50 protein-coding genes and 1 tRNA gene (2 of these 51 cut by a window edge) are annotated in these 57671 nt (G+C 70.6%); 11 read left to right on the top strand and 40 right to left on the bottom strand.

Annotated elements, in window-relative coordinates; genetic code table 11:
• From leuD to KY462_10470, 4 genes are all read right to left on the bottom strand, one after another.
• Positions 1-96, bottom strand: partial view of a 3-isopropylmalate dehydratase small subunit gene (gene leuD / locus KY462_10485; GenBank protein MBW3578145.1) — the 5' portion only. Its footprint begins 513 nt before the window's first position; the window shows 96 of its 609 coding nt (coding positions 1-96); the start codon lies at positions 94-96; the stop codon falls past the left edge of the window.
• Positions 93-1724, bottom strand: a complete 1632-nt coding sequence (gene leuC, locus KY462_10480; GenBank protein MBW3578144.1) for a 3-isopropylmalate dehydratase large subunit — start codon at positions 1722-1724, stop codon at positions 93-95. The genes leuD and leuC overlap by 4 nt, the downstream gene beginning before the upstream one ends.
• Positions 1725-1817: 93 nt before the next feature.
• Positions 1818-3419, bottom strand: a complete 1602-nt coding sequence (locus tag KY462_10475) for a 2-isopropylmalate synthase (protein ID MBW3578143.1) — start codon at positions 3417-3419, stop codon at positions 1818-1820.
• 101 nt (positions 3420-3520) lie between these two features.
• Complete coding sequence (locus KY462_10470; protein ID MBW3578142.1) at positions 3521-3670, bottom strand: hypothetical protein; 150 nt, start codon at positions 3668-3670, stop codon at positions 3521-3523.
• Between the two features lie 166 nt (positions 3671-3836).
• Between KY462_10470 and KY462_10465 the strand changes: the two genes are divergently transcribed.
• The 10 genes from KY462_10465 (at position 3837) to KY462_10420 (ending at position 10916) form a co-directional block, all read left to right on the top strand.
• A complete protein-coding gene (locus KY462_10465) occupies positions 3837-3998 on the top strand; it encodes a hypothetical protein (protein MBW3578141.1) in 162 nt (53 codons plus the stop codon).
• 11 nt (positions 3999-4009) lie between these two features.
• On the top strand, positions 4010-4150 hold the full coding sequence (locus tag KY462_10460) for a hypothetical protein (protein MBW3578140.1): 141 nt from the start codon (positions 4010-4012) through the stop codon (positions 4148-4150).
• 352 nt (positions 4151-4502) lie between these two features.
• Positions 4503-4988, top strand: coding sequence for a hypothetical protein (locus KY462_10455; GenBank protein MBW3578139.1), 486 nt, complete (start codon positions 4503-4505; stop codon positions 4986-4988).
• A 158-nt stretch (positions 4989-5146) separates the two neighbouring features.
• Positions 5147-5353 (top strand): hypothetical protein, encoded by a 207-nt coding sequence (locus tag KY462_10450; GenBank protein MBW3578138.1) that lies wholly within the window; start codon positions 5147-5149, stop codon positions 5351-5353.
• Positions 5354-5427: 74 nt separating this feature from the next.
• The gene (locus KY462_10445; protein MBW3578137.1) at positions 5428-6357 is read left to right on the top strand and encodes a sucrase ferredoxin; all 930 of its coding nucleotides are present in this window, start codon (positions 5428-5430) and stop codon (positions 6355-6357) included.
• 43 nt (positions 6358-6400) lie between these two features.
• A complete protein-coding gene (locus tag KY462_10440; GenBank protein ID MBW3578136.1) occupies positions 6401-7456 on the top strand; it encodes an iron-siderophore ABC transporter substrate-binding protein in 1056 nt (351 codons plus the stop codon).
• A complete protein-coding gene (locus tag KY462_10435) occupies positions 7453-8535 on the top strand; it encodes an iron ABC transporter permease (GenBank protein MBW3578135.1) in 1083 nt (360 codons plus the stop codon). Before KY462_10440 ends, KY462_10435 begins: the two co-directional genes overlap by 4 nt.
• Before the next feature lie 5 nt (positions 8536-8540).
• Positions 8541-9584: an iron chelate uptake ABC transporter family permease subunit gene (locus tag KY462_10430; protein MBW3578134.1), complete on the top strand. Its 1044-nt coding sequence runs from the start codon at positions 8541-8543 to the stop codon at positions 9582-9584.
• A 12-nt stretch (positions 9585-9596) separates the two neighbouring features.
• A complete protein-coding gene (locus KY462_10425) occupies positions 9597-10448 on the top strand; it encodes an ABC transporter ATP-binding protein (GenBank protein ID MBW3578133.1) in 852 nt (283 codons plus the stop codon).
• Between the two features lie 117 nt (positions 10449-10565).
• Positions 10566-10916 carry a nuclear transport factor 2 family protein gene (locus KY462_10420; GenBank protein MBW3578132.1) on the top strand — a complete coding sequence of 117 codons (351 nt, stop codon included), beginning with the start codon at positions 10566-10568 and terminating at the stop codon, positions 10914-10916.
• 43 nt (positions 10917-10959) lie between these two features.
• Here KY462_10420 and treY read toward each other — a convergent pair whose 3' ends face one another.
• The 10 genes from treY to pdhA form a co-directional block, all read right to left on the bottom strand.
• Positions 10960-13812: a malto-oligosyltrehalose synthase gene (treY, locus tag KY462_10415; protein ID MBW3578131.1), complete on the bottom strand. Its 2853-nt coding sequence runs from the start codon at positions 13810-13812 to the stop codon at positions 10960-10962.
• 10 nt (positions 13813-13822) lie between these two features.
• Positions 13823-16276: a DUF3536 domain-containing protein gene (locus KY462_10410; protein MBW3578130.1), complete on the bottom strand. Its 2454-nt coding sequence runs from the start codon at positions 16274-16276 to the stop codon at positions 13823-13825.
• 90 nt (positions 16277-16366) lie between these two features.
• Entirely contained in the window at positions 16367-18199 is a 1833-nt protein-coding gene (gene treZ / locus KY462_10405) for a malto-oligosyltrehalose trehalohydrolase (protein ID MBW3578129.1), read from the bottom strand.
• Positions 18196-20259: a 1,4-alpha-glucan branching protein GlgB gene (gene glgB, locus KY462_10400; GenBank protein MBW3578128.1), complete on the bottom strand. Its 2064-nt coding sequence runs from the start codon at positions 20257-20259 to the stop codon at positions 18196-18198. Before glgB ends, treZ begins: the two co-directional genes overlap by 4 nt.
• Positions 20249-22384 carry a 4-alpha-glucanotransferase gene (gene malQ / locus KY462_10395; protein MBW3578127.1) on the bottom strand — a complete coding sequence of 712 codons (2136 nt, stop codon included), beginning with the start codon at positions 22382-22384 and terminating at the stop codon, positions 20249-20251. The genes glgB and malQ overlap by 11 nt, the downstream gene beginning before the upstream one ends.
• Positions 22384-25764 carry a maltose alpha-D-glucosyltransferase gene (gene treS / locus KY462_10390; GenBank protein ID MBW3578126.1) on the bottom strand — a complete coding sequence of 1127 codons (3381 nt, stop codon included), beginning with the start codon at positions 25762-25764 and terminating at the stop codon, positions 22384-22386. The genes malQ and treS overlap by 1 nt, the downstream gene beginning before the upstream one ends.
• An 8-nt stretch (positions 25765-25772) precedes the next feature.
• Positions 25773-27908 carry an alpha-1,4-glucan--maltose-1-phosphate maltosyltransferase gene (locus tag KY462_10385; GenBank protein ID MBW3578125.1) on the bottom strand — a complete coding sequence of 712 codons (2136 nt, stop codon included), beginning with the start codon at positions 27906-27908 and terminating at the stop codon, positions 25773-25775.
• An 80-nt stretch (positions 27909-27988) separates the two neighbouring features.
• Positions 27989-29419: a 2-oxo acid dehydrogenase subunit E2 gene (locus tag KY462_10380; protein ID MBW3578124.1), complete on the bottom strand. Its 1431-nt coding sequence runs from the start codon at positions 29417-29419 to the stop codon at positions 27989-27991.
• Positions 29420-29514: 95 nt separating this feature from the next.
• Positions 29515-30480, bottom strand: coding sequence for an alpha-ketoacid dehydrogenase subunit beta (locus KY462_10375; protein ID MBW3578123.1), 966 nt, complete (start codon positions 30478-30480; stop codon positions 29515-29517).
• 17 nt (positions 30481-30497) lie between these two features.
• Entirely contained in the window at positions 30498-31850 is a 1353-nt protein-coding gene (gene pdhA / locus KY462_10370; protein MBW3578122.1) for a pyruvate dehydrogenase (acetyl-transferring) E1 component subunit alpha, read from the bottom strand.
• Positions 31851-31866: 16 nt separating this feature from the next.
• On the opposite strand from pdhA, the gene KY462_10365 reads away from it, so the two are divergent.
• On the top strand, positions 31867-33342 hold the full coding sequence (locus KY462_10365; protein ID MBW3578121.1) for an HTTM domain-containing protein: 1476 nt from the start codon (positions 31867-31869) through the stop codon (positions 33340-33342).
• A 22-nt stretch (positions 33343-33364) separates the two neighbouring features.
• On the opposite strand, the gene KY462_10360 is transcribed toward KY462_10365, so the two are convergent.
• The 26 genes from KY462_10360 to KY462_10235 all read right to left on the bottom strand — a co-directional run.
• Positions 33365-34867: an alpha/beta hydrolase gene (locus KY462_10360; GenBank protein MBW3578120.1), complete on the bottom strand. Its 1503-nt coding sequence runs from the start codon at positions 34865-34867 to the stop codon at positions 33365-33367.
• Positions 34868-34872: 5 nt separating this feature from the next.
• Positions 34873-35877, bottom strand: coding sequence for an AAA family ATPase (locus tag KY462_10355; GenBank protein MBW3578119.1), 1005 nt, complete (start codon positions 35875-35877; stop codon positions 34873-34875).
• Positions 35877-36785: a type II secretion system F family protein gene (locus KY462_10350; protein MBW3578118.1), complete on the bottom strand. Its 909-nt coding sequence runs from the start codon at positions 36783-36785 to the stop codon at positions 35877-35879. Before KY462_10350 ends, KY462_10355 begins: the two co-directional genes overlap by 1 nt.
• A gap of 24 nt (positions 36786-36809) precedes the next feature.
• Entirely contained in the window at positions 36810-38711 is a 1902-nt protein-coding gene (locus KY462_10345; protein ID MBW3578117.1) for a type II secretion system F family protein, read from the bottom strand.
• Positions 38708-40186, bottom strand: coding sequence for a CpaF family protein (locus tag KY462_10340; GenBank protein ID MBW3578116.1), 1479 nt, complete (start codon positions 40184-40186; stop codon positions 38708-38710). Before KY462_10340 ends, KY462_10345 begins: the two co-directional genes overlap by 4 nt.
• Positions 40162-41358 carry an AAA family ATPase gene (locus KY462_10335; protein ID MBW3578115.1) on the bottom strand — a complete coding sequence of 399 codons (1197 nt, stop codon included), beginning with the start codon at positions 41356-41358 and terminating at the stop codon, positions 40162-40164. Before KY462_10335 ends, KY462_10340 begins: the two co-directional genes overlap by 25 nt.
• A 30-nt stretch (positions 41359-41388) precedes the next feature.
• Complete coding sequence (locus KY462_10330) at positions 41389-42150, bottom strand: Flp pilus assembly protein CpaB (GenBank protein ID MBW3578114.1); 762 nt, start codon at positions 42148-42150, stop codon at positions 41389-41391.
• Between the two features lie 13 nt (positions 42151-42163).
• A complete protein-coding gene (locus KY462_10325) occupies positions 42164-43201 on the bottom strand; it encodes a hypothetical protein (GenBank protein MBW3578113.1) in 1038 nt (345 codons plus the stop codon).
• A complete protein-coding gene (locus tag KY462_10320) occupies positions 43189-43611 on the bottom strand; it encodes a pilus assembly protein (protein ID MBW3578112.1) in 423 nt (140 codons plus the stop codon). Before KY462_10320 ends, KY462_10325 begins: the two co-directional genes overlap by 13 nt.
• A 2-nt stretch (positions 43612-43613) precedes the next feature.
• Positions 43614-43784 carry a Flp family type IVb pilin gene (locus tag KY462_10315; protein MBW3578111.1) on the bottom strand — a complete coding sequence of 57 codons (171 nt, stop codon included), beginning with the start codon at positions 43782-43784 and terminating at the stop codon, positions 43614-43616.
• A 74-nt stretch (positions 43785-43858) separates the two neighbouring features.
• Entirely contained in the window at positions 43859-44068 is a 210-nt protein-coding gene (locus KY462_10310; protein MBW3578110.1) for a Flp family type IVb pilin, read from the bottom strand.
• Positions 44069-44286: 218 nt separating this feature from the next.
• Positions 44287-44925, bottom strand: coding sequence for a response regulator transcription factor (locus tag KY462_10305; GenBank protein MBW3578109.1), 639 nt, complete (start codon positions 44923-44925; stop codon positions 44287-44289).
• Positions 44922-46916, bottom strand: a complete 1995-nt coding sequence (locus KY462_10300; protein ID MBW3578108.1) for a sensor histidine kinase — start codon at positions 46914-46916, stop codon at positions 44922-44924. Before KY462_10300 ends, KY462_10305 begins: the two co-directional genes overlap by 4 nt.
• 158 nt (positions 46917-47074) lie before the next feature.
• A complete protein-coding gene (locus KY462_10295; GenBank protein ID MBW3578107.1) occupies positions 47075-47428 on the bottom strand; it encodes a hypothetical protein in 354 nt (117 codons plus the stop codon).
• A 116-nt stretch (positions 47429-47544) separates the two neighbouring features.
• The gene (locus KY462_10290; protein MBW3578106.1) at positions 47545-47985 is read right to left on the bottom strand and encodes an SRPBCC family protein; all 441 of its coding nucleotides are present in this window, start codon (positions 47983-47985) and stop codon (positions 47545-47547) included.
• A 48-nt stretch (positions 47986-48033) separates the two neighbouring features.
• The gene (locus KY462_10285; protein ID MBW3578105.1) at positions 48034-49062 is read right to left on the bottom strand and encodes a PD-(D/E)XK nuclease family protein; all 1029 of its coding nucleotides are present in this window, start codon (positions 49060-49062) and stop codon (positions 48034-48036) included.
• Between the two features lie 125 nt (positions 49063-49187).
• Positions 49188-50066 carry a histidinol-phosphatase gene (locus tag KY462_10280; GenBank protein MBW3578104.1) on the bottom strand — a complete coding sequence of 293 codons (879 nt, stop codon included), beginning with the start codon at positions 50064-50066 and terminating at the stop codon, positions 49188-49190.
• Complete coding sequence (locus KY462_10275) at positions 49970-50446, bottom strand: hypothetical protein (GenBank protein MBW3578103.1); 477 nt, start codon at positions 50444-50446, stop codon at positions 49970-49972. The genes KY462_10280 and KY462_10275 overlap by 97 nt, the downstream gene beginning before the upstream one ends.
• 73 nt (positions 50447-50519) lie before the next feature.
• Positions 50520-51308 (bottom strand): pirin family protein, encoded by a 789-nt coding sequence (locus tag KY462_10270; protein MBW3578102.1) that lies wholly within the window; start codon positions 51306-51308, stop codon positions 50520-50522.
• Between the two features lie 173 nt (positions 51309-51481).
• Positions 51482-51554 (bottom strand) — tRNA-Glu (locus tag KY462_10265).
• Between the two features lie 27 nt (positions 51555-51581).
• Positions 51582-52343 (bottom strand): polyprenol monophosphomannose synthase, encoded by a 762-nt coding sequence (locus KY462_10260; protein ID MBW3578101.1) that lies wholly within the window; start codon positions 52341-52343, stop codon positions 51582-51584.
• Positions 52340-53770 carry an apolipoprotein N-acyltransferase gene (lnt, locus tag KY462_10255; protein ID MBW3578100.1) on the bottom strand — a complete coding sequence of 477 codons (1431 nt, stop codon included), beginning with the start codon at positions 53768-53770 and terminating at the stop codon, positions 52340-52342. Before lnt ends, KY462_10260 begins: the two co-directional genes overlap by 4 nt.
• Positions 53771-53859: 89 nt before the next feature.
• Positions 53860-54285 (bottom strand): DUF4193 family protein, encoded by a 426-nt coding sequence (locus KY462_10250; GenBank protein MBW3578099.1) that lies wholly within the window; start codon positions 54283-54285, stop codon positions 53860-53862.
• A 597-nt stretch (positions 54286-54882) separates the two neighbouring features.
• Positions 54883-56469 carry an amidohydrolase family protein gene (locus KY462_10245; GenBank protein MBW3578098.1) on the bottom strand — a complete coding sequence of 529 codons (1587 nt, stop codon included), beginning with the start codon at positions 56467-56469 and terminating at the stop codon, positions 54883-54885.
• Complete coding sequence (locus KY462_10240; GenBank protein ID MBW3578097.1) at positions 56466-57518, bottom strand: hypothetical protein; 1053 nt, start codon at positions 57516-57518, stop codon at positions 56466-56468. The genes KY462_10245 and KY462_10240 overlap by 4 nt, the downstream gene beginning before the upstream one ends.
• A gap of 101 nt (positions 57519-57619) precedes the next feature.
• Positions 57620-57671, bottom strand: partial view of a hypothetical protein gene (locus KY462_10235; protein ID MBW3578096.1) — the 3' portion only. Its footprint extends 260 nt past the window's final position; only the last 52 of its 312 coding nucleotides appear in the window; its start codon lies off the right edge, out of view; it ends in the stop codon at positions 57620-57622.

Below are 57671 nucleotides of genomic sequence, written 5' to 3'. Positions count from 1 at the left end.
GCGCTTGAGGAACTGCTTGGGGATGATCTGGTCGGTGTCGACGTCGGCCCGGTCGAGCGGGCAGACCGTGCCCACCACGCGCGTCACCTGCTTCACGCGGATGCTCCCACGTCGCTGACCGCCTCACGGACGTCCACGAACCGTCCCTCCAGCGCGGCGGCAGCGGCCATCTGCGGCGACACCAGGTGGGTGCGTCCCCCCGCGCCCTGTCGGCCCTCGAAGTTGCGGTTGGATGTGGAGGCGCACCGCTCGCCGGCTCCGAGTATGTCGGGGTTCATCCCCAGGCACATCGAGCAGCCCGGCTCACGCCACTCGAAGCCTGCGTCGACGAAGATCCGGTCGAGACCTTCGGCCTCGGCCGCTGCCTTCACGAGCCCCGACCCCGGCACGACCATCGCGCGGACACCGTCGGCGACCCGCCGCCCCGCCACGACCTCGGCTGCGACCCGCAGGTCACCCAGACGCGCGTTCGTGCACGACCCGATGAACACCCGATCGATCGGCAGGTCGACGATCGCCTCGCCGCCGTCCAGGCCCATGTAGGTCAGCGCCCGCTGCCACTGGTCGGCGGTCGCGGGATCCGGCGCCTCGTCGGGGCGCGGGACCCGCCCCGTCACCGGGACCGACTGGGCTGGTGTGGTCCCCCAGGTCACGAACGGTTCGAGGCCGGCCGCGTCGATGGTCACCACGCGGTCGAACGTCGCGCCGTCGTCGGTGACCAGGGTCCGCCAGTGCGCCACGGCACGGTCCCAATCCTCCCCGGACGGCGCGTGCGGTCGGTCCTTCAGCCACGCGAACGTGGTCCCGTCGGGGGCGACCAGGCCTGCGCGCGCCCCACCCTCGATCGACATGTTGCACACGGTCATCCGTTCCTCCATCGAGAAGCCGCGGATCGTCTGTCCGCGGTACTCGATGACGTGACCGATCCCACCGTCCACGCCGATCCGGTTGATGACGCCCAGGATCACGTCCTTGGCGGTCACCCCACGCGGGAGCGACCCCACCACCTCCACCGCCATGGTCTTGGGCGGGTTCTGGGGGAGGGTCTGGGTGGCCAGCACGTGCTCCACCTCGCTGGTACCGATCCCGAACGCCAACGCCCCGAACGCCCCATGGGTCGCGGTGTGCGAGTCACCGCACACGATCACCATCCCCGGCTGGGTCAAGCCCAACTCCGGGCCGATGACATGGACGATGCCCTGGTTGCGAGATCCCATCGGGAACAGCCGGATGCCGAACTCCTCGCAGTTGTGCGCCAGGACATCCATCTGGGTCCGCGACATCTCGTCGGCGATCGGGAGGCGCCCGCGGACCACGTCGGGGTCGGTGGGGACGTTGTGGTCCATCGTCGCCACCGTGAGGTCGGGCCGGCGCACGGTCCGGCCAGCCTGGCGCAGCCCCTCGAAGGCCTGGGGGCTGGTCACCTCGTGCACGAGATGCAGGTCGACGTACAGCAGGTCGGGGCCGTCGCCGGCGTCCGACGTGCCGACCAGGTGCTCGTCCCAGATCTTGTCGACCAGCGTGCGTGGCGCACTCAACGTGGGATCCCTGTCGGTCGGGTCATCGGTTCCAGCGGTCGGACGCCGCCGTGCGGTTGCCCATCGCCTGGTAGGAGACCTCCTCGGGCTTCTCGAGCTCGAAGCGGATCTCCGCCTCGCCGGTGCGTTGCGCGATGGCGGACGCCACCGCCGCGACCAGCTCGGCCTCCTCGGCGGGGGTCTGATCGGGCGGGACGGTGAGCTTGATGGTGGTGGTCATCGTGTCGTCATCTCCACGTGTCTCGCTCGTCGGGTGGGCGTCTGGGCGGGTAGGCCGGGTCACGGCCGGAACTCCCGGCTCCGGTGGGTCAGGCGCAGCGACCGGTTCAGCGCGTCGAGGTACGCCCGGGCGCTGGCCTCCACGACGTCGGTGGAGACGCCGCGCCCGGTGAAGCGCTCCCCGTTCTCCACCTCGATCTGGACGGTGACGTCACCCAGGGCGTCCACCCCGGGCGTGACGGCCGCCACCTGGAAGGCAACCAGGGTGATCCCGTCGCGGTCGACGGCGCGGCGGATGGCGCCGCACGCCGCGTCGACCATGCCGTCGCCCGTCGCGGTCGCGGTCCGGGTGGTCCCGTCGGACACGCGGAGCTCGACCGTCGCGGACGGGGCAGCTCGGGTCCCTCCCGCGACGGTGAGAGCGACCAGCTCGTAGTCGTCGTCGGCTGCGACGTGCACCTCCGCGGCGACGATGGCTTCGATGTCCTTCTCGCCGATCTCCTTCTTGCGGTCGGCGAGATCCTTGAAGCGCAGGAACACGCGCGACAGCTCCTCCTCGGACAGGTCGAAACCGAGGTCGGCGACCGCCCGCCGGAACGCGTGCCGCCCCGAGTGCTTCCCGAGGACGATCTGTGTGCCGTCGGCGCCGACGTCCTCGGTGCGCATGATCTCGTAGGTGAGGCGGTCGGCGAGGACACCGTGCTGGTGGATCCCCGACTCGTGCGCGAAAGCGTTGTCCCCGACGACCGCCTTGTTGCGCTGCACCGAGTACCCGGTGAGCGTGCTGACCAGACGCGACGTCCGGGTGATCTCGGGGGTGTTGACACGGGTCCGGGTCCCCAGTAGATCGGCGCGGGTGCGGATCGCCATCACGATCTCTTCCAGCGAGCAGTTCCCGGCTCGCTCACCGATCCCGTTGACGGCCACCTCGACCTGTCGCGCGCCGTTGCGGACCGCCTCCAGAGAGTTCGCGACCGCCAAGCCGAGATCGTTGTGGCAGTGCACCGACACCACGACGCCACGTTGTGTGATCGTCGGGATCCGGCGGTGCAGCTCCGCGATCCAGCCGCCGAAGTCGTGTGGCAAGGCGTACCCGACCGTGTCGGGGATGTTGACGGTGGTTGCGCCTGCCTCCACCGCCGCTGCCACGAGATCGACCAGGAACTCGAAGTCGGTGCGGGTCGCGTCCTGCGGGCTGAACTCGACATCGTCTGTGAAGCTGCGGGCCAGCCCGACGGCGTGCACAGCCCGGTCGAGAACCTCCTGCTCGGTGGCCTTGAGCATCACCGTGCGGTGGATCTCCGACGAGGAGATGAACACGTGGATGCGGCTGCGGATGGCCGGTGTGAGCGCCTTCGCGGCCCGCTCGATGTCGCCGTCCACGCAGCGGGCCAGCGCGGCGATCACCGGCGCGTCGCTCCCGACCGCACCCACCTCCGCTGCGACGGCCTTCACCGCGGAGAGGTCGCCGTTGGACGCCGCCGGGAAGCCCGCCTCGATCACGTCGACCTGCAGGCGCGACAGCTGCTGGGCGATCTCGACCTTCTCGCGCGCGTCGAGCGAGATACCGGGGGCCTGCTCGCCGTCGCGGAGGGTCGTGTCGAAGATCGTGACGTCAGGCGGCAGCGAGCGGGCGGCCGCGACGTCGATGGGTCGTCCCATGTGCGGTGCTCCTCATCCTGGTCCGCGGCCTGGCCGCGGTGTCTGCGTCGAACCCGGTCACCTCTCCGCGGTCGCCCTGGGTGGGAAGGGGCGCCGCGGCATCAAAGGACGAGCAGGCCCAGGATGAGGGCCAGGATCCCGACGGCCGGGGGCACGCCGCGCCGACGGGTGCGCGACCCGGTCGGCGTGGCGGTGCGGTCTTCGGCGGCCATCGGTACCCCTGTGTACATCCTCGGGACGGTGAAGGCCAACCGGCCACCTGAACGGACGCTCAACTGCGCACTGCTCGCGCGCTCAGCGCGCAGTCGAGCATGCGGTTGTCGTCTGCCACGCGCGCCGACAGACGGGCGCCGGACCGTGCGCTGTCCCGGCCGTCCGGACGACGACCGCACCAGCCACCTCCTACGCTCGTCACCGATGGGAGCACGCAAAGATCAGCGGTTCGGGTGCGAGTGCGGCGCCGAGGTGGTCTACACCAAGGACTGCCCCCAGCCGTGGGAACAGGACCCCCGCTGCGTGTGCGGCCGGGACATGCGTCCCCTGGCGCAGGAGACCGGCCATACCTACCCGCCGAGCTGACAGGAGGTCGGGTGGGCGTCGAAGCCGGCCAGAAGTTCCTCTGCGAGTGCGGGGCCAAGGTCAAGTACACCAAGGCCTGCCCCGAGCCGACCGCCGCCCCGTTCACGTGCGTGTGCGGCGCGACCGGGACCGAGACGCACGACGAGGACTGAAACGCCAGCGACAGCGGGGCGCCCGCTGCGGCCCGAGGTCTTGGCCCCCAGGTCTGGCTGGCTCTGACCGGTTGATCCTGCCACGGTTCACATCGCCGTTGCACCGTCAGTTCCAACGAGCCCGGTGACGCAGCCCAACGCAATCCGCCCGGCACCGAGGATGTCCGAGCGGCGCCCCGAGGATCCGCGATCCGGGTCGCCCGGCGGGGGTGGTGACCTGCTTGGCCGCGGCGGCGGCTCAGCGGGTCTGGCCAGCCGCCGGCGGGGATGTTAGGTTCACCTAACCATAGTCGAGAAAACGCCACAGGCCCTGAGCGGTGACGGGGCAGACGAGCGGCCGAACGGAGAGGGCATGAGATGGCAGGCCGTCGTTGGGGTAGTTCTGCTGCTCGGGGGGTGCGGTCGCGGCGCCGAGACGACCGGCGGCGGGTCGGCCAGCGTCGCGTGCGAGCCGGTCGGCGGCGGCGGAGGAACGGAGGTCCCCGTCACCCTCGACGAGTGGTCGGTCACGCCCGCGACAGCCACCACCCCGGCGGGGACCGTCACGTTCCTGGCCGACAACGTCGGCGACGAACCGCACGAACTGGTGGTCGTGGAGGCAGACGACGTCGCGTCCCTGCCGGTCGACGCCAGCGGCGCGCTGGACGAAGCCGCGCTGGAGGAGGGCGCGCTCGTCGGCGAGATCGAGGCGTTCCCTGCCGGTGAGCGATGCCCCGGCACGTTCCAGCTGTCCGCGGGCAGCTACGTGCTGCTGTGCAACCTCGTGGAGGAGGAGAACGGCGAGGTGGAGTCGCACCTCGCGCTGGGCATGCACAGCCCCTTGGAGGTAACCGAATGAGCCGCATCACCCTGACGCCGGCTTCCGCGAGTTCTTCGCACACCTCGTCGAGATGGGTTGATCCCGAGATGGCTACCCTGCTCGACCCCTGCTCGACGCCGGACCGTCCTGCAGGACCGGCTATGCCGTGGGTGTGACCCCAAAGCGGCGCAGCAGACGTGATCGACGCGTGGCTGCGCCCCCACGACGGCCCAGCGCGAGGTGGCTTCGCTCCCCACGGACGCCGCCGTCGCCGTTCACCTGTCCGAGCAAGCGGTGAAGGCGCCGACGACCCCCACGACGAGGTCGACAGCCCGATGGGCGCGCTGGCCAAGCGCAAAGGCGACGGCCAGCTGACGGCCACCGGCACTGACGTCGTCAGCTAAGGTTGCCCTAACCTCACCGGAGCCGCTAGCGTCGCGCTTAGGTAAACCTAACCTGAGTATGACGAGGTCGCCTGGTGTCGTCTACCCACAGCCGAGCGGCGGACGACGGCTGCGCCCGGCGCTCGGCCTCCGCCGGTGAGGAGATGTTGGCCAGCGCCGGTCGGACGCGGGCCTGGGTCGTCCTCGAGTGGCCCGGGACGTGGAGCGCCGACCCGCTCGAGACGGCGGCGGTCCCCGCCGCGTCCGAGCTGGTGCGACGGACCCGGGAACTGGGGCTGCGGCTGACGCTCGCGCGCCGCCACGACCGCGGTCGCAGGCCCGGGCGCCAGCTCTACCTCGTGTGGACCGGCCCGGGACAGGTGTGGGCCGAGCAGGCGACGGTGGACGGCCCGGAAGCCCTCCGCGACGTCGACCTGGCCGCGCTGGCTGGCGGCTGCCGTCCCGGCTTCGGCCGACCCCTGTGCGAGCCGGTGTTCCTGGTCTGCACGCACGGCAAGAAGGATCCGTGCTGCGCCCGGCTGGGCCGCCCCGCCTTCCGGGCGCTCGCGACCGCGTTCGGTGGACAGGTGTGGGAGTCGACCCATCTGGGCGGCGACCGCTTCGCCGCCAACCTCGTGTGCCTACCCCACGGCCTCTACTTCGGCCGGGTCGGACCGGCAGATGCGCTCCGCATCGCCAACGCCTACCGCGAGGGGCGGATCGAGCTCGGCCACTTCCGTGGACGCCCCTGCTACTCCGCGCCGGTCCAGGCCGCCGACTACCACGTGCGCCGCCACGAGCGGCTCGTCGGGGTGGACGCGCTGCGACCGGTGGGCCACCGGCGCCGGGCCGGTGGCATCCACGACGTCGTTCTCGAGTCGGGGACCGACGTCTACGACGTGCGCATCGAGGTGCGCCGTGAGGGCGAGCCGCGGCCGCTGGTCTGTCGGGAGCCGCAGCCAGCCCGGCCACCCACGTACCGGTTCGTCGACCTGCGGCGGACACCCAGGTCGAGGTCGGAGTAAACAGCGCAACGACGGTCGTCGCCGACGTGAGAGGTGGGACGCGATGAGGGTCTCGAACGGCGCCACGCTGCTGGGGATCGTCGCCGGTTTGCTGTCGGGCTGCGGGAGCGACGCGGCCGCACCTGCAGCTGGCGACGTCTCCGCCACATCCACGCCAGCGGCCGACGCCGACAGCAACGAGCTGGCCACCGTGGAGCACGCGATGGGCACCACGCACGTGGCCTGCACGCCGGTGCGCGTGGTGACGTTGGGCCAGGGCCAGACCGATTCGACGCTGGCGCTCGGTGTCACCCCGGTGGGGGTGGTCGAGCCGTGGACCGACGAGTTCTACGCCTACCTGCCCGACGAGGTGCACGACGCGCAGGTCGTGGGCACCGAGCTGGAGCCCGACCTCGAGGCGATCGCCGCTCTCGAACCGGATGTGATCCTGGGCTCGAAGCTGCGTCACGAGACCATCTACGAGCAGCTGTCACGGATCGCGCCGACGGTGTTCGCCGAGACGATCGGGCGGACCTGGAAGGACAACGTGTCCCTGTGGGCGCAGGCGCTCTGCCGCGAGCAGGAGGGTGAGCAGGTGCTCGGGGCGTGGGAGGAGCGCACCGCGGACTTCGAACGGGACCTGGGCGAGCTGGCCGACACCGAGGTGTCGCTGATCCGGTTCATGCCCGACCAGGTGCGCATCTACCTGACGGGGTTCCCCGGTTCCGTGCTGCGCGATGCCGGGCTGGACCGGCCGGAAGCACAGCAGGTCGAGGACTGGGAGACCTCCGAGCAACTGATCGGGATCAGCCAGGAGCGGATCCCCGACATGGACGGCGACGTCATGTTCGTCATGCTGTCGGACTGGACCGAGGGTGAGGCGGTCCAGCTGCAGGAGCAGTGGACCTCGCATCCGCTGTGGCGGCGGCTGCGAGCGGTCGAGAACCACGCGGTGTTCCCGGTCAACGAGGAGCACTGGAACCTCGGCGGCGGGATCCTGGCGGCCAACGCCATGCTCGACGACCTCGCGCAGCACTTCCTCGAGCCGGGCGGGGTCCGTGCCGCGCTGACCGGCGATCGTCCCTCGGGGGCCGAGACAGCGACGGGCAACGGCGGATGAGCCTCGCCGGGCGGTCGGACGGGCTCGCCGACGGCGCCGGCGACGACTGTGGGAGCGGCGCCCGGTCGGGTCACGCACGCCGTGGCGCGATCGTCGGCTCTGCGGTCTTCCTCGCTGGCGTCGTCGCGCTCGCCATCGCGGGGCTGCTGAGCCTGCGGATCGGGTCGGTGTCGCTCACCACCGGTGAGGTGCTCGGGGCCTTCACCGACTTCGACGGTTCCAACGCGCACCTGATCGTGCGTTCGCTGAGACTGCCGCGAACGGTCATCGGCATCGGCGTCGGCGCGGCCCTCGCGGCCGCGGGCGTGGTCATGCAGGCGATCACGCGCAACGCGCTCGCGTCGCCGTCGGTGCTCGGCATCAACAGCGGGGCCGCGTTCGGGGTCGTGACCGCCGTCTTCGTGCTCGGGGTCTCCAGCCCGTCGGTGTACCTGTGGTTCGCGTTCGCCGGGGCGCTGGGCGCGGCGGCTCTCGTGTACCTGGTGGGGTCGGTCGGGGCGTCGGGTCCGACGCCGGTCAAGCTGGTTCTGGCCGGCGCCGTCGTCACCGCGCTCCTGTCGGCGTGGATCTCGACCGTGCTGATCTTCGACCAGCGCAGCCTCGACGAGGTGCGCTCTTGGCTGGCTGGTTCGCTGGCCGGCAGGGACCTGGCCACCTTCGGTCACGTCGCCCCGTTCCTGGCTGTCGGACTGGTCGTGGCGTTTGCGTTGGCGCGCTCGTTGAACACGATCAGCCTCGGTGAGGACGTCGCCGCGAACCTCGGTCAGAACGTCGCTGTCGTCCGCGGCGCGTCGACAGTGGTCGTCGTGCTGCTCGCGGGCGCCGCCGTCGCCGCGGCCGGCCCGGTGGGCTTCGTCGGTCTGGCTGTCCCCCACGCCGTGCGCACGGTCGTCGGCCCCGACCACCGCTGGTTGCTCCCGGTGTCCGTTGTGGGTGGGCCGGTACTGGTGCTGGGCGCCGACGTGCTCGGGCGTGTCGTCGCACGGCCGTCGGAGGTCCAGGTCGGGATCGTCACCGCGATCATCGGGGCGCCGGTGCTGATCCACCTCGTCCGCGGTCGACAGTTGAGTCCCCTGTGAGCGCCATGCCCACGGCCCGCGGTGTCGTTCGGCGGCCGCTGCGCGTGGGACCGTGGTCGGGGCGGGTCGCGCCCCGCACGGCGGCGCTCGTCGCCGCGGCCAGCGCCGCCGTGGTCGCTCTCGGGCTGTGGGCCGTGCTGCTTGGTGATTTCCCGCTGTCGGTGGTCGATGTGCTGGCGGCGGCGGTCGGCGGCGGCGAGGGCCGCGAGGCGTTCATCGTGCGCACCCTGCGGCTGCCGCGGGTGCTCGCCGCCATCGGGGTGGGGTTCGCGCTGGCGACGTCCGGCGCGATCTTCCAGGGCCTCGTCCGCAACCCCTTGGTGGCCCCCGACATCATCGGGGTGATGGCCGGCGCCACGCTGGCCGCCGTCGTCTCCATCGTGGTGCTCCGGTCGCCGGCGATCGTGCCTGTCGCCGCGCTCACCGGCGCGCTCGCCGCGACCGTCGCGGTCTACGGGCTCACCTGGCGCAAGGGCATCAGCGGCAACCGGCTGGTGGTCGTCGGCATCGGGGTGAACGCGCTGCTCATCGCGCTCACGACCCTCGTGATCGTCCGCTTCCCCGTCGAGTTCGTCACCACCGCGATCGTCTGGATGACCGGGACGCTGTACGCCTCCGCATGGCGGGACGTCGCCTGGCTCGCCGCGTCGCTCGTCGTCCTGCTGCCCGCCGCGCTCGCCCTGCTGCCCCAGCTGCGGATCGTCCAGCTCGGCGACGACGTCGCCGCGGCGCTCGGCGCCCACACCGAGGCGTCGCGCGCTGCCCTGCTCGGCACGGGGGCCACGCTCGCCGCGGCGGCGGTCGCGGTGTCCGGCCCGGTCGCGTTCGTCGCGCTCATGACCCCGCACATCGCCCGGATGCTCGCCGGCCCGCTCACCGGTGGTGTCCTGCTGCTGGCGGGGCTGATCGGCGCCGCGCTGGTGGTCGCCTCCGACATCGTCGGCCAGCACGCGTTCTCCCCGATCAGCCTGCCGGTGGGGATCGTCACCGCGGTGGTCGGCGCGCCGTACTTCATGTTCCTGCTGGTCCGCGCCAACCGCACCACCTGAGAGGTCCGACCCATGAGCCGTCTCCGCGTCGACCAGGTGACGCTCGGCTACGACACCGGCCCGGCGGTCGTCAGGAGCATCAGCCTGCAGATCCCCGACGGGCGCATCACCTGCGTCGTCGGCCCCAACGCGTGCGGCAAGTCGACGCTGCTGCGGGCACTGTCGCGCCTGCTCCAGCCACGCGCCGGCCGCGTCATCCTCGACGGGCAGGCCATCCACCGGCAGCCGACCAAGGAGGTCGCCCGCCGGCTCGGGCTGCTGCCACAGTCACCGACCGCCCCGGAGGGACTGACCGTCGAGGATCTGGTCGCCCGCGGCCGCTACCCCCACCAGCGGCTGTTCCGGCAGTGGCAGAGGGGCGACGAGGAAGCGGTCGAGCGGGCACTGGAGCTCACCCGCACCGTGCAGCTGCGCGACCGTCTCGTCGATCACCTGTCGGGAGGTCAACGCCAACGGGTCTGGATCGCGATGGCGCTCGCCCAGGACACACCGATCATGCTGCTCGACGAGCCCACCACCTTCCTCGACATCGCGCACCAGTTGGAGGTGCTCGACCTGCTCGCCGAGCTCAACCGCACCCATGGTCGCACGATCGTCATGGTGCTCCACGACCTGAACCAGGCTGCCCGCCACAGCCACCACCTCGTTGCCATGCACGACGGCGAGATCGCTGCGGAGGGCCCGCCGGCGGAGGTGGTCACGACCAACACCGTCCGTCGCGTGTTCGGTGTCGACAGCCGCATCCTCGACGACCCGGTCACCGGCACGCCGCTTGTCGTCCCGGTCGGCAGGAGCGAAAGTTCCAGCGCCATCGGCGAAGCGGCAACTGGCACCGCACTGCACGCCGCCCGGGCGCGTCACTGATCACTCGCCGACCGAGCGGCCGAGGCAGACGGAACCTTGCAAGCCCCCGACAGCGGGGGTTGGATGGCCGGAACGGGCTGCGAAGGCCCGTGGTCCGACCCGACGACAGGACTGGCCATGGCCCGCACGCCGCAGGAGACCTTCCAGCACCACGTGGAGGCCCTGGGCGCGCAGGACGTCGACGAGATCGTCGCGGACTACACCGACGACGCCATCTTCGTCGGCAACGGCACGGTGCGGCGCGGCCTGGAGGGGGTGCGGCAGGGGTTCGTCGAACTCATCGACACGGTGCCGGACGCGTCCTGGGAGTTGCCCACGAAGGTCTTCGAAGGCGACATCCTCTACCTTGAGTGGACAGCCGACTCGGCCGAGACCCGGGTCGAAGACGGCACCGACACGTTCGTCTTCACCGACGACGGCCAGATTCGCGTCCAGACGGTGAAGTACACCCCTCAGCCCAAGGGCTGAACGTCTCACCAGCCGGTGAGCCCTGTTCGACTCCAGGCCAACTCTAGGTCGGTGAGATCAGCGCCACCGGCAGGTGCGCGAACGCGTCGGCGAGCCGCAGACGGCCGTCGTCCAGCGTCAGGACACGGCCGGTGAGCAGCTCCCGCGCCCCGGCGGTGCCCGGCAGCTGCACGACCGTGTCGCCCCACGTGCCCCGCACGGGCCACCCGCCGGCGCCGATCGCGGCGGCGCACCGCGGCGCGATCGCGGCGATCCACTCCTGGGCGTCCCGGCGCAGGAACGCCACCACGCGGTCGCGGTGCACGCCGCTGGCCACCACCGGTTCGTAGGTGCCATCCCGCAGCAGTGCCGGACGGGCCTGGCGCTGTTGCAGGGCCCGCCACACCACCAGCAGCTTGACCCGCCCGTCACGCCAGCCCTCGCGGGCGTCGTCGGCGGCCGCGACCGGGTCGGCGGCCACCGCCGACCGGACGCCGTCCAGCAGCCGCCGGCGGTGGACGTAGTCGACGGGCCTGCGGTTGTCAGGATCCACCAGGCTCCAGTCCCACAGCTCGGTGCCCTGATACGTGTCGGGCACGCCCGGGGCGACGAGCTTGAGCAGCACCTGGCTCAGGCTGTTCACGGCGCCAGGCAGCGCCACACGGCCGACGAAACGGCGGACGTCGGCGACGAACTCCTCGTCGGCCAGGACCCGGTCGACGAAGCCGAGGAGAGTCCCCTCGTACCGCTCGTCGGGGTCGAGCCACGACGTGTTGACCTTCGCCTCGCGGGCGGCCTTCTGAGCGAACTGCCGGACCCGTGCCTGCACGTCGGTCTCATCGTCTCGATGCAGCGGCCACATCCCGATCAGGGCCTGGTACAGCAGCCACTCCTCGTTGCGGTCGGGGGCCGTGCGCCCGTCGACGTCGCGGCGGTGGTGGGCGTTGGACGCGGTCCAGCGTGTGACGGCCGCGGCCCACTCGTCGGGGATCTCGGTGAGGACGGCCAGGCGTGCCCGGACGTCCTCCGACCGTTTGGTGTCGTGCGTGGACGTCGCCGTCATGGCGTGCGGCCACGTCCTGGCCCGGTCGGTGACCCGCTGGTGGAAACCGGACACGCCGGCCGGGCGCTCGATCCCGTCGGGATCCACCCCGACCTCGTTCAAGCTGATCAGCCGGTTCTCGACGTAGAAGGTGGTGTCCTCGAACCCCTTGGCCATGGCCGGCCCGGTCAGCTGCTGCCAGCGCAGGACCACCTCGCGCCAGTCGCGGCGGACGTCCTCGTCGATCCCGACCGGCACGTCGAGGGCGGCGACGCGCTCGAGGAAGACCAGCTCACGACCGTCGAGGTCCGGCCGGCGACGACGGACCTCACCGGTCGCGTGTTCCAGCCGCGCTCGGTCACGGGCAGGTAGGTGCCCGTCGCTGAGGTAGGTGCGGTAGACGGGGAACGCCGCGGTGAGCGCGATCAATGTCTCGCGCAGCGCCTCGACCGCCACGCCGGCGACCTCCGGGATCCGCCCCGCCAGATCGACCAGGCGCCGGGTGAGCCCCTCGACCTCTCCGCGGAACAGTTCCTGCAGGACGTCGACCTTGCAGCGGTAACGGGTGTCGGCGACGGCGGTGCGCCGCCCGGTCACGTCCCGGTAGATCTCCTCGATGCGCGCCAGCCCCTCGCCGTCGACGAGCACGGCGTTGACCGCGTTGAGGAACTCGTAGCCGGTCGTCCCGGCGACCGGCCACTCCTGCGGCAGCGGCTCGTCGCCTTCCAGGATCTTCTCGACCACCACGTAGAACCGATCGGGGTGGCCCCCACCGCTCCCCTCGCCTGCGCCGGTCGCGTCCGGCCCGTCACCCGAGCGGCCGTGCGCACCGCCGGTCGCCGCCGACCGGCCCTGGCGCTCGAGTGTCGTGAGGTAACCGCCGGGATCCAAAAGCCCGTCGACGTGGTCGACCCGCAGCCCGGTGACCGCCCCGTCCGCGATCAGCTGGAAGATCCGCTCGTGGCGTTCGGCGAAGACCTGCGGGTCCTCGACACGGACACCGACCAGGTCGGTGATGTCGAAGAACCGCCGGTAGTTCAACCGCTCGACACCGGTACGCCAGAACGCCAGCTCGTAGGGCTGGCGCTCGAGGAGGTCGCGCAGACGCTCGTCTCGGACCTCACGGACGGCGTCGGTGAACACCCGATGCAGCGGTGGGCTGTGCGCGTCGAGCTGGCGGAGGCGCTGGGTGAGTTCGTCGGCGAGTTCGTGGCGGCGGTGGCGTTCGTGGTCGCTGCTGGCGTGGCGGGGCGGGACGTGCTCGGCGATGCCGACCAGGCGGGCCAGCTCCCGGACGGCCGGATGATGATCGCCGAGGGTGACACGCAGGCGGGCCAGAGTGGGCCGGAAGACCTCGGCGCACGTCGCGGGATCCAGCGGCAGACGATCACCGGGGACGTCCAGGTGCAGCCCATCGTCGTCGAGAGCCAGCGTGATGTCCCCGGCGTCGATCGCCTCGTCGAGAGGACGCCCCAGGATCGGCAACACCACCCGACCGTCGCTCGCCTCCCAGTCGATGTCGAACGACGAGCCCTGCGCCGACGCGGGCCCGTGCGTGAGCACATCGACCCACCACGGGTTCTCCGTGCTGGCAGCCAGGTGGTTGGGGACGATGTCGAGCAGCGAGCCGCAGCCGCGGTCCGTCAGTGCGGCGGCCAGCGTGGCCATGCCCTCGTCGCCGCCCAGCTCGGGGTTGATCCGCGTCGGGTCGGTGACGTGGTAACCGTGAGCGGCGCCCCGCGGGGCCGTGAGGATCGGAGACAGGTAGACGTCGCCGACGCCGAGCTCGGCGAGGTAGTCCACGATCGCTGCGGCGGCGCGCAGGTCGAACCGGGCGTCGAGCTGGAGCCGGTAGGTCGCCGTGGGGACGTGCATACCGCGCCGACTACACGGGGCCGGCAGCGACCGCGACGCCGAGCGCGTCACCGAGCTCCTCGATCCGCGCCCTCCAGGCGGCCGCAGCCGCGTCGCCGGCCTGCGCCCGGCCTGCCAGGTCGGGGTAGACCCACTGCAGCATGTCGTAGAACACCTTCTGGGGGCGCCACAGATCGACGTCGAACGGCAACGACCGGGTCATCTGCGCCAGCGTGGTGGCGCGGCACAGCGCCGCACCGTCCGCCTCACCGAACTGCCTGAACAACGACGGCTCGGCGAGTCTCCGCGCCAGCTGCTCGACCAGCGATGCCAGCATCGCGCTCACCGCGTGGGCGAGCCGGACGATGTCCAGCTCGATGTCCCAGGCTCGGGCGTCGTCCAGGAGCGCCTGGACGTGCTGCGGGTCGACGTCTTCGGCGGTCAGCGCCCGTTGCAGGTCGTCGTTCACGACCACGTCGGCGGCCCGCTGGAAGGTCCGCGGCAAGGATCCGCCCAGGTCGGTCAGGTAGCGCATGAGCGGTGCCCGCAGTCGGAAGATGGCCCGGTAGGAGGCACGGGCGTCCTCGACCGAGGAGTCGAGGATGGTGCGCAGGATCCGGCGCTGCTCGTCGCGGAACAGGGTCCGTAGGGAGTGGCGCTGGTCGCCGAAGTGCCGCCCGAGGCGGCGGATCACCGCGGGGAAGTCCGCGACGGCGAAGACGTCGCCGAGCTCGGCGGCCATCGCGTCGTAGGCGGCGTCTTGACCGGCGTCACGGACCCCGGCGTCGAGGTTGTGGTCACCGAGGTGGAGCACCCCGCACTCCAGGCGGGCGGCCTCGGCGGTGATCACCGACCGCACCGTCACCCGCCCGACCGCGAGGCGGGCAGCCCCTGCGGTCAGCGTCCGTCCGCGCTCCCGTTGGACGGTGTAGTTGGGGATGCGGGGCTGGCCGTCGAACAGGGAGCTCACCACGTGGTTGACCGCGACCTTGGCCGGGCCCACCATGGCGGGGCGGACGTGGCGGTCGTAGACGTCCCGCCCGTCGCCCTCGGCCGGGTCGTTGCTGCGGGCGTGGGCGAGCCGGTCCAGGAACCCACCTTCGAGGTCGATCCCGAGCACCTCACCGGCCAACTCGATCGCCCGGCCGGCGTACTGCAGCACCTGGATCGTCTCGATCCGAGCGAGGTCGTCGAAGAACCATCCGCAGCTGGTGTACATCAGCATGGCGTGGCGCTGCAGCTCGAGCAGCTTCCACGCCTGGCTGCGCTCCTGGTCGTTCAGCGGCCGGTGGGCGTGATCGTCGAGGAAGACGCCAGCCGCGCTGCGGTCGAGGACCACCCGGATGTAGGCGTCGCGGGCCGCCCACGGGTCGGCCAGCGTGAGCCCGGCACGACGCTCGAAGTGGCCGTTCACCTCGTCGCGGAGCCAGTCCAGGGCCTCGCGGAGCGGGGCGCGCCAGCCCTGGTCCCACGCGGGGCGGCCGTCGCCGCCGCAGCCACAGTCCGACCGCCAACGCTCCACGCCGTGCGTGCAGCTCCACGACGTGTCCCCGGCGATCTGCAGCTCGTGGCGGGGCGGGTACCGCTCGAGGAACTCCCCGTAGTTGGTCAGCTCCACATCCGGGGCGGCCTGCAGCTGGTGCAGGGCGAAGGCCAGCGCCATGTCGCCGTGGCGGTGGTGGTGGCCGTAGCTCTCCCCGTCGGTGGCGATGTGCACCAGCTGCGGGCCGCCGTGGTCGCGGAAGGCACCGACGAGCCGTCCGGCGAGGAGCCGGCCGTCGGACAGCAGTCCCTCGAACGCCACCGCCCGCGAGATCGGCCCGTCGTAGACGAACACGGCCAGCCGCCCTCCCGACGGCAGGGCCACCCGGTACGCGACGCTGGTGTCGACCTCGTCGGCGGTCACGTCAGCGAACGAGCGTTCACCGATGCGGCGGACCCGCCGGACCTGGTGGGGCGCGAGGATCGTGAACCGGATGCCGTGTTCGGCCAGGGCCTCGAGTGTGTCGAGGTCGACGGCCGTCTCGGGCAGCCACATCCCCTCGGGATCCCGGCCGAAACGGTGACGAAAGTCCGCGACACCCCACGACACCTGCGTGCGCCGATCCCGAGGGTTGGCCAGGGGCATGATCACGTGGTTGTAGGCCTGGGCCAGCGCGGAGCCGTGTCCGGAGAAGCGCTTCTGGCTGTCGTGGTCGGCGTCCACGATCGCTTGGTGGATGTCGGGGGCGGCGCGGGCCATCCACGCAAGCAACGTCGGGCCGACGTTGAAGCTGATCCGCCCGTAGTTGTTGATGACATGGGCGATGCGGCCGGTGTCGTCGAGGACCCGCGAGGCCGCGTTCGTCGCGTAGCACTCGGCGGTGATGCGCTCGTTCCAGTCGTGGTAGGGGTACGCCGAGTCCTGCGCCTCGATGGAACCCAGCCACGGGTTCTCGCGGGGCGGCTGGTAGAAGTGCCCGTGGACACAGACGTAGCGCGGCACCGTGCTCGTTCCTCGTGGCGGTCGGTGAGAGGCGGCAGTGGCTGCGGCCGGCTCGAAGGGTACGGCAACTCCAGGCGGGCCTGGCTGTGGTCAGCCCACGGACTCGAGCACGCGGTCGCGCTCGTAGCGGTACACGGCGGTGGCCCAGGGACCCAGCGTCAACGCGGCTGTTCCGTCGCTGGACAGGGTCGGGGGTGGGTCTCGCGATCCTTCCACCAACCGCCACCGGCCATCGGGGACACGCAGCCGCTCGAGCGTCGCCATCTGGTCTCCGGCGTTGACCGCGACCAGCGCCCGGTCACCGTCGGTGGTCCAGCGGTGCCACGCCAGCACCGGCTGAGCATGGCCGGTGGTGACCTCCAGGCGCTCGCGGTCCAGCGACGCCAGCGCCGGAACGTCGCGGCGCAACGCCAGCAGCCGCCGGTAGCGGTCCAGGAGGGCGGTGTGCCGTTCCTCGTCCTTGCGTCCGTGGTCGAGGCGGGACTGTTCGAACGTCGCGGTGTCTTGCGGGTCGGGGGGCTCACCCACCCACCCGAACGCTGCGAACTCCTCCTTCCGTCCCGCCCGTACCGCCTCGATCAGGTCCGCGTCGGTGTGGCTGACGAAGTACTGGAACGGGTTCGTCTCGCCGTACTCCTCCCCCATGAACAGCAACGGGACGAACGGCGACAGCACGACGCAGGTGGCGGCGACCGCCAGCGCGTCCCACGGCACGAGCGCCGGCAGCCGCTCGCCGTCACGGCGGTTACCGACCTGGTCGTGGTTCTGGGCGCAGACCACGAACCGTTCCGCGGGGACCGAGGTTGGAGCCGCCCCGTGTCGTCGCCCGCGGTGAACCGACCGTTGACCGGTGAACACGAAACCGTCGTTCAGCGCGGCGGCGAGGTGGCGGACGCCACCGAAGTCGGCGTAGTACCCGGCTCGCTCGCCCGTCAGCAGTGCGTGCAGGGCGTGGTGGAAGTCGTCGCTCCACTGGGCGTCCAGCCCGTACCCGCCGAGCTCGTGTGGGCGGATCAGCCGCGGGTCGTTGAGGTCGCTCTCGGCGATCACCGCGATGCGGCGGTTGCGACGCTCGGCCAGGTCATGGGCGGCGCGCCCGAGCTCGTCGAGGATGTGCAACGCTGACCGGTCGAAGATCGCGTGGACCGCGTCGAGCCTCAGGCCGTCGACGTGGCAGTCGTCCAGCCAGTACGACGCGTTCTCGATGAAGTACCGCCGGACCTCGTCGCTCCAGGCGTCGTCGAAGTTGAGCGCCGGACCCCACGGCGTGCCGTAGCGGTCGGTGAAGTAGTGGGCGAAGTCGGCGTGGTAGGCGCCCTCGGGACCGAAGTGGTTGTAGACCACGTCGAGGATGACGCTCAGGTCGCGTGCGTGGCAGGCATCGACGAAACGGCGGAACCCGTCGGGCCCGCCGTAGGTCGACTGCGCCGCGAACGGCAGCACCCCGTCGTAGCCCCAGTTGCGTGCGCCCGGGAACTCCGCGACCGGCATCACCTCGACGGCGGTGATCCCCAGCTCGGCGAGCTCGTCGAGGCGCTTGGCTGCGCTGTCGAACGTCCCGGAGTCGGTGTACGTCCCGACGTGCAGCTCGTAGATGACGTGGTCCCGGAGCGGCAGGCCGTGCCAGTGCTGGTCGCTCCAGGGGAAGTCCGGATCGACCACGGCGGAGGGCCCGTGCACGCCCTCTGGCTGGTGGCGCGATGCCGGGTCGGGGCGGACGAGGTCGGCGTCGAGGCGGTACCGGTACCGGGTACCCGGGCCCGCGTCGTCGGCGACCGCACGGAAGTACCCCCGCGGCAGGGGCTGCATCGCGATCTGCCGGTCGTCGAGGAGCAGCTCGACCTGCTCGGCCTTGGACGCCCACACCAGGAACTCCGTGCGGCCGTCACCCGAACACGTCGCGCCGAGCCGCGCCCCGGTCACGTACGTGACTCGGTCCAGCCCCCTTCGGACTCGGCCTTGAGCACGACGACGCCGAGCGGAGGGATGGTGAGGTTGACGGCGTACGGCCGGCCGTGCACGGCGAACGGGACGGTCTCCACGCCCCCGAGGTTGCCGATGCCGCTGCCGCCGTACTCGGCCGCGTCGCTGTTGAGGATCTCGCGCCAGAAGCCGCTGCGAGGCACACCGACCAGGTAGTTGTGTCGGGGCACCGGGGTGAAGTTGCACGCAACCAGGATGATCTCCCGCGCTTCGCGGCTCTTGCGCACGTAGGTGATGACGCTCTGCTGCCAGTCGGACGCGTCGACCCACTCCCAGCCGTCGGGATGGTTGTCGAGCTCGTGCAGCGCCGGCTCCTGTCGGTAGGTGGCGCCCAGCGTCTGCACCCAGCGCTGCACGCCGTCGTGTTCGGGGTACTCCAGCAGGTGCCAGTCGAGGCTGGTCTCGTGGTTCCACTCGCGCCACTGAGCGATCTCGTCGCCCATGAACAGCAGCTTCTTCCCCGGTGTGGTGTACATGTAGCCGTACAGCGCCCGGAGGTTGGCGAACCGCTGCCAGCGGTCGCCGGGCATCTTCTCGATCAGGGACCCCTTGCCGTGGACGACCTCGTCGTGGGACAGGGGCAGGCAGTAGTTCTCGGTGAACGCGTAGATCCCACGGAACGTGAGCTGGTTGTGGTGCCACGCCCGGTGCACCGGGTCCTGGCTGAAGTACTCGAGCGTGTCGTGCATCCACCCCATGTCCCACTTCATGCCGAACCCGAGACCACCGATGTAGGTCGGTCGTGACACCATCGGCCAGGCGGTGGATTCTTCGGCGATGGTCTGGACGTCGGGGAAGGCGGCGTACACCTCGCTGTTGAACCGGCGCAGGAAGTTGATCGCTTCGATGTTCTCGTTCCCGCCGAATTCGTTGGGGATCCACTCCCCCTCCCGCCGGGAGTAGTCCAGGTACAGCATCGACGCGACGGCGTCCACGCGCAGGCCGTCGATGTGGTAGCGGTCCAGCCAGAACATCGCGCTGGACATGAGGAAGCTGCGTACCTCCGCCCGGCCGTAGTTGAAGATGAAGCTGTTCCAGTCCGGGTGGATGCCCTGGCGCGGGTCGGCGTGCTCGTACAGGTGCGTCCCGTCGAAGTAACCCAACCCGTGCTCGTCGCTCGGGAAGTGCGACGGCACCCAGTCGAGGATCACGCCGACGCCGTGCTGGTGGAGCGTGTCGACGAACGCCATGAAGTCCTGGGGGGTCCCGAACCGGCTGGTGGGCGCGAAGTAGCCGGTCGTCTGGTAGCCCCACGATCCGCCGAACGGGTATTCGGTGATCGGCAGCAGCTCAACGTGGGTGAACCCCATCTGCACGCAGTACTCGGCGAGGGGCTCGGCGAGTTCCCGGTAGGACAGCGGCCGGTCACCATCCTCGGGGCGGCGTCGCCAGGAGCCGACGTGCAGCTCGTAGATGTTGGTCGGAGCGCCGAGGTCGTTGTGCTCGCTGCGGGTGCGCATCCACTCGTCGTCGCCCCAGGCGTAGTCCAGGCCCCACACCTTCGAGGCCGTCTGCGGTGGCGTCTCGGCGTGCACGGCGTAGGGGTCGGCCTTGTCGGCCCGGTACCCGGCGTGCCGGGACGCGACGTGGTACTTGTAGGCGTCGGCCTGCTGGACGCCGGGGATGAACCCTTCCCACACCCCTGAGCCATGACGCTCCCGAAGCGGGTTCGCCCCGCGGTCCCAGCCGTTGAAGTCGCCGACCACCGCGACGTAGTCGGCGTTGGGCGCCCACACCGCAAAGGTCGCCCCTGCCTGCCCCTCGTCGGTCGCCAGGTGGGCGCCCAGCTTGTCGTAGAGCCGCAGGTGGGACCCCTCGTTGAACAGGTACAGGTCGTCGGCGGTGAGCCGCGACCAGGCCGGGGCTGGTGGCGCCGCAGGAGGGGCCGCGTCGGCCGCCGCCTCGGGGGAGGCTGCGCCCTCGGCGATCGGGGCGGGACCGTTCCCGGTGCTGTCGTGCCTGGTCGCCTCGGTCACGTCCTGCTGCCTGTCACTGGCCATCGCTTGAGGTCCTTCCGGCCGAGCGTGCCTTGCTGATCCGTTCGACGGCGTCCACCACGCCGGGGAGGTCGCCGAGATCCTCCAGCCGGTGCCGCGCCCGGCGGCGCCAATTGATCCGCTCATCGACGGTGCCCGGCGTGTTCTGTGGCTCGTCCTCCTGCCACAGATCCTCGACGTTGGCCAGGACGAGCCGCGCGTCGCTGGCACCCAGCCACTCCAGAAGCGCCTCCAGCACGGCCCCGGGATCCTCGGTCCGATCCGGGCCGAGCCCGCCCTGGGCGTTGAGCAGTGCAGCGACCTTCGATCGCACCTTGGCACGGTCTTCGCGGTGGCGTCCCGCCTCCACCTCGTCCAGGAGTCCGAGCTCCACCCCGTCCTGTGCGTCGCGACCGTGCCACCACCGGGCGAACGGCGGCATGTCGTGGGTGTTGACGCTGGCGACGGTGTCGGCGGGGATCGGCGGGAGGACCGGGTCGGCGTCGGGGTCCGCCTCGTACTGCACCACGTACATCCGTGCGACGCCCCGCTCGCGCAGCGCGTCCTCGACCTCGTCGGGGACGGTGCCCAGGTTCTCGCCGATCACCCTCGACCGGTGGCGGTGACTCTCCAACAACAGGACCGCGTACAGCTCGTCGGCGGGGTACCGCACGTACACGCCGCCGGACGTCTCCATCCCGTCGGGGACCCAGAACAACCGGTGCAGGGCCATCACGTGGTCGAGGCGAAGTTCGTCGGCGAGCTCGAGGTGGTGGCGGAGCACGTCCACCACGTGGCGGTAGCCGGACGCGCGCACGGCATGTGGGTGCAGCGGCGGGAACCCCCAGTTCTGGCCGCCCGTGAAGATCTTGTCCGGGGGCGCTCCGGCCGACGCCCCGCGCGCGAACATCTCCCGGTGACGCCACACGTCGTAGCCGTCCGCGACCGTCCCGATCGGCAGGTCCAGGTACGGGTGCTGTCCCGACCGGCGCAGGTCGGTGGCCAGCGCGGCGACCTGCTCGCGGGCCAGCAGCTGGGCGTACAGGTGCATCCGTGCGACGTCGAGGTCGACCGTGTCGAGTTCGAGTTCCCCGTCGCGCGGCCCGGTGGGCCACTCCCACCACGGCGAGCCGTACCGGGCCACGGCGCCGCGGAACAGCGCGTAGTCCTCGACCTCGGGCCGTTGGGCGACGAGCCGTTCCAGGTCGCCGCGGCGGTCGCCGGGATCCTCGAAGAAGCACCGCGACAGCGCGGTGAGCACCTCGCGCTTGAGCCGCGCCAGGCGGCGGTAATCGACCAGTGACGCACGGCGCAGGTCATCGCGTTCGGCGGCGAAGCGGTCGGAGTCGACGAGCGCCCGTGCCGGTTGGCAGCGGTCGAACTCCGGTGCGCGGGTGAGGTCGAGGTACAGCTCGTTCCAGAACAGGCGTGACACCGGGCTGTAGGGGCTGGGGTCGTGGGGTTCCCCGGGACCACCGAGGAAGACCGGCAGGAGAGGGAGCGTGCCCACCACCGCCCCGCCGCGCTCACCGATCCACCGCGCGAACGACGCCAGGTCGGTGAGGTCGCCGGCGCCCCAGTCGCGGTCGGTCCGCAGCGCGTACAGCGGGAGGAACGCACCCCAACCGTGCCCGCGGTCCTCGGGATGGTAGGCGCGCGCTGGGGCGACGATCACCCTCCCGGCGGCCCTGGCCGCGCCGGTCTCGACCACCAGGTCGTGGTAACCGTTGGGCAGGTCGCGCAGGTCGAAGACGTGCGCCTGGTAGGTCACGCCGTCGCGCGTCTCGACCGCTTGGGGTGCCCTCCCCGCGGCGGTCTCCGACCACACGTACCGCTCCCCGGCTTCCAGCGTCAGCTCGAACACGACCGGGTGATCGATCGCCTCGGCGGGCAGGCGGACCTCGACTTCGACGACCGCCCCGCCGAACGCCGCCACGACCGGTTCCAGCGGCCGCGCCCATCGCTCGCGCAGCCCGGCCTTCAGGACCCCGGGGGCCTGTTCTGGCGACTCGATCGGGACGCGCAGCGCACGCAGGGCGGCGAGGATGCTGTCCGCGCCGGCGCGGCGCCGGCGCCCCCACGCGTCCTCGTAGGTGCGCTGGATCCCGTGCAGATCAGCCAGTGCGGCCAGCGGATCGGCGTCGACCATCAGCTCTCCAGCAGCTGCAACGCGCCCTGCAGAGGGATGCGCACCCAGCCGGGGCGGTTGTTCAGCTCGTACCCGAGCTCGTACACCGCCTTCTCCAGGAGGTAGGCCTCCAGCAGGGTCGACAGCTGCTCATGGTCGCCAGGGACGAACGGGGCGTCGCCGACGGTGGTGAGGTAGGAGCGCAGGAACGCTGCGCTGACCCACACGTACCAGTACCGCGTCCAGTCCTCCAAGGCCTCGACCTGCTCGCTGGGTCCGGCGACCCCCCGTGCGATCTGCTCGAACAGGCCGGCGTAGGCCGCGTAGTGGAACGAGCGCACCATGCCCGCGACGTCGCGGAGCGGCGATCGCTTCAACCGCCGCTCCCCCAGCGGCCGGGCCGGCTCCCCTTCGAAGTCGATGATCACGAAGTCCCGGCCGGTGTGCAGCACCTGTCCCAGGTGGTAGTCGCCGTGGGTGCGGATGCGGACGGCATCGAGCTTGCGCTGCGTGAGGGCCTGGAACCGGTCGAGGAGATCCTGCTCACGCTCGGCGAGCCGCTCGGCGTCACCGCGGCTGTCGGGTTCGATGACCTCCAACCCGCGCCGCAGGAACTGGAACGTCTTGCGGGTCAGGGTCCGCATCGACTGGTACAGCGAACGCTGGTAGAGGGTCGTGAACGGTTCGGGGGCGAACGCGGGGTCGTCGGGATCCGACCCCAGGGCCATGTGCAGCTCACCGGTGCGCTGACCGAGCAGCTCCGCCGACGGCACGTACGGCCCGATGCGCGCGTGCACCTCGTCGGGGATGTCCTGGAGGGCCAGCGCGGTGAGCGTCTTCCGGGGCAGCTGTGGCCGATCCGGGCCGTCGCGCGTCTCGGCGAGGGCGGTCTCGTAGTAGCGGTCGAGCGAGTCGAGGGTGTACGCCCACGCGTCGCCCTCGTTGGGGACGAAGCCCTGCAGCAGCGCCAGCGTCAGCGGCTCCCCGCGCTGGCGCCGGTACTCCAGCACGCCCGCCAACGGCGGGGTGTGTTCGAAGCCGACCCGTTCGGTGAGGAACCGCCCGATCTCCAGATCCGGGTTGATGCCCGGCTCGACACGGCGGAACAGCTTGAAGATGAGACGCTGCCCGTACAGCACCGACGTGTTCGACTGCTCGGCGCGGACCACCGACGGTTCCAGTTGGTCGGTGCCGCGCAGCTGACGGAACGCCCGCGCCGGGGTGGCCTGCACCTCACCGTGCGCCGCGGAGATCCTGCGGCGGCGACCGACCATCTCCAGCAGTGCCTCGGCGAACTCGCGCTTCCACATCGCGTCGAACAGCACGCCGCTGTCGCCCTTCCCGCTCCGGGGGCGGACCCGGGCGAGCACCGCGGTGGGGATGTCGGCCAGCACACCGCCCTCGTACTGCTCCTCGACGAACGCCACCGGCAAGGCGTAGGTCTCTGGCTCGCCCTCGGTGTACTGGACGCGGAGGATGACCAGCTCGCAGGCGCCGTCGGCCACCGGGATGGACACGCTCTCCTCGACCGCGATCATCTGAACGGTCCGGGCTTTCCCCCCGAACCAGCGCCGCTCCGCCAGGATCGCCGGCAGCACCCGTTCCACCGCGGCGGTGGTGCGGCCACGGAACAGGCTCTGCCACGAACCCGTGGTGGTCACGACCGGCACTGCGCGCTCCTCGGCGGCCACGCTCGGTGCCGGTTCCGCCTGCTGGCCGCGGTACCCGACGGCGATCTCCTCGCGGGTGTGGTCGATCGTGAACCAGTAGAAGCTGTGCGGCCCGAGCGTCAGGAAGTAGGGCAGCTCCCCGATCGAGGGGAACGGCGTGCGGCCGAACATCTCCACCGGGGTGGCCCCCCGGTAGTCGGACAGGTCGAGCTCGACCGCCTGCGTGAACCGGCTGAGGTTGGCCACCACCAGGACCCGCTCGTTGCCGTACGCACGGACGAACGCCAGCACCTTCGGGTTGTCGGGGAACAGGAACTCGATGGTTCCCCGACCGAACACCCGATGTCGCCTGCGCAACGCGATCAGGCGTTTCATCCACCACAGCAACGACGACGGGTTGGCCTGCTGCGCCTCGACGTTCACCGTCTCGAAGTGGTACTCGGGATCGATGATGATGGGCAGGTACAGCCGCTGCGGGTTGGCGCGCGAGAACCCGGCGTTGCGGTCCGACGACCACTGCATCGGGGTGCGGACGCCGTTGCGGTCGCCGAGGAAGATGTTGTCACCCATGCCGATCTCGTCGCCGTAGTACAGGACGGGCGTGCCGGGCATCGAGAACAGCAGGCCGTTCAGCAGCTCGATCAAGCGGCGGTTGTTGCCCAGCAGCGGTGCCAACCGCCGGCGGATGCCGAGGTTGACCCGCATGTGTTCCTCACGGGCGTACGCCCGGTACATGTAGTCGCGTTCCTCGTCGGTGACCATCTCGAGCGTCAGCTCGTCGTGGTTGCGCAGGAACACCGCCCACTGGCAGACCTCGGGGATCTCGGGCGTCTGCTGCAGGATGTCGATGATCGGGAAGCGATCCTCCATCCGCACCGCCATGAACAGTCGAGGCATCAGGGGGAAGTGGAAGTTCATGTGGCACTCGTCGCCGTCACCGAAGTAGGTTGCGGCGTCCTCCGGCCACTGGTTCGCCTCGGCGAGGAACATGCGGTTGTCGTGCGTGGCGTCGAGGTGCTTGCGCAGGTCCTTCAGGACCTGGTGGGTCTCGGGGAGGTTCTCGCAGTTGGTGCCTTCCCGCTCGACGAGGTACGGGATGGCATCCAGGCGCATCCCGTCCACACCCAGGTCCATCCAGAAGTCGAGGACCTCCTCGACCGCCGCCGTGACCTCGGGGTTGTCGTAGTTGAGGTCCGGCTGGTGAGAGTAGAACCGGTGCCAGTAGTACGCGTCGGCACCGCGGTGCCAGGTCCAGTTCGACGACTCGAAGTCCTGGAAGATGATCCGGGCGTCCTCGTAGCGGTGAGCGGTCTTGCTCCACACGTAGAAGTCACGGTGGCTGCTGCCCGGCGGCGCCGCCACCGCCCGTCGGAACCACGGATGCTCGTCGGAGGTGTGGTTGATGACCAGCTCGGTGATCACCTTCAGTCCACGGCGGTGGGCCTCGCGCAGGAACCTCTTGAACTGCCGCAGGTTGCCGTACGACGGGTGTACCGCGGTGTAGTCGGCGATGTCGTACCCGTCGTCACGCAGCGGCGACGGGTAGAACGGCAGTAGCCACAGGGCCGTGACACCGAGGTCACGGAGGTAGTCCAGCTTCTCGGTCAGCCCGGCGAAGTCGCCGATCCCGTCCGCGTCGCTGTCGTGGAAGGCGCGGACGTGCAGCTCGTAGACGACCGCGTCCTTGTACCAGAGCGGATCGTCGTCGAAGCCGCCGTGTCCGTCGAGCATCCGGGCGGTCATCGGTAGGTCGGGAAGTCGCGCTCGGTGCGGTGCTGCGGCAGCATGCGGAAAACGTGCCCTGGCACGTCCGGAGACAGCTGCACGAAGTTGGCCGAACCCTGCCAGGGGTACCGCGCCCCGGTCAGCAGGTCGTGGGCCTGGAAGGGCTCGCCGTCGTCCAGGCCGAGATCGTGCAGGTCCAGGTGGGTCCAGCCCGACTGCGTGTTGTGGGGATCGGTGTTGACCACGCACAGGATGACGTCGCTGAGATCGGGCGTGGACTTCGAGTACACCAGCATCGCCGGGTTGTCGATCGTGTGGAAGTGCAGCCGACGATCTGCGTGCAGGGCTGGATGGTCGCGACGGATCCGGTTCACGCGGGCGATCAGGTCGCGCAGCGACCCCTCCGCATCCAGTGGCCAGTGGCGGACCTCGTACTTCTCGGAGTGCAGGTACTCCTCGGAACCCGGCCGGACCGCGACGTGCTCCTGCAGCTCGAAGGCGGGGCCGTAGATGCCGTAGTTCGCCGCGAGGGTCGCGGCCAGGATCAACCGCTGCACGAACGCCGGGCGTCCGTTGTACTGCAGGTACTCGGTCAGGATGTCGGGCGTGTTCGGCCAGGCGTTGGGCCGGAAGTACTCGACCAGGTCCGTCCGGGTCAGTTCGGTGAAGTACTGCTGCAGGCTCCACGCGTCGTTCCGCCACGCGAAGTAGGTGTAGGACTGGGTGAACCCGAGCTTGGCGAGCTGAGCCATCACCTTGGGTCGGGTGAACGCCTCGGACAGGAAGATCACGTCGGGGTGATCGCGCCGGATCTCGGCGATGCACCACTCCCAGAACGGGAACGGCTTGGTGTGCGGGTTGTCAACCCGGAAGACCCGCACGCCCTGGTCGACCCAGAACGTGAAGATGCTCTTCAGCTCCTCCCACAGGGCCTGCCAGTCCTCGGTCTCGAAATCGAACGGGTAGATGTCCTGGTACTTCTTCGGCGGGTTCTCGGCGTACTGGATCGTCCCGTCGGGGCGGTGGAGGAACCACTCGGGGTGCTCACGGACGTACGGGTGATCAGGTGAGCACTGGAAGGCGACATCCAGAGCGATCTCCAACCCGCGATCGCGGCAGGCCTGGGCCAGCTTCGCGACGTCCTCGACCGTGCCGAGCTCCGGGTGCACCGACTTGTGCCCGCCATCGTGGGAGCCGATCGCCCAGGGGCTACCGACGTCGCCCACGTCGGCGACCGGATAGTTGTCGCGGCCCTTCCGCGCTGTCTCGCCGATCGGGTGGATCGGCGGGAGGTACAGCACGTCGAACCCCAGTGCCTCGACGTACGGGAGGCGGTCGATCACGTCCTGGAGGGTGCCGTGCCGGTCCGGATCGGGCGACGCCGAGCGCGGGAACATCTCGTACCATGCGCTGTGGCGAGCGCGTTCCCGGTCCACCCAGACCGGCAGCAGGTACGGGTAGGTGGTCGCGAACCGCTTGGGTCCGTGGCGACGCATCAGGATCGTCAGCTCCTCGTGCAGCGCCGCCTGCGCACGCTCCCACATCGGGGCGTCCCCGCGGAGTCGGTCGGCGTACTCCTGTAGCCGGTCGGCGTCCGGTCCGTCGGCACCGGCGACGGCCTCGTCGATCAGCTCGGCGCCGATGAGCAGGTCGATGCCGACGTCCTGGTCGGCTGCGACGCGCTTCTCCAGGTCGTGCACCCACGTCTTGAACCGGTCGACCCACGCGATGATGGCGTACTCGTAGAAACCCAGTTCGGTGACCGTGAACGGCGCCTGCCAGCGATCGTTGCCGAGAGTCTCCATGGCGACGTCGTGCCAGGGACCGTGGTTGGGTTCGCGCCGGTCCGTCCCGGCCGTCCTCCACCGCACATCGCACGAGATCTCGTCGTGGCCGTCGGTGAAGACGTCCGCCTCGACGACGACCTCCTCACCGACCGTGCGCTTGACCGCGTAGCGCCCCAGGCCCACCTGCGGCGTGACGCCTTCGACGACCACGCGACTGCGGCCCTCGTGGTGCTGCTCCGTCCCGGGATCCGGGGCCGCAGGCGTGGCGGCGCGGCTCAAGGTGCCCTCCCTTGGTGCGTAGTGGATGCCCGCCGGCCACTGTAGGCAGGCGGGTTCCGGCTCGCCGGGGACCGCCCCGACCATCGCACCGTCCGTCCGTCGGGTGTGGCCGCCGCGTCAGCCGACGCACGACCCGGAGGGTCCGGTGCCCGCCGCGCGCGGCTTCAGCTGTGCAGCAGGATCCGCGACGGTTCCTCGACCAGCTCCCCGACGTACGACACGAACCGGCCGGCGTCGCCGCCGTCGGCGATGCGGTGGTCGAAGGCGACCGTGAGCGTCACTGTCCGGCGCACCGCCAGTGCTCCGTCCACCACCCAGGGCCGCTCCTTGGTCGCTCCGACGCCGAGGATGGCAGCCTCGGGGTGGTTGACGATCGGGTCGGCGATGTCGTTCCCGAGCGACCCGTAGTTGTTGACGGTGAAGGTCCCGCCGGTCAGTTCCTCGGGCCGGATCGAGCCGTCCCGGGCGGCCGCTGCCAACCGGGTGAGCTCGCGGGCCAGCCGCAGCGTGGAACGCCGGTGGGCGTCGCGAACCACCGGGACCAGCAGGCCCCGGTCGGTGTCGACCGCGACGCCGAGGTGGATGCCCTCCAGCAGGCGGATCTCGTCGGCGTCTTCGTCGAGGAAGGCGTTGAGGATCGGAAACCTCCGCAGCGCCAGGACCGTGGCGCGCGCCATGACCGCGAAGGCCGTGATCCGGCCGCTGTGACCCTCCGACCGTGCCGACCGCGTCAGCCGGTCGGCCAGCTCCCACGTCGCGGTGCAGTCGACGGTGACGGATGCCGAGGCGTGCGGGATGGTGGTCCGCGACCGGATCATCTTCTCGGCGATGCGCTTGCGGATCCCCGACAGCGCGATCACATCACCCGGCGCGCGCCCTCGAAAGCCGAGGTCGGCGGCTGCCACGCCGGTGTGGGGTACGACCGCCTCGGGAGCCTGCTGCGCCTCGGGCGCGCCAGCGGCTGCCTGCGCGGCGGCGCGGACGTCGTCGCGGGTGACGATCCCGCCCTTGCCCGACCCGGGAGCGATCGCTGCCAGGTCGACGCCGAGGTCCTTCGCGAGCTTGCGCACGGGCGGGGGGGCCAGGGGCCGCTGCGATCGGCTCGCCGAGGCCGCGTCGCCGTCCCCACCCGGGCCGGTGGGTTGCTTGCGCGTCGCGTTCCGCCGCCGCCGCGTCGCCGATCCCGCCGCGGCGCCGTACCCCACCAGCACATCGGTGTCGTGAGCGTCGTCTGCGGCGTCGTCCTCGGCGCCGGCCTCCGGGCCCGCCTCGGAGTCGGCCGAGGCGGCTTCGTCGGCCACCTCGAGCTGGTCGTCGACGCCCTCTGGGACGTCGGCTGCCGCGGCGACGTCCTCCACGTCGATGCGGACCAGCGGCTCGCCGACCGCCAGCTCCTCGCCGACCTCGCCGAAGCGTTCGACGACCGTCCCCGCGAACGGGCAGGGCACGGACACCGTCGCCTTGGCGGTCTCGAGCTCGCAGATGTCCTGGTTGAGCTCGACGTGGTCCCCGACGTCGACGTGCCACGCGACGATCTCCCCCGACTCCAGGCCCTCGCCGAGGTCGGGGACAACGAAGTCGCGGATCTCACCCATGCGCTCGCTCCCATCTGGCGTCTGCGGTCGAACACCGCCGGCTCCCACCTGCTCCTCCTGACAGGTCGCCGTCGGACGCCAGCGCACCGTCGCCTCTAGAAGGACAGCGACTGGTCCACGATATCCAGGATGCGATCAACGTCGGGCAGCCAGAACAACTCGAGCTTCGCCGGTGGGTAGGGGGTATCGAACCCGGTGACGCGGAGCACGGGCGCTTCGAGGTGGTAGAAGGCCATCTCCTGCACCCGGGCGGCGATCTCGGCGCCCATCCCCAGGGTCATCGCCGCCTCGTGGACCACGACGCACCGGCCGGTCTTCCGCACCGACGCGACGATGCTGCGCTCGTCGAGCGGGTTCAGCGAACGCAGGTCCACCACCTCGACGCTCGCATCGAGCTCGTCGGCGGCCGCGCCGGCGGCCTCCGTCGCCGTCCGCACCATCGGCCCGTACGCGACCAGCGTGACGTCGCTGCCCTGGTGACGGACGACCGCCTGGTGCAAGGGCCGCGGGTCGTCGACCGGCAACTCGCAGTCCTCCTTCATCCAGTAGCGTCGCTTGGGTTCGAGGAACACCACCGGATCGGGGTGCTGGATCGACTGACGCAACATCGTGTAGGCGTCCGACGGGGTGCTCGGGGTCACCACCTTCAGCCCGGCTGTGTGCACCCAGTAGGTCTCTGGGCTCTCCGAGTGATGCTCCACGGCACCGATGCCACCCCCGTAGGGGATGCGCACCGTGACGGGGATGGTGACCGTTCCCCGCGAGCGGTTGCGGTACTTGGCGATGTGGCTGACCAGCTGCTCGAACGCCGGGTAGGCGAACCCGTCGAACTGGATCTCCGGGACCGGCTTGAACCCGTACAGCGCCAAGCCCAGCGACGTGCCCAGGATGGCCGACTCGGCCAGCGGCGTGTCGAAGCAGCGTTCCTGGCCGAAGCCGTCCTGCAGCTTGTCGGTGACGCGGAACACACCGCCGAGCCGGCCGACGTCCTCCCCGAAGACCAGCACCCGGTCGTCCGTCGCCATCTCGTCATGCAGAGCCCGGTTGAGGGCCTGCGCCATCGTCACCGTGGCCACGTTCAGCGCTCCTCGGCGGCCTCGAGCTCGGCCCGCAGCTGCTCACGCTGGCGCTGCAGGTGCGGCGGGGGCTCGACGTAGACGTGCTCGAAGAGCTCGAGCGGATCCGGGTGAGGCGCGTCGTAGATCTGCTTGCGGACGTGTTCGGCCTGTTGCCTGGCTTGCTCGGCGACGTCGTCGGCGAAGGCGTCCTCCCACAGGTCGCGGCGCTTGAGGAACGTCTCCATCCTCGAGATGGGGTCGAACGTCGCCCAGTACTCCAGCTCCTCCTGCGCGCGGTACCGGGTCGCGTCGTCGGAGGTGGTGTGGGCCTCCATGCGGTAGGTCAGCGCCTCGATCAGCGTCGGCCCGTCCCCCGCGCGGGCCCGTTCGACCGCCCACTTGGTCACCGCGTAGGACGCGAGGACGTCATTGCCGTCCAGCCGCCGCCCCGGCATCCCGTACCCAACGCCCTTGTGTGCGATCGACGGGGCGTGGGTCTGCTTCGACAGCGGGACCGAGATCGCGTACTGGTTGTTCTGGCAGTAGAAGACACACGGCGCCTGGAACACCCCTGCGAAGTTCAACGCCTCGTTGGTATCGCCCTCCGACGTGGCACCGTCACCGAAGTAGATCAGCGCGACGATCGGGTTGTCGTCGAGCCGTGCGCCCATCGCGAACCCGACGCCGTGCAGCGTCTGCGTCCCGATCGGGATCGTCATCAACGCGAAGTTGAACTCGTGCGGGTCGTGGTCGGACAACCACGTCCCCCGGTACAGGTGCAGCGTCGCGGCCGTGTCGATCCCGCGGGTGATCCCGGCCGCCAGTTCCCGGTAGGACGGGAAGATCCAGTCGTGGTCGGCCAGCGCATAGGCGCTACCGACTTGCGCGGCTTCCTGGCCGCGGCACGACGCGTAGACTCCGAGCTGGCCCTGACGCTGCAGGTTGATCGCTTCCTGGTCCACGCGACGTGCGACCACCATGTGGCGGTACAGGCGCCGCAGGTCCTCGCCCTTGAGGTCCAGCGGGTAGCTGTCGTGCTCGTGGAACATCCCCTCTCGGTCAAGGAGCTGCACGGGCTCGAGGTTGGGCAACAGGTCTTCCGGATCGACGTCGGGATTGACCAGCGATCGAAGGTCGGGTCCTTCGTGATCCGGCTCGGGCGCGTCCAGTGCCGGCTCGAGAGGCTGATGGGTGTCGCCCGCGGCCTGCTCGTTGGTCGCCACGTGCGGTCCCTCCTCCCGTCGCGTCGAGGCGGCGAGCTCGTTGCGTCCACTGGGGCCGCGCGGGGTCGCCGTGGCCCACGCCGCCGAGCCTATCCGGTGCGCGGATCGTGGCGTCTGGGCGGGGGTAGCATCCCGTCCGGCTGTCAGCATCCGTTGGGCTATCCACGTGTCAGACGACGTCCGGGGCGTGGCGGTCGCTCGGGGCGACGGAGTCGCGGAGCGCCGCGGAACCCACGAGAGCGCCGCGGCGGTGACCTTCTCGGTCATGTGGGCCATCGCGGTCCTGTTCCACATCTTCAGCGGACCGATGCGCTTCGAGGCCTTCCCCGAACCCACGGCGCTGGGGGTGAACCTCTTGGCGCTCGGGGGCGTCGCCGTCGCGGTGCTGGTCAGACCACGCGACGTGCGGCTTTTCGTCCTGTTGGGGGCGCTGCAGCTGCTGAGCGTGTGGCTGGAGACGCCGCGTCTGGGCAACCACTGGTTGGTCGGCGGCTTCGTCAGCCTGGCCGTGCTGGCGTCCGCGGCCTCGGTCTGGTGGAGGGATCGGAGGCTGGACGCCGCCAAGCTGTTCCGCACGTTCGCACCGGCGGCCCGCTGGATCCTGCTGATCTTCTACGCCTTCGCGGCCTTCGCGAAGCTCAACCAGGACTTCCTCGACCCGGCGGTGAGCTGCGCGACGTTCTTCGCCCGCGAGTCGCTGGCGGTCTTCGGCCTGGACGACCTCGTGGCTGGCGGGGTGTCCGGGGCCGTGGTCGCCGGGACGATCCTCGTGGAGCTTGCGGTCCCCGTCCTGCTGGTCCTGCGCCGTACCCGCACCGTGGGCGTGGTGCTGGCCGTCGGGTTCCACACGGTGCTGGCGGCCGATCTTGCGCACCCGTTCTTCGACTTCTCGTCGCTGCTGTTGGCGCTGTTCGTCTTGTTCCTGCCGCCGGGCTTCGCCGGCTGGCTGCGGTCGAAGATCACGGCCCGCGGTCGGGCGGGCGGTCTCGTGGAGGCGGGCGCGCACGTATTGATCCTGGTCGTCGCCGTCCTGCTGCTGGCCGCGCTCGGGCCGGCCAACCCGGGCCTAGCCGTGCTGGCGCTGGCGGGGGCCTACCTCCTGTGGTTCGCCTACGGAGCGGTGTGCGTGCTCGTCGTCGTCATGCACGTGCTGCTGCACCGACCTGCTGCGGAGCCAGGCTTGTTCGCCCTCCCCGGGAGAGCCATGGCGCTCGTCCCGGTGCTGGTCCTGCTGAACGGACTAACCCCGTACCTGGAGCTCAAGACCGCGTTCGGCTTCGACATGTACAGCAACCTCGTCACGGTGGCGGGCACGTCGAACCATCTCGTCATCCCTGCCACGCTGCCCTTGACGGATGTCCAGGAGGATCTCGTGGCCATCCGATCGTCGTCGGATCCCGGGCTGCAGTGGTACGCGGACAACGAGTACGCGCTGCCGTGGTTGACGTTACGCGCCTACCTGGACGACCACCCGGACGTCGCCGTGCTGTACGTCCGAGGCGGCAAACTGCACGAGATCAGCCCGGGTGACCGACACGGCGTCGCGCCGGTCCCGGCGTGGCAGGAGAAGCTGATGGCGTTCCGGGCTGTCGACCTGCGCAGCTCCAAGCGTTGCCAGGACCGGTGGGGTGTGGCCAACTGAACGACGGCCACGCCAGCGTGGGTCAGCCGCACGACCTGGTCGGATCGGGTGGGGTTAGCTCGATCAGGTAGCGGATCACGGCGCGGTCGGTGCAGACGTTCTCGCCGCCGAAGGCCGTATGACGATCCCCGTCCCGGGTCAGCAGCACGCCGCTGTCCAGCTGGGCGACCAGGCTCTCGGACCAGCCGAACGGCGTGATGAGATCGCCGCGGTTGCCGATGACCACGATCGGTGGCGTCCCAGGAGCCGCGATCTCGCGAGGAGCGCCCTCCGCGGCGACCGGCCAGAACGCACATGGTGCGTGCAGGAACAGTGACACCGGGCCGAAGCGCGGGGCGCTCGCCGCGAGGTCGGTCGCGAGCGCCGGCAGCTCTCCCGGCGCCGGGGCCGGCACGTCCAGGCAGTTCACCGCCATCAGGGACGCCAGTTCGTCGGCGAGAGCGTCACCATCGCCCGCGACCGGTGCGAGGGGCGCAGCCAGCAGCGACCCGTTGCCCTCCCATGCCAGCGCGAGCGCTGCCGCCAGCAGCGGCCACCGGGGCCGATCACGCAGCAACGCGAGCACTGCGACGGCGGCCTGCCCGGGTTCCAGCCGTCCACCGAGCTCTGGCGCCGGTAGCCCGCGCGCGTCGAGGTCGGCCATCAGCGCGTCGAAGGCCGCCAACGTCGACCGCTCAGCGGGCAGTGGGCAGTGCTCGTCGGATGCGCAGGTGGCGAGGAACTCGCTCAGCGCGGCTTCGAGCGCACCCGCCTGCGCGCGGACCTGACCGGTGAGATCCAGCGTGGGATCGACCGCACCGTCGAGCACCAGCGCACGGACGTTCTCGGGGAACAGATCGGCGTAGGCGGCCCCGATGCGCGTCCCGTACGAGTAGCCGAGGTAGGTCAGCTCCGCGTCGCCGAGCGCGACACGGATGGCGTCGAGGTCACGCACGACGTTCGCGGTCGCGACGTGGGCCAGCAGGTCCGCGCTGGCGTCGCCGCAGGAGGTGGCGTACGCCTCCGCCGCAGCGAGGACCGCCGCGGTCTCGCCGGCGTCATCGGGGGCGAGGTCCTGCGATAGGAAGGCCCTGGAGCCGCCGTTGCAGCTGACGGGCCGGCTGGCAGCCACACCGCGGGGGTCGAAGCCGACGATGTCGAAGCGGGCGCGCAGCTCGGCCGGGATGACCTGGACGCTCCAGGCGCGGACGAAGTCCACGCCGGAGGATCCCGGCCCGCCCGGGTTGATCACGAGCGAGCCGATGCGACGCCCGGCCGGCGGCGCCGGCAGGCGGATCAGCGCCAGGTCGATCGTCTCCGCGGCCGGATCGTCGTGATCCAGCGGGACCGGGACGGTGGCGCACTCGAACGGGGCCTCGCACGGCTCCCACGCGACCGTCGGGGTGAGCGGTTCTTCGGCTGTCGGCGGCGGCTCGACGGCTGCGTGGGCGTCCGGGTTCGCGCTGAAGGTGTCGCCGGTTGCGCACCCTGTCAGCAGGACGGCCGACGTCACGGCAGCCGCCCACCGGGTGCTCCATCGCCGCATCCCGGCTACTCGACGTTCAGGCGCTCGTCGACCAGGCGCTCGCGCACGTAGTCACCTTCCGGGTCGAAGCGGTAGTGCGCGAAGTCCTTGCGGAACTCGAGGTCGACCAGCGCCGGCCCGCCCCGGTTCTTCTCGACGCTGAAGACCACGTAGTGGCGGAAGCCCTCCGCGCGCACCGTGTCGTACGCGAGGTGAACCTTGGACACGCAGCGCGACTTGTCGTTGAGGAGCACCGCGACGTCCGCCTCGTATGCCAGCGCGGAGGAGCCTCGGAGGTGATGCAGCCGCAGCCGTGGTGAGTCGAGGGCGCTGCGGTCAGCTGCCGTGATGGCCAACACCGGCACCTGGCGGCTTAGCGCCAAGTCCTTGAGCGCCTCGGCGATGCGGGTCACCTTCTCGGCCTCGTCGGGCGGCTCCGGCTTGACCGCCACCTTCTGCAGGTAGTCGACGATGAGCAGCCCCCCGCCGGCGAGGTGCTCCTCGACGAGGTCCGCCAGCTCTCCGACACCGGTGTGAGCCCCGGATGCCGATACCAGCCACAGGCGGTCGCTGTAGCCACGAAGCCGGTCGATGGCGGCTGCGAGCAGCGGTTCACGGTCGACGAGTGCGCGGAACGACAGGGATGCACCAAGGCTGTCCCGCACCGCCTCGCGCAGCAGCTCCAGGTGGGGGTCGAGGTGGTCGCCGTCCTGGCCGAGCTCCATGAGCAGCAGCCGGGTGAGCAGTTCGCCGGCCGTGTGCTCGTAGCAGGCGTAGACGACGTCGCCACCTGACCGTGCGTGGTGTCGGGCCACCTGAAGGGCAGCGACGGTCTTCCCAACACCGGGCAACCCGGCGAGCAGGACGAGGTCCGTGGAGCCGATGCCGCCCCCGAGGGTGGTGTCGAGGACGTCGAACCCGGTGGGCAACGGGGCTCCCCGGACGGTCCCGCCGTGGTCGTCCGCGGTGAGCAGCGCGTCCAGTGCGGCGGCCGCGGTCGTCGGCGTGTACCGCCGTCGAGGGTCCTCCATCAGCCCATCCCGGCGAAGGTCTGGTAGATGCGGATCGCAGCTGGGCCGAGGATGACGATGAACAGCGCAGGCAGGATGCACAGCACCACGGGGAAGACGATCTTCACCGGGATCTTCATCGCGTGCTCCTCGGCGCGCTGGCGACGCTTGACCCGCAGCTCCGCCGCCTGTGTGCGCAGCACGTCGGCGACCGGGATGCCGTAGTTCTCCGCCTGGATCAGCGCGAGGACGAAGTGACGCAGGTCGGGGACGTTCGTGCGCTCCATGAGGTGGCGCAGAGCCGCCGACCGCGAGACGCCGAGTTGGGCCTCCTGAAGCGTCCGGGTGAACTCCTGGGCCAGTGGCCCGCTGCCGCTCCTGGCCGACCTGGCCATGGCCGAGTCGAACCCCAGGCCGGCCTCGACCGCGATCGTCATCTGATCGAGCGTGTCCGGCAGCTCCCGCTGGATCTCGGCCTGGCGTTCCTGACCCCTGCTCATCAGCAGGAGGTCGGGGGCGAAGTACGCGAGCGCGGTGACCGCCAACCACAGCAGGAACCACATCGCCGTGCGGTTCGAGGAGAACAGCAGGTAGCCGACGAGCAGGCCGCCGAGGCCGAGCACCACCTTCGCCGCGAGGAGACGCTCCATCGGCCACGTGACCGGCTGGCCTGCGAGGATCCGGCGCCGGTCCAGTGCGGCCGCCCAACTCGCCGGGGTCAGGCGCCGGCCACGTTCGGCGAGGAACTGGCCCAGCGGACGGAGTGCCCGCTCGCTCGCCGACCGTGCGAGAACGGCCTGGCGGAGGTCGGTCGCACCGAGGTTGTCGCGTGCGCTGCGTCCCGGCGTCCGCGCCGAGGCCAACGACCACCACATCAGAGGCAGGGAACAGCCCACCGCCACCGCGGCCACCATGATCGGGATCGGCATCTCCGTCGTCCTATCCAACGAGAGTCAGAACACCAGCCGCGTGAGCTTGCGCAGCCACAGGGCTCCGACAGCCATGAACACGCCGGCCATGCCCAGCATCACGATGCCGGGAACGGTCCGCGTGAGATCCGAGAGGTAGTCGGGGCTCGTCATCGTGATGAACCCAGCTACCACGAACGGGAGGGCCAGTAGGACGTAGGCGGAGTAGCGCCCCTCCGCGCTGAGCGCCTTCACCTGGCGGCGGATCTGGTTGCGCTCCCGGATGGTGGCGGCGACCGTGTCGAGGACCTCTGCGAGGTCACCCCCCACCTCTCGGTGGATCTCGATCGCCTGCACCACCCACGCGAAGTCCTCGCTCGCAACCCGGTCGGCCAGGGCTCGCAGTGATTGCGACACGTCGCGCCCGAGACGGGCCTCGATGATGACCCGGCCGAACTCCTCCGCAGCCGGAGCATCCGCCTCCCTCCCGACCGCATCGATCGCCTGCATCAGCCCGTACCCCGCCCGCAGGCTCCCGGCCAGCAGTTGCAGCACGTCGCCGAGCTGGTCGGCGAACCTCGCCTGTCGTCGCGCGGCCAACACCGACAGCAGCGTGCGCGCCGCGACGACGGACAGGACCGCGAACAGCACCCCGACGGCGAGGTTGGCCATCATCAGCCCGACCCCGAACGCTGTCGTGGCGGCGCAAGCGGTTAGCACGACGTACTCGCCGGGGCGGAGGTCGAGGCCTGCGCGCTCCAGCGCGTCGTTGAGTGCCCCGGTGCGTCCGCGGCGCTCCAGCTGCCGTTCCGCCAGCATGCTGGCCTGGCCCGCCAGGCCGGCGAAGCTGGTCGTGCGGGGAACTCGGGCCACCCCCGCCTCTGCCGCCAGGCGCCGGTGCGGCTCGCGGGCAGCGACAACCACGTAGGTCAGGATGAGGAGGCCAGCGAACACCGCCAGACCGCCTGCCCCGAGCACGAACGGGTTCGTCCACAGCGACGACACGGCGACCAGCTCGTCGGGCGGGCGGGGCGCGGGCTGCGGCGTCGATGGTGCCGGTGCAGCGGCCGGGAGCGTGATCCGCTGCTCGCCGGAGGCCCGGACGCCGTCGGCGGCGAAGTCAACGCGCACCGTTGAGGGACCGTCGGCTTCCGAGCGGTAGGTGAGCTCGAACCGGCTGACGAGTTCTGATGCGATGCTGGTGTACACCGTGTCGAGACCGCTGGCGTCGTCCACCGGGACGACCCGTCCCTCGCTCACCTCGGCCAACCGTGCCAGTGGCTCGGGATCGGTCTCGGGGGTACGCAGCTCGATCGCGTACAGGCGCGCGCCGGAGGCCTCCAGGGCGCCGGCGGCGTCGTCGAGCGTCGTCGCGCTGGCGGTGTCCCCGCCGTCCGACAGGAGCACGATGGAGCGCCGCGCCGTCGCGTCCTCCGGCGAGAACTGTGCCAACGCGGTCGTGACGCCGTCGTACAGCGCGGTCCTGCCTGCGGCCGCCAGGCTGGCGATCGCCACCTTCGTCGCGGTCCGGTCGGTGGAGAAAGGAGCGAGGACCGATGCGCCGGAGCCGAAGCTGACCACCGCGACGTCCACCTCTGCGGGGAGGCGATCCAGGAAAGCCTCCGCCGCCCGCCTGGCCGCTTCGATCGGCTCCCCCTGCATGCTCCCGGAGGTATCGACGAGGAGGACGATCTCGATGTCCTCCGAAGCCAGCTGTGTGACGGACACCGACCGGCGCTCGCCATCCTCGGTGACCGTGAAGGAGCTTTCGGCCTCGTCCGGGTCGACGGCGGCCGGCGCTGTGACCTCGATGCGCACGTTCGGGTGGCCGCTGACGTCGACGTCCTCGATCGTCACGGTCCCTGCCGCAATGGCGAGGGCCGCCGATGCCGCGACGACCGCGGCCATCGCACCGGCCGACACGAGCAGACGCGAGCGGAACTTCATGGCCCGATCCGTCGGGTGGAGAGGTCATCGGTCCCCGAGAGTGGGGCACCGAAGACGACCGCGGGAACGGGGATGCCGAGCTGGGTCAGGTGCTCGACGAACCGTGGTCGGATCCCGGTGGGGCGCTGCGAGCCGAGGAAGCGGCCGTCGGCGTCGAGTCCAGCGGAGTAGTCGAACAGGAACACGTCCTGGAGGGTGACGACCTGCCCCTCCATCCCGTGCACCTCGGTCACGTGGGTGACGCGGCGGCTGCCGTCGCGAAGGCGGGAGATGTGCACGATCAGGTCCAGCGCCGAGGCGACCTGCTCGCGGATCGCTCGGACGGGGAGCTCCATCCCGGCCATGAGCACCATGGTCTCGAGACGGGCGATCGCGTCGCGTGGTGTGTTCGCGTGCACCGTCGACAGGGACCCGTCGTGGCCGGTGTTCATCGCCTGGAGCATGTCCAGCGCTTCGCCGCCGCGGACCTCGCCGACGATGATGCGGTCGGGTCGCATGCGCAGGGAGTTACGGACCAGGTCGCGGATGGCGACCTGGCCCTTGCCTTCGATGTTGGGCGGTCGGCTCTCGAGTCGGACCAGGTGGTCCTGGTGCAGCTGGAGTTCGACCGCGTCCTCGATGGTAACGATGCGCTCGTCGTTGGGGATGAACGACGACAGGACGTTGAGCATCGTGGTCTTGCCGGTGCCGGTCCCGCCGGTGACCAGGATGTTGAGCCGGCCGCGGACGCATGCGGAGAGGAGCTCGACCATCCCCGGGGTCATGGTTCCGAAGGTGACGAGGTCGTCGGCCGTGTAGGGATCCTTCGCGAACTTGCGGATGGTGAGGCTCGGTCCGTCGACCGACAGCGGTGGGATGATGGCGTTGACGCGTGATCCGTCGGGGAGCCGTGCGTCGACCATCGGCGAGGACTCGTCGATGCGGCGTCCGACCTGTGAGACGATGCGCTCGATGACGCGCCGTAGGTGGTCGTCGGATACGAACCGTGCGCCGGTTTCGTACAGCTTGCCGGCGCGTTCCACGAAGATGGAGTCCTCGCCGTTGACCATGACCTCCGTGACCGTGTCATCGTCGAGGAAGCGCTGGATCGGCCCGTAGCCGAGCAGGTCGTTGCTGACTTCCACCACGAGCCGCTGGCGCTCGGATGCGCTCAGCGGGGCTCGCTCGTGCTCCACCGCCGCGGTGAGCTCCGCGTGCACGAACTTCTGTAGTTGCTCCGCGGTGAGGGACGAGTCGTACAGGCGGGCGCCGAGTCGCGCGAACAGCGCGGTCTGTGCCCGTTCCTTGATGTGTGTCAGCGGATCCAGTTGGGGGCTGACCTCCTCCGCCGTGGTCTTCGGCAGCGCCGGTCCTGCCTTCGCCGGCGCCGGCGCCGGTGTTGGCGTCGGCCCAGGCGCGGCCGACGCCGCCGGTGCGTCACGGTTGACGGCCTTGAGCCGGTCGCTGAGCTTCACGTCCGATCCTTCCTGCGCCATGGGAAACCGCCGTGCTGGTCGCTCGACGGCTTCTCGGCGAACCGTCCGACCAGCTCACGGAGCTGGCGCGCGGCCGGGGACCGCGGTTCCGACGTGATCACGGGGGCCCCCTGGTTCACCGACACCGGGATGGCCCGGGTGCTCGACAACGAGACGTGTACCGGCAACCCCACGGTCGCCTCGACGTCGCCCGCATCCAGGCCCACCCGGCTGTCGGCCCGGTTGAGGACGAAGTGGCGCGTCTGGTGGGACATGCCCAGCTGATCCAGCGCCAGGACCTCCTTGCGCAGCCCCCGGACGCTGGGGACGTCCATGCTGCACACGAGGACCAGGTCGGTGGCGCACTCCACCGCGGACAGCGTGTGCTCGCCGAGCCCTGCCGGGGTGTCCACGATGACGTAGGTGAACTCGGCCGACAGGACCTGCAGCACCTGCGTGACCTGCTGGGCCGTGACCTCCTCACCCTCGGCTGGGGACTCCGGGGCGCAGAGCGTGTACAGGTCGGACGGGTGCGGGGTCAGGAAGACCTTCAGCGTGAGCGCGTCCAGGCCGTGCACGGCCCGTGCGGCGTCCGCGATCGTGTGTTCGGGCACCAGCCCGAGCGCGCTGGCTGCGTCGCCGAACTGTAGGTCGAGGTCGACCAGGACCACCTTGCCCTGAGCGGCCTCTGTCAGGCCGAGCGCCAGGTTCGTGGCGATCGTGGTCTTGCCGCTGCCACCCTTCGGGGACAGGACGGCGATCACCTTCCCGCCTGCGCTGGTGGCCTCCGCGGCGGTGACGCTATCGCGGCGCCGTTGCGTGACCTCCAAGGCGCGTTCGAAGACCTCGCGCACCTCAGCGTCGAGCGCGTCGGGTGCGAGGACGTCGCGCACGCCGGCGCGGAGAGCCCTCTGGTACAAGTCAGGGCTCGGAGGCGCGACGAGGATCACGCTGACCTCCGGGCGCTCGTGGTCGAGTGTCCGTGCGATCGACAGGGCGTCGGCGACTGGGATGTCCGGGCCGACAGCCACGACGTCCGCTCCGCTGTCGACCGCCTGCCTGGCCAGCAGTGCCGAGTCGGCGGGGTCGCGCAGCCAGCGCAGCTCGCCGTTCAACGTGCCGCCGAAGGCCTGGCGGATGCGCTGTTCGTAGGCGACGTTGGGTGTGGACAGCAGTATCCGTGGTTGGGTCATGGTTCCCTCGCTGTCGTGACGCGGGCGCGTTTACTTGTTGTAGACCGTCCCGCGGTGCTGGATCGTGGTGCCGTCCTCCGTGGCGGTCTCGGGCTCGGCCGTCAGCCACACGCGGCCGAACTCCTGCGCGAACACGATGCGCTCGACCGAGGGGGCGTCCACGGCGAGCGTCACGAGCAGGTCGCTACCCGGGACGGGTTCGGGACCGCGGTCTTCGTCGTCATCTCCGGATCCACGAGACGCCGTGGTGGGCGCCGCCTGGACCCGGGTGACGAGGACCTTGTGGAGCATCAGGTGGGTCTCGTTGGGGGACTTGGCCCCGGAGCCGTCCTCGAAGGGCTCGAACGACGCCACGAGACCGACCGTGTCACCGGGCCGGAGGTTGCCGCCGACCGCCCGCTGTGGCTCCAGCTTGATGGTGACCTCCTGGAGGCCGTCCGGCACCTCGGCGCCGGTCTGGCGAGCCAGCACCTCAGGCTCGACGAACCGGGTGGAGACGACCTGTTCACCCGGGACCAGGTCGATGGCCGCGACCTTGCCCTTCAGGTCGGCGACGTTGTCAACGCTCCCGGCGGCCTTCACCTTGGCGGGGACGCGCTTCATCTCGACCTGGGTACCGAGGTCCTCGGCGCGCGTTCCCTTGGCGATGTCCTGCATGACCACGAGGACGTTGAGCGTCCGCTCACCCGCGAGGGCCCGGTCCTCGGCGGACTTCGCCCAGCCGAGCAGGGTCAACGTCCCGATCGACGCCAGCAGTACCGCGGCGGCGACTCCGACGAACTTGCGGTTCATGCGAGTCTCCTGATCACTTGATGAGGTCGACGGACACGACGCCGTAGTAGGCGCCGGCGCTTCCCACGCCACCGAAGGTGACGAAGTCGGTGAACCAACCGCGGACGCAGCGGTTGGCCGGGTTGATGCACGCCATGTTGTCGGGGTGGTGGGTGCTGCCACCGAAGTTGAACCCGGTCGGGCGGAAAGCGCCGAACCCGGCGATGTGGAACTCTCCGTTGGCGCCTGACCCGCGCCACCCGTCGAAGATCGGCACGAGCAGTGGCGCCGCGTTCGTGTTCGCGTCCATCTCGAGGATCTTGTCCTTCAGCTTCTGGTAGCAGTTGGGCCAGGGGTCGTTAATGCGTGCGCCCTCGCCGGTGATGCCGGGCATCCACTCGTCGGCGTCGATGGTCAGCGTGCAAGTGGTCGGATCCAGGCTGTAGGTGGAATGCTCGAGGTCTAGCCACCCGAAGCCACCCTCGTATAGGTCGTCTGTGGTCGGGCACACGATCGGGTTGCTGGGGGTCTTGTAGTAGACGTGGTAGTCGGGAGGGCCGACGAAATCCTCCCCGTTCGACGTGAGGGTGTTGAAGGTGTCGAGGCAGAACGCGAGCGGGAAGATCTCAAGGGTGCCCGGCGTCCGAGCCCACTTCGCGGTGGCCTGCGCCCGGACCGTCGTCGTCGCTGAGTCCTCGCCGAAGATCCACGCGAACCAGTGGGTGAGGAAGCTGTTACCGTCCGAGAGTGTCTCGGTCTCGACGGTGATGTAGCTCTCGGTGAGGTTCAGTTCCACGATGCTCGCGGCCGATTCCCCGTCGTTGGCGTTGGCGCTCGCGTAGGAATCGATGGTGTTGTTCAGCTCGAGACTGGTCAGGCTGCACTCGATGACGCCCTTGGCACAGTCGTAGGCGGCAGCGATGGCGGCGCCGTCGGCGCCGTTCTGGAGCTCGCGACGCTCCTGGTACAGCTGACCGGAATCGACCGAGATCGCAGCGAAGCCGAACACCACCGCCGTCAGCAGCGCCACGATGACCGCGACGGCGCCCTCCTCGTGGTTCAACCGCCGCATCGCATGACTCCGATCCCGTTCAGGGTGATGGGTGACGCCAGTGCGGAGCCTCCGAAGAGGCTCATCAGGCCCGATAGCGGCGTGATGTAGGAGAAGTCGTAGGACGCCGTGACGTTCGCCGGCTGCCCGGCGCTGCCGGCGCAGTCGGCCGGGTCCAACGCGACGGTGATCTCGTCGGGAGGTAGCGACGGCGCGGCGTCCTTGGTGGTCTGCACCGGGTCGCCGGTGCCGAGGGCCAGCACCCGTGCGCCCTCACGGGCGGCGCCGGACAGTGAGATGTGCGCGTTGTAGGCGCGGGAGAAGTCGATCATCCCGAAGATCAACAGGAGCAGCATCGGCAGGATGAGCGCGAACTCGACTGCGGCGGCGCCGCCTTGCTCTGTGAGGACTCCTCGGGTAGCCGTCTTCATCGTCAGTTCGACAAAGCATCGAGGAGGTCAGGGTTAGCGAAGAGGTCTCGAACCGAGATCCCGAGCGTGGTGACGGTTGCGGCAACGACGACAGCGATCAGCGCCACCATGACTGCGTACTCGGCAGCGGTCGCTCCCGACTCGTCCTCGGTCAGCCGTCGCGCCGATCGCATGGCGCTGCTCCTCTGCCCGGTTCGGGGCGGCCCGGTGTCCGGACCGCCCCGACCGATGGATGTCCGGAAGCCGACTAGTTGGCGGTTACTACGTTCTGGAGTTCGGTGACGACGGCCTGGAAGAGACGGTTCAGCTCTGTGCCTAGGGCGGCAACGGTGGCCATGATGACCACGGCGATGAGCGCGACCATGAGGCCGTACTCGACGGCGGTCGCGCCCTCTTCGTCTTCCGTGCGGACGAAGAACGACGAGACAGCCAGCCAGGCGTGGAAGAGGCGTTCCATGCTTTCTCCTTGGACTGGGCCAGACTGTTCCGACCCGGTTTGTGGGTACGCAGCTGAAGGTAAGCTGAAGACGCCCCGCACGGATGAGGCGCACGGCGCAACTTCGGGGCGCCGCCCGTCCTGCGATCACCGGGACCAACGTCCCGTTCCCCACCGGAAAGTGGTTGTGAGCGTTGGGTTGGCTGGCCAGCGCCACCGACATCGTCGGTGGTCGTCCGTTACCTGGAGTCGGGACGGACGATCCCCAGCCGGTACGCCTCGGCGACCGCCTGAGCCGCAGTCTCGACGCCGAGCTTGGCGTAGATGCTGGTGAGGTGGTTCTTCACGGTCTTCAGGGAGAGGAACAGCCGCTCCGCGACCTGGGCAGGGCGCACCCCCGCCGCCATGAGGCGGAGGATCTCGAGTTCGCGCTCGGTGAGGTTCACGCCGTCGGACGCCCGCCCGCTCGCCAGGTCCATCATCCGCCGGGCGATGTCGCGGCTCAGGTACGACCCGCCTTCCGCGACGGCGCGCAGCGCCCGCAGAACCTCATCGACCGACGCGGTCTTCGGTAGGTAGCCGTCCACGCCCACGGACATCGCACGCTGGAGACTGCGGTCGTCCTCGTGCATGGTGAGGAAGATCAGCCGCACGTCCGGCTGGAGCTCCTTGAGGCGCGTCGCGAGATCGAACCCGTCCATGCCGGGCATCGACACGTCGAGCAGCGCCAGATCCGGCTGGTTGCGGCGGATGACGTCGAACGCCTCTTCGGCCATTCCCGCCTGCCCCACGACCTCGAAGTCGGGTTGGGCGGACACGACCTTGACGACCGTCTCACGCACCAGCGTGTGGTCCTCGACGACGACGATGCGCATCATGCGCTGAGAACTTCGGTGACCTCTGCCACCTGCGTGGCGAGTGGCTCCACGGGGTACGTCATCCGCAGACGTGTCCCACCTGCGCCCCGTTCGCAGATGGCCAGGCTCGCCCCGATCCTCTCGGCGCGTTCCAGCATCGCCTGGAGTCCCAGCCCCCCGTCGCGTGAGCGGCCGCCCGCGCGGATGCCCTTGCCATCGTCCTCCACCGTGAGCCGCAGCGCCGGCCCAGTGCCATCCAGCGACACCCTGACCTCTTGCCCCCCGGAGTGACGGAGCGCGTTCGAGATCGCCTCCTGGGCGACCCGAAAGACGTCCGCCTCGACCTCCGGGTCAAACCGCCGATCGACACGCGCGTCGAACACGATCCTCGGCCCACCGAGGCCGCGCAGATCCCGCACGTACTCCCGGAGCGAGGCGCCGAGGCCCTCGGCAGACGAGGGATGTAGCCCGGTGATCGTCGACCGCACGTCGACGAGCCCGCGGTGCACCACACGTGCGAGCCGCGAAGCTTCCGCGCGGACGCTCTCGTCGACCTGCTCCTGGCACCCGAGGAACTCGAGCTCGAGGTGAACGTGGGTGAGGACCTGCGCGATGCCGTCGTGGATCTCGACCGCCAGGCGGCGGCGCTCCTCGTCGACCGACAGCTCACGCACACGGCGGAACAGCCGCGCGTTCTCCAGGGCCAGAGCGGTCTCCTCCGCGAAGCGTTGAATCTCGCCAAGGTCGATCTCGTCGCTGCGGGAGGCTCCCTTCCAGGCGATGGCGAGCAGGCCCAGCGTGGTGGGGCCGTGCCGCAGCGGGGCGATGAACCACCGTTCGTATCCGGTCAGAGCTCGGGCGAGGGGATCCGGCAGCCGGTCGTGTCCTGTCACACGGCTGGGCTGATCCAGGATGCCGGCGAGCGACTCGCGTTCGACCAGGAACTGGACGGGCTGCGACCAACCGAACGACCCGACGGCGGACAGCAACCCCCCCTCCTCGACGAACAGCACGCCAGCGGGGGCGCCCGCGTCCTTGATCTCCTCGAGAACGGCAGAGGCAATGCTGCCCGTCTCGAACCCACGCGGGATGGCCCGAGCGATGTCGTGGAGCTTCGAGAGCGTGCGGTTGGCCTCGGCGATGATCTGCGAACCGTCGCTGCGCTCAGCCCGCCACCCGCCGGTCACCACCGAGGTGATCAGGGCCATGAGCGGGAAGATCGCGAGCCACACGATCAGTTCCGACGCCGACGCACTGGCGCTCGTCGTAGACGTCACCGCGTCGACGACCGCGCCCAGCCACAGGACGAGCCCTGCGGTGACGGCCCCGCGCTGCTCGAACGCCACGCCGGATCCCAGGGCTACGACCGTGGCGAAGAGGATGTAGCTGCTGTCCACACCCCCCGTCACCGCGATCAGGAGCGCGGCCACGCCCACGTCGGCCCACGCGAGCCAAGCCACGGTCCTCCCCCTGGCGGCACGCAGAGCCGTGTACGCCAGTGCCGTGACGAAGACCGCCAGCGCCTGAGGCGTGGTGCTCGCGACGGTGACCGCGATCACACCCCCCACCATGACGGCGGCCAGGCGGAGGGTCGCGAGCCAGGCCGGGAAGCGTTCGAGGACATCGACGATGGTCCGCGGCGTGCCCGTCGGCAGTCCCATGGCCGACCGCACCGCGCGCCCGACCTCCGCGGGGCCGATCGGTCGCACGAGGACGCCGTCGAACCCGTCGGCGGGGTGCAGTGGGCGTCGCCTGCCGTCCGAGATGGCGAGGAGCTTCGTTACCGGATCACTCAGGTCACGGGCCTGGGACAGTCGCGGGTCGCCTTCGCTGCTCACGATCAGGTCTGGCGGGTCAGCCAGCACCTCGGCGGCGGTCAGGTCCTCGGGCGCCGGGCGCACCGACGCCTCCGGGAACTCCCGTTCCAGCAGGAAGAGGAGATAGGGATCGGGGTCCAGGACGATGATACGGACGGGGCCCGTCCCCACCGCGGTGCCCCGCCGTCGGCCCATCCCCCCTCCGAGTCCCGGTCGCTGTCCGAACGCCCGCAAGAGTGTACCAAACTCTTCGTAGCCAACGCTATACGGAGAGTGACGAAACGGTCAACGCACACATTCGGGGTCAATCAGTCAGGGCCCGGACGTCAGCTACCGCGACAGCACGCTGCGCATCACTCGCGCGACGGCCCTGGCCCGCCCCGCAGGCGGGCGAGGTCGTGCTCGCACTCCTCGACGAATGCGCTGGCCGCGTCGATCCGGTGCGGTTGCCGCTCGAGCTCGTCGCCGAGTACCTCCAGCCGCGTCCGGATCGCTTTCGTCAGCGACGCGTCGGTGTGCGCGATCGCACGTCGAAGCCGCGGATCGACATGGGCCTCCAGCGCGTCACCTTCGGCGACGAAGCGCTGCAGGCGCCTCTGCTCCGCCTCGAGGTACTCCTCGTACCGGCGCAGCTCAGCCAGCTCCTCCCGGGCCCGCAGCAGCGTGAAGTAGACAGCCTCGACCTCGTTGCGTCCGACCCGTGGCACGTTCGGCCCCCCCGGCGGTGGGGCCGCGACGCTACCTGCGTCGCCAGGACCATGTCGGTGCCGGCCAGGCCGGTTCGGCCAGTGGGTGATCGTTCAGGAGCCGAGCTCCTCGGCGTTCAGGAGCCGAGCTCCTCGGCGCGGCGCTTGAGCTCGTTCAGGCTGGTCTCGAGGATCATCTTCGCGGCACGCTTCTTCATGAACCCGGGCACCGGGATCTCGAGGTCCACCTCGAGCGTGTAGTCGACGCGGACCCCCTCGTCCAGCGGTTCGAGGCGGTACTCACCGTCGAGCTGACGTAGCTGTTCCGCCTCGAGCAGGGACCACGTCAACCGGTGCTCGTCGTGGTACGTGTAATCGAGGACGTACTCGACCTCGGCCACCTTGGCGTCCACGCGGTACCACACGTGCTTGCCGCGCCCCTGATCGTCGGTCTCGCGGATCTCCACGTCGCGGACGTTGCTGGCCCACTCGGGGTAGGACTCGTAATCGGTGATGACCCCCATGACCGTCTCCGGCGCGGCGTGCACCTCGATGTCGTCGCTGGCGCGGTCAGCCATCTGAGATCCTCCTACCGCCCGGGTCGGGGCGAGCGTAGTCGCTGCCCGTCACGACTCACCGATCCGTTCGGCCAGCCCGGCGGTGAGCCGCTCGACCCCGGCCTCCAACTCACGCAGCGTGCGCACGTCGCGCCTCACCCGCCGCCGCAGCGCGGTCAGCTCGGCGACGGCGGGGCCCAGCACGTCGGGGCCGTCGCCGTCCCACGCCGGGCACAGCGCCCGGAAGTCGCACCAGCGGCACGCAAAGCTCGGTGTCGGGTCGTACCGCCCCGCCAGGACCGCCGCGGCGACCTCGTCGACGGCGCGCCGTGCCGCCTCGAGGTCGATCTCGGCGATCGGCACCTGCACGCGCAGGCCCACCACGACGAAGTCGAGGGTCACGCAGGACGGGAGTCGGCCGTACAGGTGCTCGCACGCCAAGGCGTAGATCGCCAGCTGCAGCGATGTGCGCACGTGGTCGCGGTCCTTGACCTTTTTGTTCGTCTTGTAGTCGACGACCTCCAGTGACCCGTCGTCGCGGACGTCGACGCGGTCGATGCAGCCCACGACCAGCGCTCGCTCTCCGAACGGCACCTCGAACCACTTCTCCACGTCGGCGGGAAGCCGGTAACGGGGCGCCTCGCGCCGATGGAAGCGCCGCAACACCGCCTGGGCGTGGCGGTACCAGGTCAGCTGCTCCTCGCGGGTCATCGCCTCGAACCCGGAGCTGTCCCAGCCCTCGTAGAGGTAACCCAGCACGTCGTCCTCGGTCGGGCACCGCGGCAGCTTCTGGTCGTAGAAGCGCTCGAGCGCGGCGTGCACCGAGCTCCCGAACGACAGGTGCGGGCTGGGTTCTCCCGGGAGTCCGTCGAGGTAGGCGTAGCGGAACTGCGCCGGGCAGGCCCGGTAGGTGGCGATCCGGGAGAACGACAGACGCACGCGCCCATCGGCGTCGATCAGCGGCGGCGACGACGGTTCCAGCTCGCCGTACGTCCCCGCCCCGTCGTCATCTGCCTGGTCCGCACGGGTCTGGTCCGCCGGGGCCTGGTCCGCCGGGGCCTGGTCCACCGGGGCCTGGTCCACCGGGGCCTGGTCCACCGGGGCCTGGTCCACCGGGGCCTGGCCGGGCGGTTCCGCGGACCACCCTGGCCGCCCCTGGCGCTCGATCCCGTCGGTGACTGCCATGACGGCGGGACTGTAGCCGCAGGGTGTGACGCGTCGGGTCAGGCGCCGCCAGCCACGATCCGCAGCGCGTCGTCGTGCAGGCGCCCGTTCGACGTGAGCGCGCTGCCCCCCGAATCGGTGTCGTTGCCGCCGAGAGATGTCAGGCGTCCGCCGGCGGCCTCGACGATCACCTTCGGCGCGGCGAGATCCCAGCGGCTGACCTCGGCCTCGACCGCCAGGTCGATCGCTCCCGTGGCAACCAGGCAGTGCTGCCAGAAGTCACCGAACCCGCGTTGGCGCGCCGTGCGTGCCGTGAACCGTGCCACGACGTCGAGGCCGCCGTCACGGTGGAAGTAGTTCAGTCCGCCGAAGGAGACGGTCGCGTCGGCGACATCGTCGACGGCGCTGACGCGGACCTCGGCACCGTCGTGGCGGGCAGGTCCACCGGCGGTCGCCTCCCAGCGGCTGCCAAGCGCCGGCGCGGAGATCACGCCGACCACCGGCCGACCGTCGACGGCGAGCGCGATGAGGGTTGCGAACACGGGGATGCCGCGCACGAAGTTCCGCGTCCCGTCGATGGGATCCAGCACCCAGGTGGGCGCACCCTCGGGACCGTGCAGTCCGTCCTCTTCCCCCAGCACGGCGTCGTTGGGGCAACGTTCGGCCAGCGCGCGCCGCATGACCCGTTCTGCCTCGCGGTCGGCGGCGGTCACGGGGGTGCCGTCGGCCTTGCGTTCCGCGGTGCCACCGCGGCCGAAAGCGGGGAGCGTGACGGCGTCGGCCAGGTCGGCGAGCTCGTGCGCCGTCCGCAGCGCCCGCTGCAAGCGGGCGCCCTCGACCCTCACCAGTCGAACGACAGATCGTCGAAGCGCATCACGATGTCGTTGGGCTGGACCGTGAGAGTGACCTCTTCCTGCAGCACCCACAGCGGGATGCATGGTCCCTGGCCCGCGTGGCCCATCAGACACACGACGGTCTCGCCGTCCTCCTTCAATCCAACGATCTGGCGGGCGTAGGACAGCAGCTCCATGAACGAGGCGTTCCCGGCGCGCCGCTTCTGGTAGGTCGACGCCCAACGCGCCTCGGACTTGCCGTAGTTGACCAGCACCTGGCCGGGGCGGAGCTTGGTCAGACTGCTCAGCGAACGCACGCCCTTCAGTGGCTTGTCCTGTTTGGCGGTCTTCCCCAGTCGGACCGCCGCGGACGGTTCCGCGAGTCGCCCGGGCAGGTCCGACAGCTCGAACGCCCCCGCCGCCTGCGCGGCCTTCTGCCGCTCGACGGGGATGACGACCTCGACGTTCGTCTTGCTCTTGGCCACCTGGGCTACTCCTGAAGCGTGGCGTTGCGGTGGGCCAGCGTACCGGCGACCGCCGATCAGGTCGCCGTGTGCCTCAGCCACCCCGCCCGCGGGGCCGGTCGGTGGGTCGCCCGTCGCCGGGACCGGTCACCGCATGCAGGACCCGGCTGTGGTCGCGGGCCACCAGCGTCAGTCGGCGTGGCTGGCCGTTGGGAGGGGCCAAAAGCGTGTGGCCGTCGTGCAGCTCGACGTGCGCGTCGTGGAGGTGAACGACTCCCTCGACGGCGAACGTGAGCGCCGCCTCGTCAGGTGCGAGGTCGAACGTGCACGTCGCTCCTGGTTGGAGCCGACTGTCGGTGAACCGTCGCAGGTCGCCGTGGAGGCGCTCGTCGCCGCCGTCGACCACGACCTTGGTCGTCACTCCCTCCGCCGGTCGGACCGTGGTGGTCTCGGCGGCGCGGATCGCGGCGAAATCCGCCGTCGGGGGGGTCGGGTCAGTGGGGTAGACGAGGATGTAGGCGCGTGCCGCCTCGTCGCCGTTGTTCCACTCGGAGTGGAGCATCCCGCGTCGCCCCTCGGTGAGGATCCCCAAGTCGCCCGTGCCCATGTGCCCCTGGATGTTGTTGAGGGCGTCGTCGTGGTCGACGCTGCCCTCGAGGATGTAGAAGAGCCGCTCCATGCCCCGATGGGGGTGATGTCCGATGCCGGAGTGAGGGTCGAACCGGCTGTCGTGGACGGTGACGAGCATCCCCAGCGCCTCGACCTCCGCGAAGGGACCGACCGACTCCCGCGCCCACAGGCCAGCGGCGCCGAAGTCATCTGGGCCGATGACGTGCACGTCGTCGGGTGTGACGTGGACGAGGTCGGTCTCGGTGGTTGGCACTCAGCCCTCCTCGACGTCGGGATGTCGGTCACCACCGCGATGCCCGACGACGTCGTGGATCGATGTGTGATCTCGATCACACTTCCTTGGTACCTGCCCGGCAGGGGTCGATCAGGGACGTCGGTACGGGTGCGGATGTTGGAACGACCAGGCGAACGGGCGCGTCGCTGAAGTACCCCCAACGGGATTCGAACCCGTGTCACCACCTTGAAAGGGTGGGATCCTGGACCGCTGGACGATGGGGGCGTAGCTGACGGGCTCTGCGCGAAGGTATCAGCCGACGGGGCTGCGGACCGACCGTGGGTGGCGGTCAGCGGCGTTGCGCGGCCCTTGCAAACCCCAACGCAGCACGCGCCAGACCGCTTCGGCGACGATGGCGCGGCTGATCTTGCTGCTCCCCGCTCGACGCTCCACGAACGTGATCGCGATCTCCGTCACGACGAAGCCGGCCCGCCAGGCGCGCAACACCGTCTCGACCTGGAACGAGTACCCGTCCGAGCGCAGCGACTCGACCTCGAGCTCGGCGAGGACTTCACGCCGGAAGGCGCGGTACCCGCTTGTGGCGTCGCGGACGGGGATCCCCGTCACGAGCTGGACGTAGAGGTTCCCGCCCCACGACAACAGCCGGCGGTACCACGGCCAGTTACGGGTGTGGCCTCCACGGACGTAGCGGCTGCCGATCACGACGTCGGCCATCCGGGTCGCCTCCAGGAGTTGTGGCAGTTGACCCGGATCGTGCGAGAGGTCGGCGTCCATCTCGACGAAGACGTCGAAGCCGTGCTGCATCCCCCATCGGAACCCAGCGCGGTACGCGGAACCCAGGCCGTGCTTGGCGGGGCGGTGTAGGACGTGCACCCGAGGGTGGGCGGCTGCGAGCTCGTCGGCGATGGTGCCGGTGCCATCCGGCGACGCGTCGTCCACGATCAGCACGTCGACGTCGGCCGCCGTCAGGGCGCGGCGCACCAGTTCCGCGACGGTGTCTCGCTCGTTGTAGGTCGGCGTCACCACGAGTGCGCGACCTGATGGTGATCTCATGCGGCGTCCTGGAGGCGTCGGGCCCGGCGGCGCCTGCGTTGGAGGAGCTGGTACGCCAAGAACGCGAGCCCCGACCACCGGGCGGTGGTCCCCACCACATCACCGACGCGGAGGAACGGGGTCTCGGCAGTGATGACCGGAACGTCGGCGCGGATGGTGGCACGCTCGAACAGCCCGGTGCGAGCCCGGACCCGTCCGTCCGGGTCGACCAACGCCGATGCCCCTGACAGGGCCGCGTGCACGGCCCACCGTCCGGTCTCCACGGCCCGCAACTGCGTCTGAGCGATGTGCTGGGCGCTCTGGGCGCTCCGGCCGAACGACGCGTTGTTGGTCACGGCAACCACAAGGCCCGCGTCGGCAGCTCGGATGTTGCTGCGGACGACATCCGAGAACAAGGTCTCGAAGCAGACGACGACGGCGACCCCGCTGGCGTCCGCGCGGATCGTGTGCGGTCCGGTTCCTGCGACCCCGTCGCGTGGCACCTGCCGCAACGGCGGCAGCGCCCCCAGGATCGGCCGCAGCGGGACGTACTCGCCGAACGGCACGTAGCGGCGTTTGACGTAACGGTCGACGACCACTGCGTCGCGGTCGACCAGGGTCACAGCGTTGTAGAAGGTCGCCGGCCGCGGACCGTCCAGGTTCGTCCCGAACAGCAGCTGGCCGCCGACCGCAGCCGCGGCGTCCGAGACGAACGGCAGCAGGTCAGCGCCCGACTCCCGGAACGGGTCGCGATCGATGCTGCTCTCCGGCCACACGGTGAGATCAGGCCGCCCCGCCTCACGCACCGACCGGCGCGTCTCGCTCAGCATCCGCTGAGCGATGGCCACGTCATCGGCGCGGGCGTCGGCGCCCGGTCGTTGTAGATCGTTGCCCTGCACCGTCAGGACGTCGACGGTGCGCGTCGTGGAGGCGGGCGCCGGGGGAGCCGCCACGACGCCGAACGCGACCGCCGCAGCGGCGGCTGCGACACCCGACAGGCGGAGCACCCGCCGCCGGGCGTCTCCGGCCAGCGCCAGCCACAGTCCGGCGCCGATCAGCGCTGTCAGGAACGTCAACCCGTAGCCGCCGACGATCCTGGCGGCACCCAGCAGCGGCGAGCCGTGCACGTGGGCGTACGCCAGGTCGCCCCAGCCGAACCCGCTCGACGGGAAGGTCGCGCGCCACGCCTCCATCGCGGTCCACAGCAGCGGCGCGAGCGCCAGCACCCACACGCTCCGCGTCCACCGGCGCAGCTGGTCGGCGACGAGCGCGTACCAGGCCGACTGGGTCGCCGCCAGCAGGACCCAACCCACGTGCCCCGCCGGGGCGAGGACCCAGTGCAGCATCGGGAGGAAGGTGACGAGCCCCGCCAGGCCACCGACGGCGGCGGGCAGGAGCGGACGCCGGGTCGCCGCGGCCAGGTCCACGGCCGCAAGCAGCAGCGCCACGACCAACAACGAGGCCGGCCAGGCGGCGACGGGCGGGTGTGCCGCCCACCCCGCGACGCCGGCCGCGACCGCCAGGACGAGCGCTGCGGCTACACGCAGTCGCGGCAGATCATCTTCTTGGCGTCGGCGAGCTGGGTCGGTCCTTTGACCAGGTAGCAGGAACTGCAGATGAACTCTCCCTCGCGGAGACCGTCGACATCCTGCTCGTCTTCCTCGTCGTCCTCGACGACGCGGACGAGGACGTCCGCGTCGGCGTCCTCATCGTCATCCTCGTCCTGGTCGACCGTGGCGAGTGGGACCTCGACGTCCTCGGTTGTGTCGGTGTCGTCTTCGGCCAGGACGTCGTCGTCCGCATCGGTGAGGACCTCGTCCTCCTCGTCGTCGTCCCCGGGGAGTAGATCGTCGTCGAGGTCGTCGTCTGCGTCGAGGAACTCGTCGTCGCGCACGTCGTCGTCAACGTCGTTGGTGATGTGGAAGTCGTCGACCGTCCGGGTCGGGCTGACCTTGCGTCCCACGGAAGGGTTCTCCTCGTTGGTGAGCGGCTGTCGTACCAGGCCCGTGCACGGCAGGCAACGTCGGCGCGGTGGTCGCTGTTCCCGGTCCGACGCCGAAGGCCCCGGGTCGCCCCGGGGCCTTCAACGGTGCGCGCAGCGTGCCGTTGGTGCCGCTCAGGCGGGAAGCGGAGGCCCGCCGGCGTTGTCTACTAAGCCCGCTGCGCTAGGTCGTCGGTCCTTCCAGCATGCCGCCGGGACGCGACGTGCGTTGGTGGCGGTCCCCACGGCGGCCGGGTCGGCCTGGGCCGGCGCTGACTGGTCGCTCGCGACCGCTCCGCTGCGCAACACCCCCGGTCCCCCGCTCCGTCGCGTCCGCCCCCGGTGGGCGCCGAACGAACCAACGCCAGCAGGATGCTGGCCGCTTCAGATCACGTCAAGAGTCGCCCGGCCGGCGGCCTGTGACCGACGTCTTCTGCGGCGCGACAACGACCTCGCCAGCGGCATCGTCGCAGGTCACCGGGGGTATGGGTGGTGTGGACACCGGGGAGCGCGGACCGCACGACCATCCGGTTGCGTCGGGACGGCGGCCCGACCGCCCGGACGCTGCTCGCGTGATCGTCACGACCCCAGCGGCGTGTCGCCGGGCTCCTCGTCCCAGCGCGGCAGTGGTGCATCGCCGTGGGTGACTCGCCCGCGCACGATCGTGAGCACGCACCGGGCACCGCGCGGATCGTCGGCTTCGAATGGATCCCCCTCCCACGCGGCCAGGTCGGCACGCATCCCGGCCCGGACCACGCCCGAGACGCGGTCCTGGCGGGCGGCGTAACGGCCACCCAGGCAGCTCGCGCTGACCGCCTCGAGTCGGGACAGCTCGTGCCGGCGGTGGTGGCGATGCTCGGCCGCGTGGACGCCGCTCCAGGGGTCCATGGGGGTCACGTTGGCGTCGGAGCCGAACGCCAGCGGCACACCCAGGTCGGCCAACGCGCGGTAGGGGTTCATCCACTCGCGGCGTGCGGGGTCCAGGCGACGCTCGTACATCCCACCGGGGCGACCCCAGGTCGCCTCGAAGGCCGGCTGCACGCTGGCGACCAAACCGAGCTCCGCGATCGCGGCCAGCAGATTGGGGGGGAGGACCTCGGCGTGCTCGAGCCGGTGGCGGAGGCGACGGATCTCACCGTGCAGGTAGTCGGGGAGCTCGGCGTTGACCGCCTGCCAGCAGCGCACCGCCTGGCGGATCGCGGCATCGCCGATGGCGTGCACCCCGACCTGGACCCCCGACCGGGTCGCGTCCCGGAAGGATTCGACGAGTTCGTCGTCGGAGTGGAACAGCAGGCCGTTCTCCGACGGCGCGTCGGCGTACGGGGCTTCCAACGCCGCGGTGTGCGATCCCAGCGACCCGTCGAGGAAGAGGTCGCCGCCGGCCTGGCGTAGTTCGCGCTCGGCGATGAACGTGAGGTCGAGGTCGCCCCAGTACCCGATCACCTCGACCGGCCAGCGGTCGGTGATCCACGCGTCGAAATCTCCGGTCCCCATGATGTCCGGGCCGCCCATCTCGTGAACGCAGCCGATCCCCAACGAGGCCGTGTGTCCCGCCGCAGTCTCGCGGGCGGCGGTGAGGTCGCCTTCGGCTATCGCACCCAACGCCCAGCGGCGTGCGATGCGGTGCGCCTCGCGCCGCAGCACCCCGGTCTGGCGCCCGTCGGGATCGCGCTCGACACCGGCGGCCCGCGCCAGCGGCGCGGCGGCCAGCGTGTGGCGGTCGACCAGGCAGGAGTGGCTGTCGGTCCTGGTCAGGTACACCGCGCAGTGCGGGGTGACGTCCGCCAGCTGGTCTGCGGACGGAAGCGCGTCGGGGAAGTCGTGGTCGTCGTAGCCGTGGCCCCACAGCACCCGGCCGGTGTGCACCTGCGCGTACGTCGCAACCGTGTGCAGCAGCTCCGCGCCGCTGGCGACCTGCGACAGGTCGAGTCCGGTCAGCGACAGCCCGGTCATCGTCAGGTGCGCGTGCGCGTCGACGAACGCCGGGCCGAAGGTGCATCCCGGCAGCTCGAACCGGGCAGCGTGCTGCGGCGCCGCAGCCGGATCGTCTCCGACCCACACCACGCGCTTGCCGCGGACCAGGACGGCGTGTGCCTCGGTGCGGCCGTGGCCCAGCGTGACGACCCGGTCGGCGACGAGGAGGGTGCCGCGGGCAGCTGCGGTCACGGCCGTCTCCGCTGGGCCGCGCCGAGCGTGGGATCGGTCCCTGTCCCCGTGTGCCAGGCGATGACGGCCCTCAGCCGCGGGTACTCCCCCACCAGGTCGAGGGTGAGTGCCACCTCTCCGGCGACGTGCCCGCCGGCCAGCAGCAGCTGGATGTCGCGACCGACGGCACGCACTGACGCTGCCACGTCGGCGAGCGTGTCGTTGGAGGGGGCGACGACCACCGTCCCGCCGACCCGGACGGTGAGCGCCGCGGCCGCCACCGCGCCCGCAACGGCCACGGCGACGTCGGCGGGTCCACCGAGGACCGCGCCCAGCGAACGCGTTGCCTGGACCGCGTCGCCGGGGTCGCACACCACCGGCGTGGCAGCCCCGACGTGCTCGATCAGGCGAGCGTCGCGCAGCGTCGCGGCGGTGGCCGCCACCGACGTGGCCCCAGCCTCTCGTGCGGCGACCCCTGCCACCGCCCCGGCCCCGCCGGTACCACCCAGCAGCGCGACACGGCCGTCGACGGCGACCAACCGGCGGAGAGCAGCGACCACCGGGGCGGTCTCCGCGGCGCTGACAGCGACCGCGGTGTCGAGATCGTCGCGGACCACCGCCAGCGGTGTGGTCGGCAGCACGATCGCGTGGCCGGTGGCGGGCACGATGGGTGACATCCCGTCCCAGGCGGCGATGTGACGCAGCCACAACGGGACGCTTCCCAGCGTGGCGGCCGCGACCGCCCGTCGCCCCGGCGCGACACCGGACGGGTGATCGGCGCTGGCCGCCACACGTCCGACCACGCTCCCGTCGCTCCCGCCGTGCGGTGCCTGCAGCTTGCCGCGCTCCGCCACCGTCTCGAGCAGCACGGCCCGGCGGGCACCGGGCTCGTCCGCCACGGTGTCGCGCAGGTGGGTGAGCAGCCCGGCGGGGAGCCGCAGCAACTCGACGTCCAGCCGGGCTTCACCGGGGCGGAGGTCAGGATGGTTGTCCAGCCGCCACGCGTCCCGCGGCAACACCCCCGCAGGCTCGCTCGAGCGGGACACGCCGATCGCGTCGCTCAGCGTCAACGTTCTCCGACCACGGGCGAGTCGAGGCTACCAACGTCGTGTCGTCGCGGCCTACAAGCCCGGTCGCTCTGCCAGCAAGGTGACGGACGCCGGGACCGCAGTCAGCGCGCGGCACCGACCAGCAGCAACGGCAGCAGCATCGTCAGCGCGCCC

The organism is Actinomycetota bacterium, from assembly GCA_019347675.1.
In the GTDB taxonomy this organism is placed as follows: Bacteria; Actinomycetota; Nitriliruptoria; order Nitriliruptorales; family JAHWKO01; genus JAHWKW01.
Note: the sequence above shows the minus strand (reverse complement) of the source record. Positions and strands in the feature narration are given on the sequence as shown.

Excerpts from the sequence above, each read along its gene's own strand:
- KY462_10475 (MBW3578143.1), bottom strand. The coding sequence starts at position 3,419 with ATGGGACGACCCATCGACGTCGCGGCCGCCCGCTCGCTGCCGCCTGAC.
- KY462_10465 (MBW3578141.1), top strand. The coding sequence starts at position 3,837 with ATGGGAGCACGCAAAGATCAGCGGTTCGGGTGCGAGTGCGGCGCCGAG.
- KY462_10455 (MBW3578139.1), top strand. The coding sequence starts at position 4,503 with ATGAGATGGCAGGCCGTCGTTGGGGTAGTTCTGCTGCTCGGGGGGTGC.
- KY462_10440 (MBW3578136.1), top strand. The coding sequence starts at position 6,401 with ATGAGGGTCTCGAACGGCGCCACGCTGCTGGGGATCGTCGCCGGTTTG.
- KY462_10435 (MBW3578135.1), top strand. The coding sequence starts at position 7,453 with ATGAGCCTCGCCGGGCGGTCGGACGGGCTCGCCGACGGCGCCGGCGAC.
- KY462_10430 (MBW3578134.1), top strand. The coding sequence starts at position 8,541 with ATGCCCACGGCCCGCGGTGTCGTTCGGCGGCCGCTGCGCGTGGGACCG.
- KY462_10425 (MBW3578133.1), top strand. The coding sequence starts at position 9,597 with ATGAGCCGTCTCCGCGTCGACCAGGTGACGCTCGGCTACGACACCGGC.
- KY462_10420 (MBW3578132.1), top strand. The coding sequence starts at position 10,566 with ATGGCCCGCACGCCGCAGGAGACCTTCCAGCACCACGTGGAGGCCCTG.
- treY (MBW3578131.1), bottom strand. The coding sequence starts at position 13,812 with ATGCACGTCCCCACGGCGACCTACCGGCTCCAGCTCGACGCCCGGTTC.
- glgB (MBW3578128.1), bottom strand. The coding sequence starts at position 20,259 with ATGGCCAGTGACAGGCAGCAGGACGTGACCGAGGCGACCAGGCACGAC.
- malQ (MBW3578127.1), bottom strand. The coding sequence starts at position 22,384 with ATGGTCGACGCCGATCCGCTGGCCGCACTGGCTGATCTGCACGGGATC.
- treS (MBW3578126.1), bottom strand. The coding sequence starts at position 25,764 with ATGCTCGACGGACACGGCGGCTTCGACGACGATCCGCTCTGGTACAAG.
- KY462_10385 (MBW3578125.1), bottom strand. The coding sequence starts at position 27,908 with ATGGTCGGGGCGGTCCCCGGCGAGCCGGAACCCGCCTGCCTACAGTGG.
- KY462_10380 (MBW3578124.1), bottom strand. The coding sequence starts at position 29,419 with ATGGGTGAGATCCGCGACTTCGTTGTCCCCGACCTCGGCGAGGGCCTG.
- KY462_10375 (MBW3578123.1), bottom strand. The coding sequence starts at position 30,480 with ATGGCGCAGGCCCTCAACCGGGCTCTGCATGACGAGATGGCGACGGAC.
- pdhA (MBW3578122.1), bottom strand. The coding sequence starts at position 31,850 with ATGCTGACAGCCGGACGGGATGCTACCCCCGCCCAGACGCCACGATCC.
- KY462_10360 (MBW3578120.1), bottom strand. The coding sequence starts at position 34,867 with ATGCGGCGATGGAGCACCCGGTGGGCGGCTGCCGTGACGTCGGCCGTC.
- KY462_10355 (MBW3578119.1), bottom strand. The coding sequence starts at position 35,877 with ATGGAGGACCCTCGACGGCGGTACACGCCGACGACCGCGGCCGCCGCA.
- KY462_10350 (MBW3578118.1), bottom strand. The coding sequence starts at position 36,785 with ATGCCGATCCCGATCATGGTGGCCGCGGTGGCGGTGGGCTGTTCCCTG.
- KY462_10345 (MBW3578117.1), bottom strand. The coding sequence starts at position 38,711 with ATGAAGTTCCGCTCGCGTCTGCTCGTGTCGGCCGGTGCGATGGCCGCG.
- KY462_10340 (MBW3578116.1), bottom strand. The coding sequence starts at position 40,186 with ATGGCGCAGGAAGGATCGGACGTGAAGCTCAGCGACCGGCTCAAGGCC.
- KY462_10335 (MBW3578115.1), bottom strand. The coding sequence starts at position 41,358 with ATGACCCAACCACGGATACTGCTGTCCACACCCAACGTCGCCTACGAA.
- KY462_10330 (MBW3578114.1), bottom strand. The coding sequence starts at position 42,150 with ATGAACCGCAAGTTCGTCGGAGTCGCCGCCGCGGTACTGCTGGCGTCG.
- KY462_10325 (MBW3578113.1), bottom strand. The coding sequence starts at position 43,201 with ATGCGGCGGTTGAACCACGAGGAGGGCGCCGTCGCGGTCATCGTGGCG.
- KY462_10320 (MBW3578112.1), bottom strand. The coding sequence starts at position 43,611 with ATGAAGACGGCTACCCGAGGAGTCCTCACAGAGCAAGGCGGCGCCGCC.
- KY462_10315 (MBW3578111.1), bottom strand. The coding sequence starts at position 43,784 with ATGCGATCGGCGCGACGGCTGACCGAGGACGAGTCGGGAGCGACCGCT.
- KY462_10310 (MBW3578110.1), bottom strand. The coding sequence starts at position 44,068 with ATGGAACGCCTCTTCCACGCCTGGCTGGCTGTCTCGTCGTTCTTCGTC.
- KY462_10305 (MBW3578109.1), bottom strand. The coding sequence starts at position 44,925 with ATGATGCGCATCGTCGTCGTCGAGGACCACACGCTGGTGCGTGAGACG.
- KY462_10300 (MBW3578108.1), bottom strand. The coding sequence starts at position 46,916 with ATGGGCCGACGGCGGGGCACCGCGGTGGGGACGGGCCCCGTCCGTATC.
- KY462_10290 (MBW3578106.1), bottom strand. The coding sequence starts at position 47,985 with ATGGCTGACCGCGCCAGCGACGACATCGAGGTGCACGCCGCGCCGGAG.
- KY462_10280 (MBW3578104.1), bottom strand. The coding sequence starts at position 50,066 with ATGCATCCCGCTGTGGGTGCTGCAGGAAGAGGTCACTCTCACGGTCCA.
- KY462_10260 (MBW3578101.1), bottom strand. The coding sequence starts at position 52,343 with ATGAGATCACCATCAGGTCGCGCACTCGTGGTGACGCCGACCTACAAC.